Here is a 55481-nt window from a genome sequence, read left to right on the forward strand (position 1 = left end):
GTGGCCGGCGCAGCCGTGCAATGGCTGCGCGATGGGTTGAAGGTGATCGGCAAGGCTGCCGATTCCGGCGCTCTGGCCGCCAAGGCCGATCCGATGCAGCATCTTTATCTCGTTCCTGCCTTTGTCGGGCTCGGTGCGCCTTATTGGGATGCGGAAGCACGTGGAGCGATCTACGGTTTGACGCGCAATTCGGGCCCGGCGGAGTTTGCTCGGGCCACGCTCGAATCGGTCGCATACCAGACGCGCGATCTTCTCGACGCGATGCGCAAGGACTGGAAAGACGGCGCGAATGACACGGTGTTGCGCGTCGATGGGGGGATGGTCGCAAGCGATTGGATGCTCCAATGCATTGCCGACATGCTCGACGCCCCTGTGGATCGGCCCACTCAATTGGAAACCACCGCGCTGGGTGCGGCTTGGCTCGCAGGTTCGCGGGCGGGTGTTTGGCCCGACGCCGAGGCGTTTTCCGATGCCTGGAAGCTCGACCGGCAGTTCCGGCCGAAAATGGCGGAGGTCGAGCGCGCGCAGAAGCTGAAAGGCTGGCGCGACGCGGTACGCCGTACGCTCAGCGCCACCTGAAGCTCTGCAGATACGGCATATGAGGGGCGCGAAAAAAGTCGGGAGAAAGACGCTTTTTTCCAGTTGACCGAGGATAAGCGCCTCTCTATGTTCCGCCGCAATTTCCCGGGTTCGCCAGAGCCTGATGGGAGCGCGTAGCTCAGTTGGTAGAGCAACTGACTTTTAATCAGTAGGTCCAGGGTTCGAGCCCCTGCGCGCTCACCACCAAAACCACAATAAATTCAATAATTTACAGCAAATCGAAACCGGAACAAACGGGGTTCGTGCGGATAATTTGCGGAACCGTGCGGAAAAGAATTATCCGCACGGCGATTCTGCGCCCACGTGCTTTGCGCCTGTCAGGCTACGCCGGGCGGCTTCGGCACGGGCGACATCGCGGCCGGCGGCCGAAATCGCGTCCGACATCAGGTGAAGCAATGAGACGGTGCAGGCGCGCATGTTTGCCAGTTCCTCGTCGTCTGCATGCTCGCCCACAAAAAGCATGGCTGTAACGAGCCCCTCCAAGTCTGTAAGGCGCTGTTCCACAAGTTGTAAATCTTCGTGCATGTATAAGCCCTCCCTAGGATGGTAAAACCCTCTCCCGATGAGCGCTGGTTGGTCAACAATGTTTCAACGGCATTGCGAATGTGAACGCTGGCCTTTGTGAAACCCATGGAAACAAGGCCAGATGCATATCTGATCTTTGAATATGTATGTTAGCCGCCGCCGCTTTCTTCGCTCGACAGATAGTCACGGCGTTCACTAGTCTCCCTCACACCTGCTGGAGGGAATCATGGGGCAGATTGTCGGGCTTTTGATCTTCTGGGCCGCCGGAACCGCGGCCGTCTATTTCTGGCTACGCGACCCGGAGAGGACAGTGGGCCAGAACATTCGCGAATACGGGCTGACGTTGCCCGGTATGGGGATTCTGGCCGGAGCGATCCTGTTCGCTCTGGCCAGTTTTACGACGGGCCCAGATCGGGACACCTATCTCGAAGAAGACTATTTTTCGCGGCGGGGCCGCTAGGGCTATAATCCGATCTCCGTTTCGCCGCCGCCGTCATACCATTCCACCATCTTGCGCATGGCACTGTCGGCCATCTCCGGATGGCGGGCAAGATAGTGCTTGAGGATCCGCGTCGCGCTTTCCAGCGTGTGGCCGGTGACGGCGCAGATCTCCGGGATCGTCGCGCCGGCAAGCGCCATCCAGGTGACGGCCGTGTCGCGCAGGTCCAGATCCCAGAAATCCGCCAGGGACGGGCAGGGCTCGACGATCTGCCTTCCGGTCTCATCGCGCACGCCGGCAACCGCCTGCTCGCGCAGATCCGCGAACAGGTGCGTGTAGTGGTATTTCTTGATCGGCACCCAGCGGCGTTCGTCGAGAATGACATGGGAGAAGGTGAGCTCTGCGCGGGCGCGCTCCTCGTCGCTTCTTGCGGCCAGCAGGGCCTGCGCACGGGCAGCCTTGCGGCGCGCTTCCGCGAGCGTCATGCGCTTTTCCAACTCGCGTACCTGGTGGATGGCGACAACCGCGCCCGTCTTCGCCTGGCGAAACACACGGCGGTTGTTGAGCAGCCCCTTGTCGATCAGGGCGCGGCGGTCTGCCTGGCGCTGGCCGGTCCACACGGCGAGGATAACCATGTCGCCGAGCTCGGGCCGGCCGATCGCGTCGGCCGTTGCCACAAGGGCGTCGATTTCCCGGCGCGTGGCGAAGCGCACACGCGGGGCCGGAACCTCCATCTTGATCTTGAGCGCCGGGTTGACCGGCATGCGGACCTTGCCGCGCAGCATCGCCCAGGAGATGGCCGAGGAGAGAACCCGCACAACGCCGTTTGCCGTGGCCAGGCCGCGCGCTTCCCATATCTCCTCGAACATGGAGCGGATGGTGGGCTGCTCGAGCGCGGCAACGGGCGCATTCCAGACAAGCTGGTGATCGCTCTCGATCACGTTCAGTTTCTGGCGATAGTCGCGCCTCGTGTTCGGGCTGTAGCCGATCGGTGGATCGTTGACGAATTTCGGCGAGCGCTGCCAGTCGTCGAACAGCCTGGCGACGGTGTAGAAGCGCGTGCCGCCCTTTTTCGGGGGGCGGCCCTTCGGGCGCTTCTGTTCGCCCTTCTGCGCTTCTGCCTGACGTTGGCGGAAGGCGGCCGACCAGTCGACGGCCTCGCCCCTTGTGAACCATGCGCCCTCGTTCCTGTCGCCGGGCTGCAGATCATCCGGGCGCCAGCCGGCCGGCGCGGGATCCGGCCAGCGCAGATCCGTTCCCTTCAATCCCTTTTCGCGGAGATCCTGGGCGGGCTGGAAGCGCGGCCGGCCGTCTCGCCAGGCCACATGCGGATGCGGTGATTTTTTGGGCATCGGTTCGGCTCCTTCGATGCAATGCGCCGACGATGAATCGCCGGCAGATGAAAGTCAAAGGCCGGGCGGCAGGCTGAACGGTGCCGCCCGGCCATAGCGCGCCTTGAGGGGAGGGTGGTGTGGGCGGCGCGCTATTCGAAATCCGGAAGGGCCGGGCGGTCAGGGGGCGTGACCGCCCGGCAAAGGCGCACGGTGTTTGGGCGGACCGTGCGCCTATAGGAAAATGCGGATCCCCGCATAGCCGAGCCAGCCCGCGGCTAGGGCGATCATGAAGCCGATGCCGAACAGGAAGCCGCACTCGATCAGGTGGGTGTGACGCCGCTGGAAGGTGTATTCCGCAGGCGGCATGTTGGCGCAGGATGAACACAGATCCGCCTCGACCCATGAGCAAGGGCCATGGTCCGGGCAATAACAGGCGTAGTCGTCGGAGCATCCGCAGATGCGGCATTGGCGTTCATTCCACATCGAACGGCCCTCGCGGTTTGGGGAAACGGCGCGCCTGGAAGCGATCGAGGATGAGCACGCCGCAGCCGAGCAGGAAGGCCGCAGCCGCGCCCAGGGCGAGCATGGGGAGGAAATCAAGCCAGGGCATTATTCGCCTCCCTTGCTGGGGAAGGCGGCGAGGAGGGCGGCGCGGATAGGCTTGTCACTAAACGCACCGCGGTAATGCACCTCGTTCCAATAAGCGGCCTTAGCCCGCTCCACCGCCTCGTCGGTGAGGGCGGGGACGATGGCGGCTGCGCGGAGATCACTCATAGCAATCGATTGAAGGCTCTTGCCGGAACACCAGCCAATCATGCGTTTTCCATCCCGCACGATAACGACGGAGTGGCCGCCCATCTCTCTCACTAGGAATTTCATCAACCGCTTGTCGGCTCCCTCTCCATTCACGACTTCGGTCATGACGCGAACTCCTTCTCTTTGAATTGCCATTGCGCTGGCAGGGCGTAGCGGTGCACGCCGATGAGCTCGAGGACGCCTTCCGCTTCCAGCTTGCGGACATAGGTTGCGGACAATGAGCCGCCGCCCGGTCCCTGGCCGCGATCGATGAAATAACGGTCCAGCCTTGGCGGTCGCACGATGCTTGCACCTTCGCGAAGGGCAGCCAGCACCGTGGGCCACTCGGCAAAGTCGCGCCGGCGATTGATGCTGGCGGTGTTCTCTCCGGTTTCCGGCTTCATGCCCGCCCCCTGCTTTCTGCAATGTCGAGCAGGTTCCGGCCTTCCTGGGTGATTACCAGGCGCGGCCGGCCGCGATAGTTGGCGCGCATGACCAGGCGCTTGAAGCCCAGATAGCTGGCGGTGGGCAGGGTGACCTTGGGCGAGCCCGCGCCGCGCCAGCCACCCTTGACACGGGTGAGCTTGAAATCGCGTACGGTGGCGAGCGCCTTGCGCTGACCGGGTGTCAGATCATCCGGCCGCACCATGGCGCGGGCCGGCCTGTCATTGTCGAGAGACATCATCATGCCGAGCCTCCATAGCGGCCGGCCAGGGCTTCCTTGTAGGACGCCATGGGATCGCGTGCCGGCGCGTTGTCGTTTGCCGTTGCGGCTTCCTCGGCCAGCAGGCCGCCCGACCGGAGCCAGGCGCGCACGGCATCGCGCGGCCAGGTCCAGCCGGTGGGATGCTTGCGGGGGAAACCATGCTCGTTGTGAAGCTGCAGCCACTTGCGCCGCAGCCATGTGGGCGTGCGGCCGATCGCGGCGGCGACCTCTTCAATGCTTGCGCTTTCGCTCGATAAAGACATGCCGAACCTCCTGTGCTCGATTCGGATCAAGAATATGCAAAACTGCATATTCGTCAATATCAATGTGCAGGTTGTAGGCGATAGTGCTTATTATGTTGTCGCAGGGTGCGCAGGTGTTTTTGCATAATCGGCAGAAATGCAGCGGCAAATGTCAATTGCTATGTCGGGTAAAATGCAGCGTCAAAAGTCAATTGCCGCCCCCTTGGAAATGCGGCGGCAAATGTAAAATGCCGCGTCAGGAAAATGACGCGGCATTTTGACAAGAGAGACGCTATCGCCATCCGCCCCGAAAATGCGGCGGCATTTGTAAAGTGCTAGTGGGTGGCTCTGAACAGCCCGCTTTCGACCCCGACGATCGTCACGCGTTCGTCGTCCACCAGCTCCGGCCTTTGCGGCCCCATCTTGGCGCTATGTGCGACAATGAACGGCGGCTCGTAGCGGCGAATGACAGTTTGCGTGGATCCCGTCGCCAGGTCGGTAACCTGTGCACAGACAATATCGGAGGCTTTCGGCCGCCTGTTCTGGTCGATCAGGAGAACGTCGCCCGGCAGATACCCCAGCATATCGAGGGCGCGGCTTTTGATTAGCCATGGCTCGACGCCGTTGCGGTCATCGATGGCGAGTTTCACCGCGTCTGTAACCCAGCCGGGATAGTCTAGTTGCTCCTCGACGCTGAAAGGCACCATATCCGGCGCGCCAAAACCGCCAACGGCACGTTGGCCCGGCATGGTTGGAAAGGGAACGCCGGAAAACGCGGATATTGCATCCAATGTGCGCTTCGAGATGCCAAGTTTGCCCGAGCGGTCATATATGTAACGTGTGACCGTGGAGGGGGCGAGCTCGGAGCTCTTTGCGAGTTCTGACAGGGACAGGTTCAGATGCTGTGCGACAGCCTGAATCCACGCCTTTGTATCTTTTTGCTGCGACATAGGTCGCAACGTATTGTGTGGAACTGCTAACACCTGCACACGAACGCACCTTGCAATATATGCAAAACTGCATATCAGATTGCTTATCGCAATAGCAAGTGATTCGCGCAGATGGATTTCAGCACCATAGATCAAGATCGCATCGCGGCCGGCATCACGCAAAAGGCATTGTGTGCCCGTGCCGATGTGCATCCCACAACCTACAGCCGCGCCAAAAAAGGCGCTGTCGGTGGGCAGGTGCGGACGCTGCAAAAACTTGCCACCGCCCTCGATGCCCTGATCCATGAGAAGGAGCGGGCGGCATGATCCTTCCGGTGCTCCTGATAAACGTCTTCGGCATCTATGCCGTGTCCGCCGTTGCGCTGGCTTCGCTCAAACGCGGCCGGCAGATGCGGCAGGCCGGACTTTCCAGCGCCGCGGCGCGGTATTTTTGCGAAAGCATTCTGCTTTGCGCCATGGCGGTGACCTGGTGCGCGGCCTGCATTCTGGCGGTGTTGCCATGATCGCCATCGCCGACGATCTGAGACCGGAGTTTGCCGACATGGCGGCGCTTGCAGCCTCGATGGTGGAAGCGTTGCGGCATGAAATGCACAGTCAGGGCTGGCGCGGTGCGGAGATTTCCGACGCGGACTATGACGACAGCCGGAAGGTTCCGTCACTCCTGATCATCATCAGGCCCGGCAAGGACGAGCTCACCGTTGAGCGTGTGAGCGCCTTTGTGAAGGAAAAGCGGGCGCAGGCGAGGGATGCGGCATGAAGGACGATCAGGCCACTGCCGCCCGTCTGGAAATCCGCGCGATCGAGAGACGGCGCAAAGATCTGAACCTGACCAAAGACCATATGGACCGTGCCGCAAACCTGACGCGCGGCCACTATCACCGGCTTGTTTCCGGTGTTTGCACACCACGCCCCAGCACGCTGGCGCGCCTGAAAGCCGCCACCTTGAACGCCGGCAAGCGGCGAACGGCCGCCCATAACGACGATGAAGGGCTTTCGATCTCCTATCAGCTGGCTATCGCCCTGGTGGCGAATGCCCTGGGGCGTGATGCGGCGTCGATCCATGGTCAGGATCCATCACGCCGCGCGACGCACAACCCGGAATGGATGGCGGCGGCCGAGGTGCGGCGCATCGCGCTCTACCTGCTCAACGCCGCTGCCGGCTGGAACCAGGCGAAAGCGGCGGAGGCCGCCGGCGTAACGCGCCAGGCGGTCCACACGGCCTGCAAGGCGATCGAGGACCGGCGCAACGAACGCAGCTTCGACCGGCTGCTCGACGATCTCACCCGTTCGATCACAGGAGACTGGTAATGGAGAGCCCCAGAGCCACGGAAATTCTCAATCGCCAGCGCCAGCAGGAGGCCATTCGGCGCATCCGCAGCGCGGTGAGCCGCGCTTTTGCCGACGAACGCACGCGCGATGCACGCTGGCGCAGCTGGTGGCGGCGCGACCTCTCGGAAGGCGTGAGCCAGATCGCGATGAACGCGGCGGGGAGGGTGGCATGACGGAAACGCCACCCACCATCAAGCCTCTGCCAGATGGCGACGAATATGTGCTTCAGCCAATCGATGAGCCACCGAGCGACCGGGAAAAGCTGTTATTGATGCAATTGGAAGAATTGCGCCGGAGCTACGAGATTTCGGCGCGATCGTTCCTCGACGAACTGGCGGCCATCAGAGCCTTGAAAGGCAAGCGTTTCGTGCTTGTTCCCCGTGCCAAGCCGGAGGGGGATGCGGCATGAAAATCAAATCCAGACCGACCGATGCCCGCCACAAAGCCCTGACCGACAAGCTTTGCCAGTTCCTCAAGGATGAAGCCGGCGACCTGCCGGACATCGAGCTCCTGGCGCTCAACGCGCAGGTGCTGGGCATGATCATCGCCTATCAGGATCAGCGCAAATATACGCCGGACGAGATCATGACGATCGTTCAGCGCAACTTGGAGGCCGGAAACAGGCGCGTGATCGAAGGGCTGGCTAATTCGCCGGCAGGGGGGACGGCGTGAAAAAGATGCTCGTTGAACACGATCCCGAGAAAGGCACGTGGGGCGACTGCCATCGAACGGCGATTGCTGCGGTGCTGGGGTTGCCGCCTGTATCGGTTCCACATTTCTATCGCTTCGGACCCAACCGCTCCTCGGAGGAGACACAGGCCGAAATCAACGAGTGGCTGCACGGCTATGGTGCATTGCGCGAGGTGCACGTCCTCTATCCGGGTGAGCTCGAGCTGAAAGAAATTCTCGAAACAATGCACGCGGTCAACCCCGGCGCGTTGTTCCTGCTGGGCGGCACCAGCCGGAATGGGACCGGTCACACTGTCGTCTGCCGCGATGGCCATATCATTTTTGATCCATCGCACAAGGAAAGCGGCATCGTCTCCCCAATGGAAGACGGGTACTGGTGGATAACCTTTCTAGCAATCGATGAAAGCCGCCTTGCGGAGCAAACATCATGATCCGCCTCGCTTCCACGGCCGTGATGGCGCGCCGGCATGAGCCGGCGGACAGTCTGGATTTTTTCCCGACACCGCCATGGGCGACACGTGCTTTCTGCGAGCACGTGCTGCCGCGCGTCTTTCCCGATCCGCACCTGTTTCACAATCCCGCCTGGGATCCGGCCTGCGGCGAGGGGCACATGGCACTCGCCCTGGCAGACTATTTCGCCCAGGTGCATGCGAGCGACATCTTTCCCTACGGGTTCGGCCAGGTGGCCGATTTTCTGCATCAGGACTTTCGCTGGAAGCCGGCGGAATGGATCATCACCAACCCGCCTTTCGCCATCGGCCGGGATTTCATCCTGAAAGCGCTACAGCTCGCCTATCGCGGCGTTGCCATGCTTGTGCGCACGGCCTTTTGCGAAGGGCAGGGCCGCTATGACGATCTGTTTTCCATCTATCCGCCGGCGATGATCGCCCAATATGCCGAGCGCGTGCCCATGCATCGCGCCCGCTGGGTGGTGAATGGCAAGACCGCGACCGCCTATTGCTGGGTGGTCTGGCTGAAAGAGTTTGGCAAGCCGATCGTGGACGACACGCGGTTTGTCTGGATCCCGCCGTCCCGAAACACGCTGACGCGACCCGACGACTGGCTGCGCTTCGGCGGGTGCATGGACATTCCCGACAAGCACAAGGCGCGCCAGCTTGCGGCCGAGGGCGGCGTGATGCGGCCGGCGCCGACTCGCCAGGAGATCCAGGCGGGGTTTTTGTGATGCACGGTGACCTGAAAGAGATCCGCGCGGCACTCAATCTGCGGGTGCTGGACGTGTGCGAGCGGCTTTTGCCGCATGGCCGGCTGATCGCAGGCCAGTGGGAATCTTGCAATCCGCGCGTTGCCGGCGACGATCGCAAGCTGCCGGCGCTGAAAGTGCGCGTGCATGGCGGCGAGCCGGGAGCCTGGCAGGACTGGCGCAACGGCCGCGACGGCTATGCCGGCGACATCATCGGCCTGGTCGGCTATCTCAACGGCACGGACACGAAAGGCGCGCTGGCCTGGGCGCGCGATTTCCTCGGTTTGCGCTCCATGAGCCGGGAGGAGCGCCGGGCCATGCGCTTTGCGGCCGAGGCGCAGGCGAAGAAGCGTGAACAGAAGGCGGCGCAGGACCGCCTGAAAAAGCGCCGGCGTGCGCGCGAGCTCTTTTCCTCCATTCCCCTCCAGGCCGGCCCGGCCGGTGCCGCCTACCGCCATGCGGTGGCCTATTTCGCGGCGCGGCACATGCCGCTTCACCAGGTGCCGGCGCTGAATGAAGAAAATTTCTGTTTCTCCGCCGCGACCGAATGGTGGCGGGGCGCGACCTATCGCACCGAACCGGATGGCCGGCGCATGAAAACCGTGCCGGGACCGAGCTTTCCGGCCGTGCATTCGGCCATGCGGCAATGGAATGGCGAGATCTCCGCCTGCCATGTGACGTTTCTGGATCCGGTCGAGGCGGCGAAAGCGCCGGTGCAGCCGGCCAAGCTTATGTTTGGAGAGGCGCAGGGAGCGGTGATCGAGGTCGCCATGGGGCCGGCATGGGCACCTTTCTGGGATTGCGAGGAGCCGCACCCGCTGATCATCGGCGAGGGGATCGAGAGCGTCGGGCCGCTGGCGATCGCCGTGCCGGAGGCGCGCGTCTGGGCGGCCGGTTCTCTTTCCGGCATGCGCCATGCCCCGGTGCATCTTCCCTGCATCTCCGAGGTGTTTGTCGCGCGCGACAACAACACCGGCAATGCCCAGGCACAAAAGCAGCTCGACGCCGCGCTGGAAGCGCTCGAGGCGGCGGGCAAGCCGCTCAACGTGATGGCGAGCCACGTGGGCGACGATTTCAATGACCTCGCCGATGACGACGAAGGAGAATGAGCATGGGCATGGAAAGCCTGCAAGTGACCGATGCGCAATCCGCGCGGGTGCAGAAGACGCCGCACCGGGTTTCGCTCGAGGACATCAGCGCCAAGATCCAGGAGGTCGACTATGTGCGGCCGAGCCTGGAACCGACGATGACGATCTGCCTGGTGAAGATGCAGAACGGTTTCATCGTGATCGGGAAATCCGCGCCGGCGGACCCGAACAATTTCGACCGGGAACTTGGCGAGAAATTCGCCTTCGAGGATGCGGTGCGCCAGATCTGGCCGCTCGAGGGCTATGCGCTGCGCGAGCGACTGCTTGCCGGGGAGGGTGTGTGATGAAGAAACCGACGCCCAGGAAGGCCTCCAAGGCCAAGGCAAAGCCAGTGGCGAGCGCTCCGGCGAAGCCGACGGATACTATCAGCTCGTTGCGCGGAAAACTGACCGACGCGCGGATAGAGGCTGACCGGTATCGGGATGCGTTTCATTCAAAATGCCGGGAGACGCGGCGGCTGCAGGTCACGGTCGAGGCGCTGCAACAGGCCCTGATCGACGAAAGGGCCAGCCCGCCGCTTTCCGACATTCCATTCTGAATACCCGAGAGGGCGGTCTGGTACGGCTCGCGAGGCCCCCAGCACCTTCTAGGGACGGTTCGAGCGTAGGGGTTCAGCCCGCCGCCCACACCCAACATCATAGGAGAGAGTGACATGGCAAAACGGAGGAACAGCAGTGCAAAGCCCGCTTCTGATGATCGCGTGGAAACGGACACTGCAACCACCACCCAGGATGGAAGCGCCGGAGAGGCCGCGTCTGCGCTCGAGGCCGCCACGGCCGTGGATCCCGAAAAGCAGACCGATGCCCCGGCTGCCGGGCAAGAGCCAGGCGCGCCTGCGCCTGCGCCAGATAGCGCGGATGCTGAAAGCCAGGGAGCAACGGAAACGGAAGCCTTGAGCGATGGGCAAGCTGACAGTGGAGTTTCTGCCGATACCGGAACCGCAGATCAAGCTGATGAAGGATCTGGAAGCGATGCGGCAGGAAATCTACAGGGCGATGTATCTGCCGATGCCCAGGGAACTGACCAATCCGGACAAGAGAATGCACATCCGGACAATGAAGCTCCTCGAGGAAATACGGCTGCAGAAGGGCAAGCCGATGCCCGGGAATCCGACGAAGCGGAAAAGCAGCTAGAACAGCAAAATGAAGCGGAAGCAGTCCAGATGGACACCAATGCGAAAGCCGCATTCTGGGCTTCCGGGGCGGTTTTTCGGGGCGAAACACCGGTTGAGGATCTTATAGATCCCGAAACCCTTTCGATCTGGCGTGACGCTGATTTAAGCGCGATGCAGGAAGCGGCGTCATTCTTTCGTCGCTGGCCCGATTCCACACCGGAAGCCGTCTGCATTCATATGCGGCGGCGCGGTTTGCCGAACCTGCCTGCACCCAATCGGCGCATGGCAGCGGCCTGGGCGGTCTTCGCCTTCACCCTGCGCACGCTCGATCAGGTCACCGCCGCCGAAAAGGCCCAGGCGGACGCCGAAGCGCGCGCGGAAGAAAAGCGGCAGCTCCTGGTCGATCGCGACCGGCTGGCGATGACGCCCGAGGATGACAGCCCGCTTTCCGAGTATGGCCGGGCGGCCCTGCGCCGGCGAGAAACCCCGAAAGGGGAAAAACCCCGCAACGACCAGGAATAGGTCCGGCGGTTCATCCACCTGCCGGCCGCGCGAACCCTCCTCCCTCGTGCGGCCGGCTTTTTTCATGACAGCAGGCCAGGGCGGCAATGGCGAAAAAGACGACACAGACCGGCACCCGCGCTATCCGCGCCATCTTCGAGACCGCCAGGCGTCAACTCGAGGACGAAAAGCCGATTGACTCCCCGGACCCGAACGAGCCGCGCAACGGTCTTCGCGCCGGCCAGTGGCCGGGCGCACCGCACGATGCGTTGCCGCCCGACTGCCCGGTGCATGTGATCGGCCGAGACGCCGGCGGCACGGTCTGGGTCCGCACGGCGACCGGCCACATGCGGGCGGTCGAGAAATGGGACATGCCCACGCTTCTCGACCTGTTCGCGCCGGACGTGAATTATCTGTTCTGGGCCTGGCCGGCCTTCGGCAAGAAAAAGACCGTTGGCGAGGATGGCACCGTGCAGGAGGAGCTGCGCGTTGTGCGCCTCGAGCGCGACAAGGTGGCCGCCTGCCTGATCAACGCCGCCGCCAAGCGGCCGGATTTCGATCCCCAGACCCAGCATCGCGGCCGTGGCGGCTGGCAGGACAAGACCGGCCGTTTCGTGTGGCACTCCGGAAACTGGATGTGGAGCGTCAACGGCTCGACGCTCGAGCGCGCCCGGCCGGGCGAGCATGAAGGCTTTCTCTACACCCGGCAGCCGACGACGATCGAGCCCTGGGACGCGCCGATAAAACAGGATGAAAGCCCGGCCTTGCGGATCCTCGAGGATCTGCGCAGCTGGAAATGGGAACGGCCCTATCTCGACCCGGTGCTTTGCCTGGGCTGGATTGCAACCGCGATCATGGGCGGCGCTTTGAAGGCGCGGCCGATCGTCTTTACCGGCGGTGGCGCCGGCGTCGGCAAGTCGACCTTGCATGAGCTCCTGCGCAACGTGCTCGAGGGCGCGGTGTTCGCGGCCGTCGACACCACGGCCGCCGGCATCTATCAGCGCGTCAAGCACGATGCCCTGCCGATCCTGGTCGACGAGCTGGAGAACAAGCCGGGATCCACGAAGGCGCAGAGCGTGATCGAGCTGGCGCGCGTTGCCTATACCGGCGGCGACATCGCCCGTGGCGGTGCCGACCACGAGGGCACAACCTTCCGCATGCACAATTCGTTTCTGTTTTCCGCCATCAACCCGCCGCCCATGACCGAGGCGGACAAAAGCCGCATGGCGATCCTCAATCTTTCTCGCCTGGACATGGCGGACGGCGTGGGGCGCAAGATGAGCGTGGCGATCGAGACGGACGGCCGCATGCTCCTGCGCCAGATCATGGACGGATGGACGGAGTTTTCCGGCCGGCTCCTGCAGGACTGGTGGGACACGCTGCAAAAGCAGGGGCTCGACAGCCGGGCGATCGATACCTATGGCACGCTCCTGGCGGCCGCCGAGCTGCTGGTCGGCCCGGCCGAGCTCGAGGATATCGGCCTGCCGGTGACAGACCAGACAAAGCTGGGCGAGATCATCGCGGCCGCCACGGCGCTCGAGCGCGGCGAACGGCTGGACAATTGGCACAAATGCGTCAACCGGTTGCTCGATTCGACGATTGAGGCCTGGCGCGACGGCGTGAAGCCCACGGTGGGCGGCGTGATCGACCAGGTGGAGCGCGACAACCTCGCGCTCGAGTTCGCGAAAGAGCGCCTGCAGCTGGTCAATCTTAGCATCCGCAACAAGGGCGACCCCGGTGATGGTTTCTGCCTGGCAGTGCCCAATGACGGGCCGGTGCTGCAAAAGCTGTTCGCGGATACGGAATGGCAGCGCGGGGGCTGGTTCGGGGCCTTGAAGCAAGCGCCCAACAACGTTGTGTTGCGCAACGAGGGCAACAAGCAGAAGCTCAAGATCAACGGCTCCACGAAGCACTGCCTTCTGATCGATATGTCGGCGTTCGCGGCCTATGTCGACAAGGAGGGGCGGTGAGCGGCCGTTGCCCCTGTTGCGGCGGTATGATGCCGCCAGGCGCGGTCCCGCGCGAGGAGATCGTCGGTCGGCTGGAAACCACCTCGCAGGTCTTTCGCGATGCTGTGCGAAGATTGGCCTGGCGGCCAGGACACCAGCTCACGTCGTATGAACTGGCGGAATACATCTGGAAAGATGATCCGAATGGCGGACCGGATACAGCCGATGCCGTTGTGCGCGTTACAATTCGTCGCGAGCGACATCATCTTGAGCCACTTGGTTGGCGGATAGAACGCCGGGCGGGTCACGGCGGTGGCTATCGCCTCATTCTTGCAGCCTCAGACGCTTAATCACAGTTCATAGAGCAGCCGTGCACGGCGCTGGTGGCGTTTCTGCGTCGCCTGGCGCGGCTGCGGCGTATTTGCCGTGTGTCACATCATAATGACCAGCAGCCCGGCAGGGCTGCGCCGCTTTCCTATGTCCCGCCTCCAGGGCGAGGGAAACGGCTATTATGTCCACTCCCACGCCCGCGCGCCCATCCAGCAATTGACAGCCCAACCCCCGCCCCATTGGGAGAATGCGTGTTCCCGCCGCGCCATTTTCGGCCCGAAACAGCGCATTTCGAGCGCAAGCACTTGTCGCAAGGTACGGCGTGCGAGGTTTGTGCCGTGCGCCTGGCGGGGCAGGGCGGTTACCAAGGTAACCCGGTGTAACGCGCAGGTAACCGAGAAAATCCAACAAAAACAGATAGGTGCGCTTTGCGGTTACAAGTTACCCGAATAGGTCATGCATCACGCATGCGCGCGCGCATGTGCGCATGTGAGGTAACTGGTAACCATGTAACCTATGCGTGTAGGTATATGTATTTGCTGGAAAAAAGCCGGTTACAACGCGGTTACCTATCGGCGGTTGTGGTAACCGACAGGTGACGCCGAGCGCCCGAATAAAATAATGGTTTCATGGCTATGAGCGACGACGACGACACCGAAAAAGGGACATTGGAAGGCGCGCACACGGGCGGTTCCGACCGCCTGGCGGCCGATCTCCACCGCGTCGACCAGGAGCGCGCCCAGGCCGAGGGCGATCAGCTCGACCTGCTCGCCGGCTCGCTCGATATCCACGACGAGGACGTGCTGGCGGCAGCATCGGAACTTGTTGCCAAGCCTCGACGGGAGCGGGGGAGGCCGCCGGGCAGCGCCAATCGGCGCAATACGCAAGTGTTCGACTATCTCGAGCGCCTGGGCCATCGCGACCCGGCGGTTACGCTGTCCATGATCCAGTCGGCGGATACGCTGCAGCTTGCGGCGGCGCTCGGTGCCAATACGGCCAAGGGACGCCTGGCCGTTCTGGGGTTGCAGCGGGCGGCGGCGGCAGAGCTCATGCCCTACAAGTATGCGAAGAAGCCGCAACAGATCGACCTGCCGCCCGATGTGGCCCGGCCGTTGATGGTCATCGGCGAGATGAATGTCGGGATCAGCACGCAATCGGACGTGATGAGCGTGGCCGATCCGCGAGCGAAAAAAGCCAATGAAATCAATAGCGGTCCCGTGCGGATAGTCGATAATGATCCGCACGATGATAGCCAAGCTATTGATAACACTGACAAAAGCGGCGCTGAAACACCTGATTGAAAATCAGTTGATCGACCGTCATCTGGCCGAGCATGGTTTTTGCCTGGCGCATCCAGTTGCCACTCCATGCCTCGACCCCGCCCCCTCCCTTCGCGCCATGGGCAGACCGGCCTTGTCGAATTTCAAAACCGCGCGCCCCCTGTCCTAGAGGGGCCCTACGGCTTCACACACACGACCCGTTTCAACAGGCCTGCCCTGAATTGACGCCTGCCGGTGCCGAATAACCTTGCGACGTTGAATCGGGCGCAGGGTGCGGATGCGCGCGCGCCGTGGGATGCAGGGAGCCGGGATGAAAAGGGCCGTCGAGAAGCCGCGCTTCGATATTTTCAAGTTCACGCCGCCGGGACCGGTTGCCGCAAGCTACATTCAATCGGAAGGGCCGATCGATCTCATCCTAGGGCCATGGGGCAGCGGCAAGACCGTTGCCACCGTGTTCAAGATCGCCCGGCATTCGAGCAACCTTTTTCCGGTCTGCAAGGATGGCGTCATCCATGTGCGCTGTGCCGCCTTGCGCGACACCTATCGCGAGATGGCAAAGACCGCGCTTTCTTCCTGGCACGAATTCTTTCCCAAACGCGGCCCGTACACCGCGCAGGAGCCCGGCGCGTATTCGGGCGGTCAGGACCGGCCCGTCAAGCATATCCTCGAATGGAACACGATCCGGCAGTGGCCGGAGGGGCCGAAAGAAACGCTGGTCCGGCTGGAAATGGAATTCGGCGCGATCGGCAACGAAAATCTCGACAGCTTCTTCAAGGGCTACGAGATCTCCATGGGCTGGCTCAACGAGTGCGATCTGGTCGATGAAAGCGTGCCCGGAAGGCTTTACGGCCGCACGGCGCGTTTTCCCCCACGCGTCGAGATTATGGAATGGGAGGGCGACCGGCTGGGCTGGGAAAAGGACCCGGACAGCGGGATCGATGTGATCCGGCTGCCACGCATCATCATGGGCGATTATAACCCGCCCGATCCCGCCAACTGGACGTACAAGCGCCACATCGAGGAGCCGGAAAAGTGGCCGGGATTTACCTTCTTTCATCAGCCATCCGGCCTTTCGCCGCAGGCCGAGAACCGGATTGGCAAAAGCCGAAGCCAGTATGAGGAGGAAGAACAGGCTTTCGGCGGATCGAAACATCCGGACGCGCAACGCAACGTCCATGGCAAGTATGCCGCGAAGAAACAGGGCACGGTTGTCTACGATCAGTTCGACATGTTCCGCCACCGCTCCGACCAGAACCTCGATCCGGTGCGCGAACTGCCATTCTACATGGGATTCGACGCCGGCGGCACACCCGCCTGCGCGATTGGGCAGTTCATGCCGAACGGTCAGCTGCGCGGCCTGCGCGAAATCGTGTCTCTGCCGGACACCGTGACGGGGCCGGAGCGTTTCGCCGCGGCGGTGATGGAAGTGCTTCTACGCGATTTTGCCGGTATGGCGTGCGCCGGCGCCTGGGGCGACCCTTCGGCCTGGTACGGTGCCGACAAGGAGCACGGCAGTCTCGCTTTCATGGAAACGGTGGCGCAGGCCTTGCAGGTCAACATCCAGCCCACGGCGAGCAACGACATCCAGTCGCGTAAAGAGGCCGTGGAATGGTATCTGAAAGGGAACATCGACGCGAACACACCGCGCTCGATCTGGGATCCGCGACTGAAATACACGATTGGCGGCTTCGCGTCGCAGTATCATCTGACCAAGCAGGCGACCGAAGGCAAAACCGACCGCCTGGAGATCGCCAAAAACCATTATTCCCACATCCACGATGCCTGGCAGTATCTCTGCTACGGCTATCGCGGCCCGCGCGCCGTGCGCGATGAAGCGGCCAGGATGGGCCGCCCCACCAATGTGGTGCCGATGCGCTCCGTCCAGGCCAAGACCGATTTCGACATATGGAACGTCTGAAACGGGTAACCCCCGTTCCGCCCTCGCTGGCCATGTCCTTCGGCGGGGCGAGCAGTCTTTACCGCCGCGCGATGGTGCATCAGTGCCGGATCGGCCAGGCGGTCGCGTTCCTTGCCGGCGACGAACCGCTGGCGCTCGCCATGCTGGACACACGCCGCAACCGCCGTGCCGAACTGGCCATCCGCTTTCGCCCGGCCGCGCGACAGCACATGCGCGCATTGATCCGTGAGGCTCAATTGACGCTGCCCGCCTTCGTGCAAGCTCGCATCCTGGTCTTTGCCCGCATCTCTCCGCGCAATCTGCGCGGCCAGCGCATGGCGAGGATCGCAGGTTTTCGACCGGGCGGGTTTTCCGATCCCGCCATCTGGCTTTGGAAAGGACCGGGGCATGAGCGAAATCTTTGGCGGCGGGGATGCGAAGCGACAGGCCGAACAGGCGCGGCGCGACCAGCAGGTGGCGAATGACCGACAGCTTGCCGAGCTGAACCGCTCGGAGAACCGCGCGGCGCTTTCGCGGCGCAATCCGCGCGGCCGCCGGCTGTTTTCCGATGCCGCCGTACCGGCTGGCGACCGCAAGAAGAACCTCGCCTGATGACAGAAAACACCGTCCAGGCACAAAAACGCCGCGCCGATCGCGCTTGGGAGGAAAATTCCGCCTGGGACCGCTTCTATCGCGACGCCTACGATTATGTGATTCCGCAGCGCCGACCCGGCGGCAGCGGAACGCGCAAGGATCTTGCCGACAAGATCTACGACATGACCGGCCCGACCAGCGCCATGAACATGGCAGGCGAGTTGCAGAACCGGCTGTTCTCCGGTGCGCCCATCCTCGAGACCGGCGCACTCGCGCATCAGGCCATTGGCGACGCAGGCAAGGAAAAGCTCGATCGCGAGCTCGAGAAGGTCGGGAGCTTCATCTATCCGTTCATGCAGGCGGGCGAGTTCGATACGGCCACGCATGAAATGTGCATCGACCTGGGCGTCGGAACGGGCGTTCTGATCCCGATGCGCGGCACGCCGGAACAACCGATCATCTTCTATGCGCCGCCGGCGGACGAAATTGCCGTGAAAGGCGATGCCTGGGGCCGTCAAAGCCTGATCTCGTGGAAACGCATGGCGGCGCGCGAAGAGATCCGCGACGCCTTTCCGCAGGGCAATTTCAGCAAGAATTTTATCGAGGCCTCGAAGTCGCGGCCGAACGATGAACTGACGCTCTACCAGGATTTTTTCCGCCTTCCGGATGGCCGCTGGCGGTTTGCCGCCTATCTGGACAAGGACTGCGAAGACTTCATCAGCCACGAAACCTATCGTACCAAGCCGATTGCAGTCGCGCCGTATTATCGTGTGCCAGGCGAGATGCGCGGCCGTGGCCCGGTGCTATTGGCGCTGCCCTCCATCAAGACGCTGAACAAGGCGCAGGAGATGGCCTTGCGCTCGGCCGCAATCCAGATGCTCGGCATCTGGGCATATCGCGCCGGCGGCACATTCAATCCCGACACGGTGCGGATCGGTGCGGGTCAGTTCTGGCCTATGCAATCGACCGGCGGTATTCTGGGTCCGGACGTGCAGCGCATGGATCCGGCATCGGGCAGGCTCGATGTTTCGCGTCTCGTTATCGAGGGCATGCAGGACCAGGTGCGCGAAGCCCTGTTCGATACGCGCCTGCCACCGTCCAACGGCACACCGAAGTCCGCTTCGGAAATCGCCGCACTCATCCGCCAGAACGCCCGCGTGCATCTCAACGGTTTCCAGCGGCTTTGGCGATCGATCCATCCGGTTATCGTGCCACGCTGCGCGGAGATCCTGCATTCGTTCGGCTATCTGCGCGGCATGATGTCGTTCAACGAGTTGATGGTCTCCGTCTCCGTTCGGTCACCGATCACAGCGCAGATGAATGCGGACATGCTGGCCAATCTCGCCAACTATATCGAGCTTCTGGTCTCGTTCGTCGGGCCGCAGAAACTGGACGAGCATCTGATCATGGATCCGGCGGCCGACAAGATCGCCGAGGCGCTGTCCATCCCGAAAGGACTCGTCCCCGACACAGCGGCCCGCGAACAGGTGCGCGCTCAGAAAGCCGAACAGATGGCGCAACAGGCGGCGGCCGCGATGGCCGAGAAGGCCGCGCCGCAACTCGTGGAAAAGGGCTTTGATATGGTCCAAGGCGGGAGGCAGGCGGCATGACCGGGCCCGTAAACATCAATCCGCGCTCACAGGTGCGCGGGCTCGATGACGTGCTGACGGCCGGCGGCGAGGGCTGGGAGGCGCTTGAAAAACTCATGCAGCCGGCGGTGATGCCGGATCAGTCCCGCCCCGACAACCGCGTGCTTCGCTTCGCCGGCGCGATCTCGCGCACCGAAGACGGCCGGTTGTTCCTCGACTGGCTGTTCCTCCTGACGCTGGATTCGCCCTATCCGCGCGTCGGCGGCGACTTCCAGGAGGCCGCACTGGCGGCCGCCAAACACGAGGCGCGCGCCAATATCGGCGAGCTGCTTCGAAAAGCGGTCGTGGAAGGCCGCGAACTTCTCAACCAGAACGGAGCCGAAAAATGAACAGACTTCTTTCGCGTTATCTCAATGAGCTTCCCCGCATGCCGGACAACGGCGGCGGCGATGGCGGCGGCGGGGAGGGCACCGGCCAGGGTGGCGACGGTGCCGGGGCGGGCGCAGGCGACGGGAACGGCTCACCCGCCGCCGCGCCCGCCAATGGTGGCGACGGCAATGCCGGTGGCGATGGAGGCGACGGAAACGGGTCGGGTGGAGACGGACAGCAACCGGCCGCCGCCTGGAACCCGACCTGGCCGGATGGCTTTCCCGAGCAATTACGAGGCCAGGACGCCAACGAGACGCTTGCCAAGGTCAACAAGGCCATTGCCGGCTATCGCGAAAAGGACGCCAACCGGGACATTCCCAAGGATCCGAAAGAGTATCTGTCTACGGAAGGCGTCAAGAATTTCGAGCTAGCGGACGATCTGAAGCCGCATTTCGATCAGCTGGGCAACGATCCGGTGTTCGAACCCATGGCAGCGAAGGCAAAAGAATTCGGCATCGAACGCGGGGCGTTCCTCAATCTCTGGCAGACCGGCATGCAGTCGCTTTCCCAGGCCGGGCTCCTGGAACCGCCGGTGGATGCGAAGGCCGAGCGTGCAGAAATGTTGCCCGATGAGGCGAAGGATTTGCCACCGGCCGAACAGGACAAGGCGATCGACAAGCGCATGCAGGAGAATCTGGATTTCGTCGATCTCATGGTGACGAATCGCGGCCTCGACAAACAGGCCGCAGAGTATGCGCAATTGATGCTGGCCGACCGTGCCCATGGCCACAAGTTCCTCGAATGGATGCGCGGCCAGTTCGGCCAGAACGAGAGCGGCCCGGGCGCGCATGGCGGCCCTGGCAGCGGGGCGACGCGCGAACAGTTGCAGGCGGAAATGAAGGCGCTCGACGCGAAACGCGGAACGCCGGAATTCGACGAGGCTGCCTATGACGCGCTCGACGAGAAATATCGCAAGGCATACAGCAGCAATTGACGGCCCGCGCGCGGGCCCATGATGGCCGCCGTACCGACTAGGGATGCGACCTGGCGGCGCGGCGGCTATCCTTAACCGGACCTGCTTGACCTGCTGGCTATCGACCCGAAGCGGAAATTTGAGACAGCAGGAAAGGACGGACAATGTCTCTCCAGGCAGAAAACTGGTTCCGCGAGCAGATCAAGGACAAGGTCACCATCCAGTATCAGGCCGGTGGCGGCTACCTCGACGGCACCATGATGAGCGGCGACACCCAGGCCGGGCTGATCAAGTTCCCGACCGCAGGCAGGGTGGAAGCCTATAAGCTGACCGGCGCAATTCAGCTGGTGCAGGGGTCCAATCCCGATCTCTCCATGATCGAGGTCAAGCCCGACGACTTCGAATCCTCGGCCTGGTATCGCACCCAGGACATCTACAAATCCGGACCGAGCGAGCGCGACGCGATCGCACGGCTGATCACGAAATCGATCCGGCGCAAACGGGACAACATCAAGCTGGACGCGTTGACCGCGTTTCACGGGCTCGGCGGCATCGATACGATTGGCGACGGCACCACGGTTATCGATCTGCTCGACACCGAGGGCGCGGCTGCCGAGATCTTCGGCACCGGTGCCGGCGAGGATGAAGACGATGCACTGTTCTGCCCGCTTCCGTGGATGTGGTGGAAACAGATGCTGTTCTACAAGGAGTTCGCCGACGCCCGCTATGCCGGCCCGGAGAACATTCCTTTCTCCAAGCGCACCAAACAGCAGATGAAGACGGTGCAGAGCGTCAACTATTTCCCGATGCCGGACGAATATTTCACGGGTCCGGACGGCACGTCGCTCTATTCGTGGATCTGGGCGCGCAACGCCATGGGTGCGGAAACGCCCTGGAACAAGGAAGCGCCGGGTTTCACCCAGCATCCCGAGTATGAGGGCTCGCCCTGGCTGATCAAGGCCGGAATGGGCGGTTGCGCTGTCGGCATCCAGAAGGAAGGCGTGAAGCGCCTGCACTTCAAGCTGCTCGATCGGCCCGAGCGCCCGGTGGTGAAAACCGAAGCGGTGACGCCGTAAGCGCGAACAGCCGGGCCGCGCCCTGACGCGGCCCTTCTTCCGCAAAGCACAAGGAAACCGAACCATGGCTTTCAAGATTCGCCAGCTGTCCCGCTATCATTCGGTCAGCTACGACGACAACGGCACTTCGAAGAAGTGCAATTTCTACAACTATGTCACCACGGACCCGGACGCCGCGGCGCAGACGGCGGGCTATTTCAACGATGCCCGCGCGATCCTCAATGTCGGCGATTCCATCACGGCAATCTGCGATGCATCCGGCACGCCCGAGCGCGTGACCCTGCTGGTCGCGACCGTGCCGGCATCCGGCGACGTGACGGTTGCCGTCAACGCCGGCACCGACGACACCGCGTAACGGAGCTGGGCGGCATGGAAAGCGAAATCACCAAGGCGACCCTGGTCAATCAGGCGCTGATCGATCTCGGCCAGCCGCCCAACTTCTCGATTGACGAAGAAACGGGCCTCGGCGGCATCGTCGATGTCGTCTGGCCCGGTGTTGTCGATGAAACCTTCGGGCTGCACGACTGGACGTTCTGCCGCAAGACGTTTCGGCTCAATCGGCAGGCCGAGACGCCGGAAAGCGGCTGGAAATTTGCATTCGACCTGCCTGGAAACAAGGTGGGCGATCCGCTTGCCATACTGATCGACCCGCGCCGCAATGCCGTGCTGCGCGAGTTTTATCTGGAAGGCAATGAAGTTCATTGCGAACAGGAACAGATCTGGGCACGCTGCCGGGTAATGGTGGATCCTCGCTACTGGGATCCGGCATTTCGCGCCGCCTACCGCAAGGCGCTCGCGGCCGAGCTCGCCGTGCCTTTGCTGCAGGATGTGGATCTGAAAGATTTTCTGCGCAAGGAGGCCTACGGCACGCCAAGCGAAGGCGGGGCCGGTGGCAAATTCGGCCGTTTGATTGCCCAGAACCGCGCGGCCTCTCCTCAATATGCACCGCTCTATGAAAACGATCCGCTGACCGGCGCCAGGTGGGGCTAGTCCATGGTCGCACGTCCCGCCGAGCCCCGATACAGCGCCAATGCCGGCGAGCTCGACCGCGCGCTCGCCGGGCGTCTCGATATCCGCCAGTATTATTCCGGCGGCCTGCGCTTCAAGCATGTGGAGCCAGTTCCGCAATCCGGCTTTCAGGACATGGGCGGAACGGTGGATAACGGGCCGGTGCGCGCGCGCCTCGAAAACCTCGCGCTTTCCGGAACATCGGCCACGCCGGGGCCCCACACCGGTACGGCCACGATATGGAGCGGCAATGTCAGCGGGGCCGTTGCTGCCGTTCATATCGATGCCGTCTCCGCCAGCAGCGGAACGCATAGTGTATTCTGCGAGGTTTTCGCCGGCGGGCAGTGGACCCGGATCGGATCGGCACTTCCGTTTTCCACGGCGGCCATCGAGCGGACATTTGCCGTGGCGCCGGGCACAGGTATCGCCGGCGTCTCTCAGGTGCGCATTCGCGCGACATTCTCAGCAAGCGCGACCGCGACCGCGACCGGTATCAAGGTTCTGGCGGAAACGGGCATACAGGACCGCCCGCGTTACGAGAGCCTGCGGCACGATTCGGGCGATCGCTATTTCGTCGCTGCGACGGAAAAATGGCTCGACATCTATCTGGACGATGCATTCGTTGCCGGGGTCTATCTGCCGGACATCACCCTGGATCGGCTTCCCGAGCTTGGGTTCTATGCGGAAAACGCGACGATCGGGATCTTTCATCGAACCATGTCCCAGAACATCCGAGTGCGCCGCGCGGGGTCGGCCTCGGAATGGCTGATCGACGGCTGGCCTATCGTCAACGTACCGCGTGTGGATCTCGGGGGCGTGTACCCGAAAACGGCAGACAAGTGGACGATAACAATCCGCTATTCACGGCCGGGCGACAGCACCGCAATTTTCATCCATATGGGGTTGAGCGTCGATGGCGAGGATACCCCCACAATCGTAGGGGTCGATGCGCTCGGAAACCGCGTTCGCGAGAACAGCATCGACTGGCCGACAGTGGCCATAAACATCGCCACGGCCCTGAACGATCTTCCGTCGATCGACGGCGGCGTGACGTGCAGCGCCGAAGTGTTTACGCAATCGTTTGAAGAAGGCCATATCGAACTTACAATTACGTTCGGTGGGGCATCTTCCGGCAATGAGTATCAGCTTGATGCGCAGATATTGAGCGACGCACGCGTCTCTGCCTTGTCGGCCCACCTCGAAATCGGCGAAACGGAATATGAGCCGCTTTTCTCTGCTTCCCGGGGATCGTTTGGCGGCGCAGCGCTGGTGCAGGATCGGCTCGGGTATTTCGACATAAATGCCGAGCGCAGCGCATTGTCATTGTCACGGCCGGCCGAATACTTCGATCTGAACATCGAAGGTGCCGGCGACAATCGCGCACGCCTCGACAAACTGCGCGGTGGCGAATCTGCCGAGCGTGTGCTGGCCGTCTATGACAGCACTTATCTACTCGTGTTCACAGATCAGTCCGTCTATTTCGCACCGAACCGCACCATCAAGGCGGGCGAACCGCTCAATTTCACATTGACGGCGGCAACCGGCATCGTGCCCTATACCGAGCCGATCGAGCTCGAGAAGAAGATCTACTATATCGGCTACAATGACGATGACGACGATCTGGACGGTCACCAGATCCTTTCGCTGTCCTACGACGAACTTCTGACAAGCTACGATGCCGTGCCCGAAAGCCTGTTGGCGAGCCACCTGGTCAAGGGCGTGATGCGCACCAAACGTCAGCGCAGCGCGGCAGATTCGGACGCTTCGAAGAAATGGGCGCTGCGAAAGGACGGCCGCCTGGTCGCAGCGCAGGTCATCAAATCCGAGGAGATTCTCGGTCTCTGCGAATGGATCTCGCCCGACGGCGGGCTTGTGCGCGAAATCGAGGTGGATGCGCGCAACCGGCTTCGCCTTTGTGTCGAACGCGATGGCGTGCTGCGCCATGAGCGCCACGACCGCACCGCCTTTCTGCATGCCATTGTCGAATCCACCTGCGACCTTGCCGGGCAGGTGGACGGTTTGACCCTGCATGAGGGCCGGCAGGTCTGGGCCGTGGCCGAGGGCTATGTGCTCGGGCCATTTACCGTCGCCGGTGGCAAGATCAACCTGGGCGATGCCTATCAAGGTGCGGTGAAAGTGGGTCTCTGGACGCCGCCCGTCTATGAATCGATGCCGTTTTATCGCGTTCTGCGAGACGATTCGATCATTGAGCGGCCCGGCCGCATCCCCGTGGTTCACCTTAACCTGATCGACACCACATCGGTAGCGGTGGGCGCGAATGGCCTGGAACCGCGCGATGTGCCCTTGCTCAACGCGGCCGACATTGCCGACCAGCCCATGCCGCCGAAAACCGGAAAATTCAGCGTTTCGGGCCTTCTCGGATCGAAGGTGGGCACCACGGTTGTCATCACCCAGACGAAACCCGGCCGCCTGCGCGTGCGCGATTACAAGGTTGAGGAGGCACTTTAGATGGAACTTTTTCTCGGAGTTGCCGGCCTTTTCGGCGGCGGGGGCGGCGCAGCTGCAACCGGTGCGGCAACGGCGGCAGGCTCCGCCGTCAGCACGGCGTCGACGATCGGCACCATCCTCGAGGGCGGCGCGACCGTGCTCGGTCTCGTGTCATCCATCGCCGCCGGAAGCGCGCAACAGGAACAGATGGAGCTGGCGGCGATCGACGCCGAGCGCGAACAGCCGCTCGAGATCCTTCAGAACATCGACCGGCGCACCTCGTTGAAGGCAGCGGCAGCGGACGCGATCGGCGAGATGGACACCGCTTATGCGGCATCGGGCGTCGATCTTTCCTTCGGTTCCGCCCGCCAGGCGCGCCAGGACGTGTTTCGCGAAACCGATCTGGGCCTCACCACGGATGCGGGCACGACCATGAGCCGATTGAGCAGATTGCAGGAGCGCGCGAGCAGCTATCGCCAGATGGGCAAGCGCGCCATGCGTGCCGGCGTTCTTGGCGGGCTGGCCGGTGCGGCTTCCGGTTTCAGCCGCATGGCCGGCCGCTATCCGATGCGACGCCGCCCGGCATAGGCCGTCCTGCCGTCGCCGATCGATGAAGGAGTGATTCATGGCAAACAAGCGCCGGCAGCCGGTTTCCTATCGGCAGTTCAAGGCCAGTCCGGTTCTCGCCGAGGGCCTATTAGGCGTCGCGCGTTCGGGTGGCGAGCTCGAGGAAAAGGTTGCGCAGGCGTTTTTCCGCATGGGCACCGCCCAGGGCGCGCGCAACGACCGCCGCGCCGAAGCTGCCGGGCGTCTGGCCGGCCAGATGGACGCTCTCGAAAACCGCCCTTCGATTTCCGTGGAGGGCGGCGCTGCCGCCAGCACGCGCATTGCACCGGGACAACCGTTCAAGACCAACGATCCGATTGCCGAGGATCTGCCGCCGGAGGGCCGTGCCTTTCTCAATGCGATTGCCGGCGGTGAAAGCGGTGGTCGCTACAATGTGCGCTATACGCCGAAAGGCGGCGCGCTTTTCGACGATCTTTCGCGACATCCCGGTATCATGGAAGATGGGCCTCACGGCAAGAGCTCCGCCGCAGGCCGCTATCAGTTTACGCAGACCACATGGAACCGGATGGGCGGCGGCGACTTTTCGCCCGTCAATCAGGACCGGCGCGCCTGGCAACTGGCACAACAGGACTATCAGAGGAACACGGGCCGCGACCTGCTGGGCGATCTGCAAACGGGCGGGCTCGACGGCAAGATCCTGTCCGCCCTTTCGCCGACCTGGGCGGCGTTCAACCACAATCGGCCCAGACACATTGCCACCTATCAGGACAGCCTGTTGCGGTTTGCCGGTCAGGGGACTGCCGCACCGACCGGCGGGCCTGCGCCCGAAACCGTCGCACCGGAGGTGCAGGCACCCAAGATCGTTGTGAAGGGCGGAACGTTCCGGCCAACCGGAAGCGATACGATCTATGGCCGGGCCTATGACGCCGCCGGGACCAAGACCTATTTGCAGGCGCTCGATGTCGAGATGCAGCAAACCCAGGCACAGGTTTACGAGCGGTTCAAGGACGATCCGGCGACGATGGCGGATGCGTTTGAAGCGCTCAAGGGCGAGCAGATCCAGAATCATGTCTTCGACGAGATCCGCGCCGATTACGAAATGGCCTTCGATCGGGGAGCCGGCACCTATGTGATGCAGGCACAGAAGCGGCTTGAACAGAAGCGCGAAGCGGACAACCGCACTGCCTATCTCGAACGCACCACCGAACTCGAGGAAAGCCAGAACCGGGCGCTTGCGGCGCTGGATCCGGAAAACCCGGCAACGGTTGCCGCATTGCAGCGCACCCAGGCGGCGCTCGACGATCATTACGACGCGGCCGTTTCGCACGGCATTATTGACCAGAATGCCGCAGGAACGGCGAAACGGCGTTCGCAGGGGCGCACGGCGTCCGGGTTCTATCTTCACCAGGCGGCGGGCCTCGATGCCGAAGGCGTGACCGTATTGCGCGAGACCATGCGCAAGGACTACGGCGCGGGCAAACTTACCGGCATCGATGGCGAGGCCTGGTCGAAACTGGACGGCCAGCTGGAAAACCTGGCCGAGCAGAAACAGCGCGCGGAAACTCAGGCGGCGAAAGACCTGGCCGAACGCGGCGCGAAGCTGACCCAACGCGTCGAACAGGGTTTTGTGGCGGATCCGGATGCGCTGGCGAAACTGCAACTCGACGCCAACACTGCGCCGGACGGGCCGGAAATCGTCGACACCACATTGAAGATCCTCGACACGGCAGAGGTGATCCGCGACCGCACCCTGCCGGAGGCGCGCGCCCATGTGGCGGAGATGCGCGCCAGCCTCGGCAAAAATCCCGATGCCTCCGACCTGGCGGCGGTGACCTATGGCGAAGGCCGGATTGCCGAGCTCGAGGAAATGGTGGCGAAAGATGCCGTGGGCTATGAGGTGGCGACCGGCCGGACCCGCCTGGAGCCGATCGACACGTCTTCGCCGGATGGTCTGCGCGAAAGCCTGACCCTGCGGCGTAACCAGATGGAGGGCATCGCACGCCGGTATAACCGGCCGCTCGAGGTTCTGCGGCCCGGCGAGCGCGCGGCGCTGGCGCGAAGCCTTGCGGAGAACCCGGAAGGCTTTCCCGATTTTGTGGTGGCGCTGCGCGACGTGTTCGGCGAGCGTGCGCCGACCGTGCTTGCGGAGATCTCCGAGGACGCGCCGCCGCTTGCCCACGCTGCCGGCGTGGCTGTCGCAACCGGCGACATGAGCGTCGCGCAGGACGTTTCGGCTGCGCTTTCCGCCAAGGCGCAGGGCATTTACAAGGCGAAACTGCCCACAGCCAGCAAGTTTGCGGCAGCGGCGGGACCGACCTTTGCAGGGGCGCTCTCGTTCCTCGATCGCACCCGATCGGCCACGCTTTCCACGGCGCAGCTCATTTTCGAGCGCGATGCGAACATGATGGGATTCGACCCTGCGAAGATCGACGATCCGGACGCGCCCGCCGGGCAGGCCTGGCAGCGCGCGCTGGATCGTGCCCTTGGCGGTGCAACGGTGGGCGGCGAGCGCACCGGCGGGCTCGGCCAGGTGAACGATTTCCCGATCGTGGTGCCGCCGGGCATGGCGGCAGAGACGCCGCAGCGGCTGATCGGCGGGATAACAGAAGGCGACCTTTCACGCCTGCCGCCGATCCGCTCCGCCAACGGCGTGCCGGTGACGGCAAGGCAATTGCGCCAGGCGCGCCTCGTGACCGTGGGCGACGGCAGATATCGCGTTGCCCTGGGCGAACCGAACGGCTGGGATCCGCAATGGGTTATCGGCGAGGATGGCGATTTCTGGCTGCTCGATCTGAAAGCCCTCGAAACCGGCCGGCCGTCTCGGCCGACACAGCGCGGGGCGGCTGACTTTCTTGGAGCGCTGGAGAGATGACGATCATACTCGAGGAAGCCGCGCGGCCGAGCCACGCCACCTTTGCCGGTGGAGTGGCCTCGCTTGCCGACATCGCCGGCGCGGGCCGCGACACGCTGCTCTACATCGACAATGCCAATGCGCAGCATGAAGCGCTCGACCGCGCCCTCGAGGACCGCATTCGCGCCATCCATTCGGCAACCGGTCAGAAGATCGACAATCCGCTGCGCAGGGCCGACTCGGAATGGCGGCGTGCTCAGATCGAGCGACCGGCCATACCAAACCCGTTCAACGCCTTCGGCCGCACCGAACGGGATATGGATTCACTGGAAGACCTGCGCGACCGCTATATGGCCGATTTCGAACAGGAGCTGTTCACGCTCGACGAACGGTTTGCGGAGATCCCGAAAGCGCGTCAGGCAATCGGCGCGGGGCGGCCGATCGCCGACGATGCCGCGCGCGTCGCGCGCCAGGCGGACGAAAGGCTGGGGCAACTCATGGCGTCTCGACCCGGCGTTTCGAGCTGGGGCGCGATGCTGGCCGGCGGAATGGCCGGTTCGCTCTACGATCCCGTGACGCTTCTTTCGCTCGGTCTGGGGGCCGGACCCAGCGCGGCGAGAACGGCGGCGGGGCGCATTCTGTCTATCGCCGGCAAGGAAGCGCTGATCAATGCCGGCACCGAAGCCGTGATCCAGCCGAGCGTGCAGGCCTGGCGGAAGAAAGCCGGCCTCGATAGCGGGCTGGATCAGGCAATTTCCAACGTCCTGTTTGCCGGCGTGTTCGGCGGTGTGCTGGGCGGTGGCATGAGCGCGGCCGGGGAGGGTGTGCGGCGTCTTGTCCGGCCGCGCGATATCCAGCGTGCGGCCGGCACGCTGCGCGAGCGCGATGGACGCCTTTCGGAACCGGCACGCGCCATCCTGGCCGATGACGGGCTGCGCGCGGCCGACAGCCTCGCCGAGATCCGCGAGGCACTGCCGGCCGAGGCGCGGGGGGCGCTCGATGCCGCCGAGAGCGTGCGCCTGGCCGATGAACAACGGCCAGCGTCTGCAAGTGCCACCGCTCACGACAGGGCGATTGCGGCTGCCGATGAAGCGATCAACCTGCCGGACCTCGACGCCTGGCCGGGCTTTTCGCCCGATCCGGAGCAGGTTGAACGCGTGGCCCGTGCCATTGCCGGGCCAGCCGCGACGGCCGGCCGCGACCGGACGGCCGAGGCGAGCCTTGTGGATTTTCTGATCGACAGGGGCGGCGTTGAAGAGTTTCGCGGGGAGCTCGCGGCGGTCGGGGCCGGCGAAGTGGCGCGCCCGTTTCGCGGACGCCTGGTCAAAGAAGGCGGGCAATCGCTCGACTATGCGCGCGAGGCAGCCGCCGAGGCCGGCTATTTCGACCATCTCTATGGGAGCCCGGCCGAGGCGGTGCAGCGCTCGACCGTCGCGGACCTTTTGAACGAACTCGATACGGAGATCCGCGGCGGGCAGGGCGCAAACCGGCAGAATGCGGAAGACGCGGCTTTTGCCGGTCTGGAATCGACCGTGGCGACGATTGCGCGCCAGGCAGGCCCGGCGGTGGATGACGGCATCCTCGAGCGCGCGGCGCGTCTCGTTGTCGACGAGGGAGAAGAACCGTTCGACGCGCTCGAGCGCGTGCTTGTGAACGAGGAACTGTCCAACCCGCAGGCCGCCGGCCGTACCGGCGAACCGTTGCCGGGATGGAGCGACAATGACTTGCTGGCGGCGAGCGACGCGCGCGGCACCGTGCCGGAACCGGACGCGCTGGACGCGCCAGGTCAATTCGACCCTGCCGATGCGGATCTGCGCGATTTTGCCGAGATCCCCGACGACATGCTCATTCCGACCGATGACGGCCTTGTGCCGGCGGCCGAACTCCTGGGCGGTATCGAACGCCAGGACAATCTCTTGCGCGTGGCGCAAGCCTGCAGGGTGTAACCATGGCCACATTCAACGAATGCCTCGCAAATGCCGTCGCCGGCGGCGAACTGAGACGGGAGGATGCAGAGCGGCTGGCAGCCGATTTCGAGCGATTGAAAGCCATCCATGAAACCGGATCCTCGACCACGGCGGACACGGAAGCCAAACGTGCCCTCGAGGAGCTGCTTAAGGCGGAGAGCGACCATCAGAAGCGCAAGGCCAGGCTGGCGCTCAAATCGATCAACCGCATAGCGGCGCAGATCAGCAGCTATCGTGACGTCAAAGGCCATCCGGACGTGGCGAATGCCGCCCTCGATCTCCTGGAACACCATGGCAAGACGAATTACTTGCCCGTCGGTTGGTCCTCCGTTGACGGCCGCCAGAAGGCCATCGTTGCGGTGGCTCATAGCAGGATGGTATCTGCATTGTTTCATTTTCGGCGCGGCGCGTTCGGTGGCGACAGAACGCGCTGGAACCGCGCCCAGCTCGACAATGTGACCCGCGAAGCCTTTGGGCAGGATACCGACGATGTTGCCGCCAAGGCCTTTGCCAAGAGCTGGGAGGAAACGCACGAATGGCTGCGACAGCGCTTCAACGCCGCCGGCGGCGCGATCGGCAAGCTGGAAAACTGGGGCCTGCCGCAGCATCACGATGCGCGCGCCCTGCGCAAGGCCGGGAAACAGGCCTGGAAAGACTATATCCGGCCGCGCCTCGACGTGGCGAAGATGCGCCATCCGCTTTCCGGTCAGGCTGTGAGCGAACGCGAGCTGGACGGCCTGTTGGGCGACATCTGGGACAGCATTGCCACGGACGGATGGAACGATCGCCAGCCCTCGCGGCAACGCTTCGGCAAGGGGGCGCTTGCCAACCAGCGGGCCGAACACCGTTTTCTCATCTTTCAGGATGCCGACGGCTGGCTGGAGTATCAGCGCGATTTTGGCGGCGGGGGCGATCCCTTTGCTGCCATGATGGGGCACATCAACATGATGGCGCGCGATATTGCCGCCATGGAAGTGTTGGGGCCGAACCCTTCGGGCACAGTGGAATGGCTGAAACAGGCGGTGCGCCGCGAAGCCGAAATGAAAGCCGCCGGCGAACCGGCCAGATTCTCCGGCAATGGCGACCCGATCGACCGTTCTGCACGCATCGAACGGCGCATCGATGCCGTGTGGGGCTCGATCCGGGGCGAGCTCAACACGCCCGTAAGCACGAAAGCCGCCAATGTGTTCGGCGCGGCGCGCTCGCTGATCACGGCAAGCGTGCTCGGCCAGGCGGCACTTTCCGCCTTTTCCGATATCGGCTTCGCCCGTGCGGCCCGCAAGTATGCCGGGTTGCCGCAAATGGGCGCTGTGACCGACCTGGTAAAATCCTTCGGCACGGGAACGAAGCGCGAGGCGGTGGAAGCCGGGTTGATCCTCGACGCCGCGCAGCACGTTTTCCAGAGCCAGGCGCGCTATGTGGGCACGTTGCAGGGGCCGGAATGGGCAAACTACATTGCCGACCGCGTTCTTACCTGGTCGGGCCTGACGCCCTGGACACAGGCCGGAAAACACGCTTTCGGCCTGGCTGTGCAGACGGAAGTGGGAAAGCGCGCCTCCGTGGCCTTCGACAAGCTGCCCGATGCCCTGCGCAACACGTTCCAGCGTTATGGCTTCAACGCGCGTGAATGGGATCTGATCCGCAAGGCCCCGCTGCATCGACGCGACGGGGCGGCCATGCTGCGCCCCAATGAGATCTCCGAGCGCATCAACCCGCAGCTTGCCGAACGCTATCTGGAAATGATCCTGCAGGAAACCGAGTATGCCGTGCCCTCGGGCAGCCATCGATCGCGCACCGTGCTGGTGGACCAGAACCAGCCCGGAACGCTGTGGGGCGAGGCGCTGCGATCGTTCGGACAGTTCAAGAGCTTCGGTTCCGTGGTGTTGATGCTCCATGGCGCGCGTGTTCACGGGCTTCTGGCACAGCGGGAAACCCGTATGGCGGGCATGGCCTATGCCGGGTCGCTGCTGTTCACCACGGCGGCGCTCGGCGCGGTGTCGATCCAGTTGAAACAGATCGCCGCGGGCCGGGATCCGCGCGACATGACCGATCCCGCCTTCATGAGTGCCGCGCTTCTGCAGGGTGGTGGCCTGGGTATCTATGGCGATTTCCTGTTTTCCGACATCAACCGCTTTGGCGGTGGCTTTGCCACCACACTGGCGGGGCCGTTGGTCGGCCGCGCAAACGATTTTTGGAACCTGACAGCCGGCAACGCGGTGCAACTGGCAAGCGGCGAGAAAACCCATTTCGGCCGCGAGCTTGTGCGTTTTGCCAGAGGCAACGTGCCGGGCGGCAATATCTGGTATCTGAAACTTGCCGCAGAGCGCACGATCTTCGATCAGCTCGCCTGGCTGGCGGATCCGGAGGCGCAAAAAGCTTTCAAGCGCCAGCAGCAATATTGGCGGCGGGCAACCGGCCAGGAATATTTCTGGCGGCCGGGCGAATCGACGCCCGATCGCGCGCCGGCGCTTTCCGGTGCACCGCCCGCCAATTGACGCGCCCGCGCGCGGGCGATGATCGGCCATCTTCCCACGAGGTGACACGATGGCCGACACGCCCTTTCCCTATCCGAAAGAAACCCGCGAAACCGACATACTTGTCGGAACAGGTGTTGCCGATTATGGCCCCTTCGACTTCCGGATATTCGACACGGCCGATGTGGAGGTGTTGACCAAACCTGCCGGCCAGGCATTGTTTGCCGAGGCGGCGGTCACTGTTTCAAAGGTATCCGACGATCCGTTCGATCATTTCACGGTGCGGTTCGCCGAGAACATCACTTCGGAAACGCAGTTCATCGTCCGCGCGGTGCGCGTGCATGAGCGTCAGGTGGCCGTCACGAAGGGCGGCGCAATTTCCACCGAACAGCTTGAAAAGGAGCTCTCAAAGCAGGGGACCGTGCTTGAGGAGCTGCGGCGCGACGTCGACCAGAGCATGCGCATGGACTATGGCAGCGATAGCGTTCGCGTTGCCAGGCTTCCGGAGGGCCATTTCTGGAAATCAGACGACGATGGAAACATGGTGGACGGCGGCACTGTCGAGGACATCGAACACGCGCAGGCCTATGCACAGCAAGCCGAGGATGCCAGGGACATTGCAGTGTCCAGCTCAGAAACTGCCGTGGCGGCACGCGATGAAGCCGTAGCGGCCGCATCTTCAGTCCAGAGCAAGCAGAGCACCTGGGCCTTCGCCGAGGCGAACTATAGCCCGGTAGTGGCTCCTGATTTCATCGAAACGGCCGGCTATGCCTCGGCGGGCGACCTGGGCGGAACGCAGTATGCCAGGAACGGTGCAGCGAGCGGGCACCTGACGATCACCCTCGATGACGGCGTAACAACCGTTGGATATGACGTTGCGGACAAACACCCGAATCCGCTCATGTTTGGTGCTGTCGGAGACGGGGGCACGAACGACACGGCGAAGTTTGCTGTGCTTGAAGCCGCCTATCCGGGTGCAGCTATCAACGGCATGGGAAAGATCTATGCGGTGTCGGCCGAGCCTACCGGTGCGCAGTATTTCAATCTGACATTCAAGGTTGGCTCCAAGACAATTCGCAAATCCAAAATCGAGAAGGACCATCCGTTTGCCGGCGGGTCTGTAATGGTTAGCCCCGCCTTTGACGGGCAGGCCAATCAATCCGGGCCGATCTGGTATTCGGCGGAGGAGAACCGGCTGCATCGTATTCGCGGATTGCTCACACAGCACGGGCCGCATGACGGGGTTCTGATTATCTATGAACAATCCGAGGACGGCGGCGGGCAATGGATCAACGCCCGTTCTCTCTACGGGCATCCGGACAAAGCAGTATCGGGAACGACCGGTGGATTGATGGGAGGAGGCCGTTTCGGTCTCATCCTTGCAGTCGTGGAAAGCGGGTTGCGCACCTGGTATTTCATGTACTCCGACAACCAGGGTTCCACCTGGACCCAGCCGGTATCCATGGGGATCACCAACCGCTTTCCCTACGGCCCAATGTATCGCTATCCGGCGTCTGCCGGTGGTCACGACACTGATGGCTGGATCACATATGCTTATTGGGGGCCGCAGATCTGGGCCATCTACACCACGGACAACGGCGCCACATGGTCCGAAACTCTGGTGTTTGACGGCACGTCTTCCGGAACTGCCATTGGCGGTTCGGCATCTAGCATGACGATCAACGATGCCGACATTAACCGCAACTGGCTGCCGAACGACGATCTCCTCGTCAATATGAACCTGACAATCACCGCCGGGACAGGTTCGGGTCAAACGCGCCGCATCGCCAACTATGCTGGTGGCGTTGCTTCCGTCACGATTGACTGGGATACGCCGCCCGACGCGACAAGCGAGTGGTCGATACAGGGGCCGGACGAAATTGCGGTGACGCAGGTCAACGATGAGGCCAAGTGGGTTCTGTATGCTCGCGGCGCAGGCAACTTCCTGGCTGCCACCTCGACAGATATGACGAGCCTGGTCGGCAATGCGTGGAACGACAGCGGCATTGGCAACAAGGGACCGGTTGCCGGTGCAAGGACGGTGGGCGATAGCCCGTTCCTCTGGACGGCATGGGGAAAGATATTCTTCATCTGCCCGCGCCGCGAGAATTGGGGCGGCGATGGAGGCGACGAGAACGGCATGGCCGTTTGGGACCAGGAAGCGGACTCGCTGTTTGCAAACGGTGGCGTGTATGAAGTGACTGGCGGCTACAATTGGATGGAGCTTCCAAGCCGACCGACCGGTTTGCCCTATGTTGCCGAGACGCCTCGTGGCCCGATTATCACGTTTCGCGTGGGAGAAAGTATTCATTCGTCATCATTCTTCGAAGCCGCGACCAACCAGCTGGTGCTCATATCCGGCTATCCGATGATCAATGCCTTGAGTGCCCGTCAAATCAGGCCTGGCGAAAATCTGATGCACAATGCAGGCTTCGAGCATGCGGATCGTGGCGAGAGTTTTCCGGGAATAACGGAGAACGGAAGGCTAACGATAGAGCGCTGGAAGTTCTGGGCGTCCGGAGGGGACTTTGATGTCTCTCGTGTCGAGAATGACATCAAAGTCACGCGGGTGCTTCCACACCGGCCGCGTTATGCAATGCAGATCACTACGAACACGCCGTCTGATTTCAGTGGTCCGCAACAGGATTTTCGCGGGGAGCAGGCGCTCGTAAACTTCTGTGACAAGCGGCTGACGGTACAGCTATGGGGAATAGGCGAGCCGCCAAGTGTGCTGCAACTCAAGGCGCAAGTGTTTTACGGATCTGGCGGATCTCCAAGTGAAGCGAACAACATCGGGTTTCCGAAACCCGTCGTGATTGCTGGTGGATTCTGGTACGTCTCAGCAAGCATTACAACGCCGACGCTTTATGAAAAGTCGATTGGTTCATCCGCTAGCCTCTTTCGTATCGAGGTGAACAACGGGGCATCGGCAGATCCGTGGGAATGCAAAATTTTGGGCATGAAGACTGAAGTCGGCGACGTTGCCACGCCCCTACTGCCACCAGACCCGATCAGGGAACTTTCGAACTGCCGGGCATATTTCGAGCGGCTGGGCGGTATCACGGAGAAGCGTATCTGCGCCGCAGTTCGTGAAAACAGCACCCTTGCAATCGGCACGCTTCACTATTCTCCGAAGGTGGAAACCCCGCATTTCGGCATTGCTGGCGCGTTTACGATCGAGAACCTGAATACCGCCGTTCCAGCCACCGGAGTTACTTTCACGAAGATCGACAAGACAAGTGCCGATGTGAACATCAGTCACAATACGGATACAGGATATGAAGTCGGGCACCTGGTTGGAGATGGACCCTCATCCGTGATTACAGTCGATGTCGGCGCATAGGTGACGCTGGAACAGGTGACCTTGCATGCCGAAGCCTGCGGGCCGGCGTCTCGAAATAGGTGTATAGCAGCTTTGAAAGTACGAGAGTGACGGCCGTGCTGGCGGCGAGAAGCGTCAGCGTGTCGGCATCCCCCAATTGTAGCTTGAGCTCGAAAAACACGACCAGATGCAGGAGATAGAGCGAGTAGCTGATATCACCAAGGAAGACCGCCACTTTTCTGGCCGCTCCGGTAATCCTCGCTCTGGCACCCAGGACCACCACGCCTATCGACAAGGCGATCATCAGGGCTGACGGCCAGTCCGCAATTATCGTCACCCGATCCCATCCAGCGAGGTGGGGGAGTGTAACGATTGCCAGCAGTGTTGCCAGAGAAAGCCAGATGGAACCGCCAAACTTGGGCAACAGGTGAAACACCCGCGCGGCAAGCACGCCGGCGACAAAGTAGCAAAGGAACGTGATCGCCTGCGTGTATGGCGACCAGGTAGATACGATGTCCTTGTTTGAGTAGATCGCATGGACATAGATAAAATGCAGCATGAATGTCGCAATGGTGAGAGCCGCCAATGCCTTCACGCTTCGAAAGAGCAGGACAACCGGGAACAACAGATAGAACACTGCTTCGATGCCTATGCTCCAACCTCCTGGCGTCATGGATGTCGTGCCCGGATTGGAGAGACCGAACAACAGCGAGACGTTGACCAGGTACTGACTGAATCGGTCGAACGTGATCGGGTTGGAAAATAGCTGATATGTCACCACCGCCGTGTATAGCGGCATGATGCGAAACGCTCTCGCCAGAAAGAAGTCTTTGAGGCTTTCCGATGAAAGTGGTTTCTCGCCATACACATAAAAAAGCGTGAAACCGCTGAGAACAAAGAAAATGTAGACGGCATAAGTACCGGCGGCCGCGAAGTTCCCGAGCCCGGAATAGTAGGCATAGTGATAGACCATCACCGAGACGGCGCACAGGCCCCGGATCAGATCCAGGCCGATCAATCGTTCTTTGCTCAAGGCTAACCCCTCTGGATGCGCGCGATCGAAATAGCGTCTTCGTGGTTGCGCGTAAACCACCGATCTGCCCCGTCGCAAAAGGCTGGACACATCTGTCAGTCGGCACCTGTGCCCTCGATTCCACTTGACGCCCGTTGCGCCGCCTTAAGCTCCTCCCGTCGATCGACAGGAGGCTTGCATGCCAGATCAATATTACGTCTACCGCCCGTTGCTGGATTTGATCGGCCACACAGAAGGCACCGACAAGGGGCGCGGCTACAACGAGACGCTGGCTTATGGCGCTTACACGGGCGGCGACCGCGAGCTGATCGCCATGACGCTGGATGAAATCGACCATTTGCAGACGGCGATGCTTGCGCACCCGAAAAACAAATGGAATTCATCCGCGCTCGGCCGCTACCAGATCGTGCGGACCACGCTTCGCAAGATCCGCAAGAAACTCGGACTGCGCGGCGATGAACGGTTCAACAGGGCAATGCAGGACCGGATGGCCTGCTTTCTCCTGGGCGGCCGTGGCATCGACCGCTACCTGGTCGGCCGAATGAGCCAGGACAGCCTGATCAATGCACTGGCGCGCGAATGGGCGAGCCTGCCGACGACGCGCGGCAAGGGACACTATGACGGCCAGCATGCAGCCGTTTCCGTCCATACGGTTCGCAAAGTTCTCAAAGAGGTGCGCGCGCGTTATCGTGGAGAATCCACACAGAAGCCCGTCAGCGAGCAAACGCAGCCTGCGACACCCCAGGAGCCGCCGACGCCCTCGAAACCCGCTCCTGAGTCGCGCAAGGGCGCAGAGAAGGCAGGATTGCTTGCGGGCATTCTTGCCGCTTTCGGGATCGGCGGCGGGGCGTACGCCCCGGACAGGCTGGCAGCGTGGATCCTGGGCTCGCTTGTGGTGATCGGCATCGTGTTCGTTTGCTGGCGGATCTGGAGCCCAAAGAAATGAGCGCCACGGCAATCGCCATCCCGATCGTGCTCGAGGTCGCGAAGCGCGTCGGCGCGCCGATGGTGGAACGCGTGCTGACCGAGTATCTGGGCAAGCCCACGGGGGAGTTTGCCGGGTCTCTGGCGGAACAGGTCATAGACGCCGTTCAGGGGCGCACCGCCGGCAGGAGCACGGATGGCCTTCAAGAGCCTCTGGACGATGCCGTTTTAGACGTTGAAGCCAACGTCATGCCCGATCTCATTTTCGCCCAGGTGGAGCAACAGCGCGAGGCCAACCGGCTGCAACTGGCCGAGATGGACAAGGGGCCGACCTGGACGTGGGGCTGGCGGCCGGCAACCATGTGGATGATTGCCGGGCTCTGGCTGTTCCTGGCCATCATCGTGCCGATGATCAACCTCATGCTTGCGCTCATGGGCGCATCCGCGCATGTGGTGCTTATCCTGGACATGGGAACGCTTCTGACCCTGACCGGCATCTATATGGGCCTCTACATGGGCGGGCACACTGTCAAAAGCTCAATCGAAAAGGCGGCGGCGGCATGGGGCAGGAAACGGTAGAAAAGCAAAAGCGGCAGTGGTTCGACAGCCGCTTGTCGATTGGCAACATCATCACGATTCTGGTCGTGCTCGCCGGCGTCATGGGTGGCTGGTTCAAGTTCGACAACCGTCTTTCGGCGCTCGAGCGCGAACAGCAGATCAACAAGACGCTGCGCGAGCAGGAAGACATGCGCCTGAGCGCGCGCCTGGCCGCCGTGGAAAGCGATCGCCAGGACATCGCCGCGCGCGTGATCCGCATCGAGGAGCGCATTGCCAACCAGGGCGAGAAGGTTGACAGGATCCTGCGGGCCGTAGAGAGAACGAGCTGGCAGCCTGATTAAGCGACTCACTCTGAAACGGGTTTGCGGAAAAACTTTAGCGCCCCTCTGTAAGATATTGTTTTTCCTTATTTTCATGCAGACTTTTAATCAGTAGGTCCAGGGTTCGAGCCCCTGCGCGCTCACCACCGACTTTCTCGAAATCTCCTGTTGTGAGTGTATTTACCAGTATGCTGCCAGTGGTGACTGGCTGCTCAATCGCGACGGTATGCCACGGAAAGGTGATTGGCGTGTGCCCGTACCTCTGCTTATAGGGAACGTTCTTCGAGAAGCGCGCGGGTTTCGTGATTTTATGTTTGAGATGAAGCATGGCGATTGACGTCGGATATTTAAGCGCCGCGGGTGCCGGAGCGTTGTCATTTCTGTCTCCATGCGTCCTGCCGCTGGTTCCTCCCTATCTGTGTTACATGGCAGGTGTGTCGGTCGAACAATTCCGCGGCGAAGGCGCAAGCGGAACTGAAATTTCGTCCGGCACTAAAACGCGGTTTGCGCTTTTCGCGGCATCGTTCTCATTTGTGCTCGGCTTCACGACCGTATTCGTGCTGTTGGGAGCCGGCGCGTCCAGCGTGGGTGGCGTGCTGCGCGCCTGGCAGCAGGAACTCGCCATTCTCGCCGGTGTCGTCATAATCGTGATGGGGCTTAATTTCCTTGGCGTTGTGCGCATGCCTTTCCTGTCGCGCGAGGCGCGTTTCCAGGCCGGCGGCAAACCGGCCACCAAACTGGGTGCCTATATTATGGGGCTTGCCTTCGCTTTCGGTTGGACACCGTGCATCGGGCCCGTTTTGGGCCCGATCCTCACCCTTGCCGGCGGCCGCGATACGGTAGGGGACGGCGCATTGCTGCTCGCCATTTATTCGCTGGGGCTTGGTGTTCCATTTCTCCTGGCTGCATTGTTTTCCGGCAGTTTCATGCGCTTCCTCGCCCGCTTCCGCATGCATCTCGGCCGGGTGGAAAAGGTTATGGGCGGCTTTCTGGTGCTGGCTGGGATTCTCTTTCTGACTGGCGGTATGCAATCCATGGCCTTCTGGCTTCTTGAAACTTTTCCTGCACTGGGCAAACTCGGCTGACAGTGCATTGGTGTCGCCTGGGCGGGATGCTAAGAGAAAGCGAATCGTCCCAAGCACAACGGATTCAGCCCATGAGCGAACGCACCTGCCTTTCCGTCATTCTCGCAGCCGGCGAGGGGACGCGGATGAAAAGCGCCACGCCGAAGGTGCTGCACAAGATCGCAGGGCTCGAAATGCTTGGCCATGTGACGCGTGCGCTCGACGAGGCAGGCTCCGGTGACAAGGCGCTGATCGTGGGCCATGGCGCTGAAGCCGTATCGAAAGCGGCGGAAAGTTTTGCACCGGGTGCCGAAACGTTCGTTCAGGCCCAACGATTGGGAACGGGACATGCCGTGCTTGCCGCGCGGCCGGCCATCGCACGTGGATATGACGATGTTCTCGTGACCTTTGGCGATACCCCGCTCATTTCGCGCGAAGCCCTTCGGGCCCTGCGCGCGCGATTGGCCGACGGTTCCGACATTGTCGTCATGGGCTTTCGGACCGATCGTCCCGCAGGCTACGGGCGGCTGATTGAGGACGGCGAGGCGCTGGTCGCGATCCGTGAGGAGAAGGACTGCTCCGATGAGGAGCGCAAGATCACCTTTTGCAATGGCGGCGCCATGGGCATTTCCGGGGGGCGGGCGCTTGAACTTCTCGATTCTATTGGGAACGACAACGCCAAGGGCGAATATTACCTGACTGACATTGTCCAGATCGCGACCGGGCGTGGACTGACGGTCCGGGCAATCGAAGCCGACTACGAAAGCGCGCTCGGCATCAACAATCGTGCCGAACTGGCGAGTGCAGAGGCGATCTGGCAAGAACGCCGTCGCCACGCCATGATGCTCGATGGTGTGACCATGATCGCGCCGCACACGGTTTACTTTTCGCACGATACATCGGTCGGCCGCGATACCGTTATTGAACCCGATGTCTTCTTCGGACCGGGGGTGACGATTGGCGAGAACGTGACGCTGAAAGCCAACTGCCACATTGAGGAGGCGCGTGTCGACGCCGGAGCGTCCATTGGCCCGTTCGCGCGGCTGCGTCCGGGCGCCGAAATCATGGATGGTGCCAAGGTCGGTAATTTCGTCGAAATCAAGAAGACGCTTGTCGAACCGGGGGCCAAGATTCCGCATCTATCCTATGTGGGAGACGCGCGCATTGGTGCGAAGGCCAATCTCGGCGCGGGCACCATCACCTGCAATTATGACGGCTTCTCCAAACATTTCACCGACATCGAGCCGGAGGCGTTTGTGGGAACGAATTCGTCACTGGTGGCTCCCGTAACCATCGGCGCGGGCGCTTATGTGGCGTCAGGCAGTGTCATCACGGAATCGGTGCCCGCAGATGCGCTCGCTTTCGGACGCGCCCGCCAGTCCAATCGCGAGGGCCTCGGAAAACGTTTGCGCGAGCGCCTGGCAGTCCTCAAGGCGCGGCGCGGCTAACCGTGACATTAAGGCGCCTTCGACAGTGGAACATGCCTGATATGAACTGAAAGACTTGTTGATTTTCATCCGTTTCTTGAGCGTTCTAGAACATCCGCGTAAATCGGGGTTCGACTGTTTGGTGGGAGGCTGAGACAGCCATATGTGTGGAATTGTAGGCATTGTCGGACAAGCGCCGGTGGCGCCGCTTATCGTCGACGCTTTGAAACGGCTTGAGTATCGCGGATACGATTCGGCAGGTGTCGCGACGCTGGATAAAGGAAAGCTCGACCGCCGCCGTGCCGAGGGAAAGCTTGTCAATCTCGAAAGGCGGCTTGGCGACGATCCCCTCGGCGGAACGATCGGCATCGGCCACACGCGCTGGGCAACCCATGGTGTGCCCAACGAAGCCAATGCGCATCCGCATTTCGCCGAGGATGTCGCCGTCGTTCACAACGGCATTATCGAGAATTTCTCCGAACTGCGCGACGAGTTGAAAGCCGATGGTGTCGTTTTTTCTTCGCAAACCGATACGGAAGTGGTTGCGCATCTGGTGGCAAGGGAACTGAAGAACGGTGCTTCTGCACAGGACGCGGCCTTCGAAGCACTGAAGCGATTGCGCGGTGCTTTTGCGCTGGCGATTATGTTTCGCGGCGAAGAGGATCTGATCGTCGGCGCCCGCAACGGTCCGCCGCTCGCCGTGGGGCATGGCGATGGCGAGATGTATCTTGGCTCCGACGCCATTGCGCTTGCGCCCTTCACCAATGCGATCACCTATCTGGAAGACGGCGACTGGGTGGCGGTGCGCCGGGGTGGCATGGAAATTTTCGACATGGCGGGCCAGCCGGTGGAGCGCGCGCGCCAACAGTCGGTCGGCACCAGCCTTCTGGTCGACAAGGGCAATCACCGGCATTTTATGGAGAAGGAAATCCATGAACAGCCGGAAATGATCTCTCACACGCTCGCCCATTATCTCGATTTTGCCGGTGGCACGGTTGCCGATTTCGCTCTGCCGTTCGATTTCGCCAAGATCGAGCGCCTTGCGATCTCCGCCTGCGGAACGGCCTATCTTGCCGGTTTGATCGGAAAATACTGGCTCGAGCGCTATGCGCGCCTGCCGGTCGACATCGATATTGCTTCCGAGTTCCGGTATCGCGAGATGCCACTGCCGGACAACAGTGCTGCGCTTTTCATCTCGCAATCGGGCGAGACCGCCGACACGCTTGCTTCCTTGCGCTATTGCCGTGGTGAGGGCATTCCCATAACCGCAATCGTCAACGTTCGTGAATCGACCATTGCGCGCGAGAGCGACGGCATTTTCCCGACGCTGGCCGGGCCCGAAATCGGTGTTGCTTCAACAAAGGCTTTCACCTGTCAGCTAAGCGTTCTTGCTGCCTTGACGTTGAAAGCCGCGAAGGCGCGCGGGACGATTTCTGCTGAGGAAGAGAAGGCGCTTGTGCGCCAGCTTTCCGAAGCGCCCCGTTATGCCTCCCAGGCGCTCAAGCTGAGCTCCGGCATCGAAAAGGTCGCGCGTGAGCTGTCTCACGTTCGTCACGTGCTGTATCTCGGTCGGGATACGAACTATCCCTTGGCGCTGGAAGGCGCACTGAAGCTCAAGGAAATCTCCTACATTCACGCGGAGGGCTATGCCGCGGGCGAATTGAAACACGGGCCCATTGCGCTCATAGACGAGCAGATGCCGGTGATCGTCATCGCTCCGCATGACCGAATCTTCGAAAAGACTGTCTCCAACATGCAGGAAGTCGCGGCGCGCGGCGGGCGTATCGTCCTCGTAACGGATGAGAAGGGCGCGAGAAACGCGACGCTGGATACACTTGAGACGATAGTCCTGCCGGACGTACCAGAATTCGTCGCACCCATCGTATACGCTCTTCCCATCCAGATGCTGGCCTACCATACCGCGGTGATCATGGGCACCGATGTCGATCAGCCGCGCAATCTGGCGAAGTCGGTTACGGTCGAATAACGAAAGAAGGGCTGTCATACGGCAGCCCGAATTCCTATTCTATTGTTCAGCCTGGTGGCTTAATGTCCACCGGGCTGCTTTTCGTTAAACTGCCAGACTCGAGGCCCGTTTCCGCATCATGATGACTCGCTTGCGCAATTATTTCCTTACGGGCTTCATTGTCACCGCACCGCTCGCCATCACGGCCTATCTGGCCTGGTCGATGATCGGATGGGTCGATTCCTGGGTCAAACCCTACATCCCCTTCCGCTACAATCCCGACAATTATCTGCCGTTCGCCATTCCAGGGTTCGGCTTGATCGTCGCCCTGGTCCTGATCACGCTGATCGGCTTTCTGACCGCCAACTTTATCGGTCGAACGATCATCGCCACGGGCGAAAACATACTCGGACGCATGCCGCTGGTGCGCAGTGTCTATCGTGGTTTGAAGCAGATCCTGGAAACCGTGCTTTCGGAGCGTTCCGATACGTTCAAGAAAGTTGGTCTCATCGAATATCCGCGCGAGGGATTATGGGCGCTCGTGTTCATCGCCACCGAAACACGCGGCGAAGTACAGGCCGAAGTTGGTGATGAAGCGGGGCAAACCATCGCTGTTTTCCTGCCGACGACTCCGAATCCGACATCCGGTTATCTGCTCTTCGTTCCCAAGAAGGATGTCATCGAACTCAAGATGACCGTGGAGGAAGGGGCAAAGCTTGTCATATCCGCAGGGCTCGTCGCGCCGGAATACCAGGCAAAAACGGCCGCGCTTGCAGCCGAGGCAATGCCTGACACGGGTCAACCCGCGCGCAACAAGCGTATCGCTTCGTCGCGCCCGAACAAGTAGAGAAGCAGCCGGAGCGCCTGGCCACGCTGTGTCTGAAGTTCGGGGTCGCGTGAGAGAATCAGACGAGCATCGTCGCGTGCGGCCTGCAGCAAATCGACATGTGCCTCGATCCGCGCGACGCGAAAACCCGGCGTGCCGGATTGCTTCGTGCCCAGAAGATCGCCTTCGCCACGCAGTTTGAGATCTTCTTCGGCAATGACGAACCCGTCTTCCGTTTCGCGCATCACCTCCAGCCGCCGGGTTGCGGTCTGGCCGAGCGGCCCCTTGTAGACCAGCACGCAGGAGGAGGCGAGTTCGCCGCGCCCGACGCGCCCGCGCAACTGATGAAGCTGTGCGAGACCGAAACGCTCTGCATGTTCGATAACGATGATCGTCGCGTCGGGCACATCCACGCCCACCTCGACCACGGTCGTGCCGACCAGAATTCGCGTTTCGCCGGTCTTGAAGGCACGCATGGCTTCATCTTTCTCGATCGGTTTCATGCGCCCATGGATAAGTCCCGCGGCATCGCCGAAAACCTTTTGAAGCGAAGCGTGCCGATCCTCCGCCGACATCAGTTCGAGCTGTTCGGATTCTTCGACGAGCGGGCAGATCCAATAGACTTTCTGCCCCTCTGAAAGCGCTGTTCTCAGCCGTTCTACCAGTTGCGGCAAACGTTCCACCGGTAGCGTCACCGTACGGATCGGTTGACGTCCAGCCGGCTTTTCGGTCAGGCGCGATACATCCATGTCGCCAAACGCCGAGAGCACGAGAGTGCGCGGGATCGGGGTTGCTGTCATGACAAGCATGTCCGGAGCGTTGCCCTTGGCGGTTATCGCCAGTCTCTGATGCACGCCGAAGCGGTGCTGCTCGTCGACCACTGCAAGAGAAAGATCCGCGAATTGCACGCTTTCTTGAAAAAGGGCATGGGTTCCGATCACGAAATCGACGACCCCAGAGGCGATCTGGTCGAGAATGCGCTGGCGCTCCTTGCCTTTCTCACGCCCTGTCAGGACCGCGACACTGAGACCGGCGGCCTCTGCCAAGGGGGTTATTGTCGCTGCGTGTTGGCGGGCGAGAATTTCCGTCGGAGCCATAAGGGCCGACTGACCTTGCGCCTCGGCGGCACGGGCCATGGCGAGCAATGCCACGACGGTCTTGCCTGCGCCGACATCTCCCTGAAGAAGACGCACCATGCGCTCCGAACTTGCGAGATCGGCATGTATGTCGCGCACCGCGTTCTCTTGCGCGCCCGTCAACTTATAGGGCAGGGCGGTTCGGATCTTATGTTCGAAGCGGCCATCGCCGATCAGAGGGCGACCCGAGAGGCGTTTTACCTTCGCGCGCACCAGCGCAAGCGAAAGCTGTCCGGCCAGAAATTCGTCATAGGCGATGCGTCGCCAAAACGGGCTTTCAGGCTGAACGTCCTCGGGCGTTTCAGGGTCGTGGAGCCTATGCAACGCATGTGAAAATGACGGCAGCCTGTTTCGCGAAATGAATGTTTCGTCCTGCCATTCCGGCAGGTTCGGCAGCCGCTCCAGCGATTGTGCAATGGCGCGGCGCAGGATTTTCGACGAAAGGCCGGCCGTCAGTGGATAGACCGGCTCGAGCGTCGGCAATGTATGCGCTTCGGCTGCCGGCACGATGAAATCGGGATGCACCATCGATGCACGACCGTTGAACCACTCCATCCGGCCGCTCACCAGAACCTGCCCGCCTTCCGGGAGAATTTTCTCGATCCACGGCGCGCGTGCGTGGAAGAAGGTGAGGGAGATCTCGCCGGTTTCGTCGAAGGCGAAGACCCGGTAGGGGACATTCTTGCGGCCGGGCGGTGTGGGATGGTGGCGCCCCACGGTGACGTCCAGTGTAACGATGCCGCCTTCCTGGGCGTTGGCGATGCCGGGGCGGTTTCGCCGATCTATAAGTGAATGGGGGAGTACGAACAGCAGGTCGCCGACCCGCAAGGCGCGGCCAGACGCGTCCCCCGGGACGATATTCGCGAGAAGATCGGCAAGCTTCGCGCCCACACCGTCGAGGGCGGTCACCGGGGCGAATAGGGGATCGAGAAGCGAAGGGCGCATGATGTCATGATTAAAGCGCAAATTCGACGACGCAAGGCTGACAGACGCTCATGCACACGCTATATCCGCCCGGGCGATCGACGCCGCATACCACGAAGGCGAAACCATGACAGGCACCACCCGCTCCAGCCACGATCTAGACCCGCGCCGTCGCCGTGCGCTTGTGCGCTCCTGGAGACGGGGAACGCGCGAGATGGACCTTGTGCTCGGCGGTTTCGCCGATGCCGAGATCGACCGGCTGACAGATGAAGAAATGGATCAGCTCGAGGCCATCCTGGACATCCCGGACACGCAACTTTTCAAATGGGTAACGGGCGAGGCGGCGCTCCCGCGGGAATACGACACCCCTTTGTGGGCGCGTATAACCGCGTCGCGGGGACACTGAGGCACGACGCTGATGAGCCTTATGGATGTTTTGAAACTGCCGCGCGAGGGCGCTGGCGCTCTGACCGTGGATGGTGTCGCCGACGGTTTTGAGGCCTTTGCGCTGAGCGTGGTGGCGCGCGAGGTGGCACCCGACGGTCCGACGATCTTCGTTCTCCGCGACGGGCAGCGTCTGCCGGCGCTCGTCGATACGCTACGGTTTGCCGATCCTGGATTGCCCGTTCTGGACCTGCCGGCCTGGGATTGCTTGCCGTATGATCGTGTGTCGCCGGGGGGAGATGCGGCCGCTCGGCGACTTGCGGCGATGGGTGCCATGGCCGAGCTTCGCAGGGTGCCGCATCGCGCGATCGTGATCGTCAGTGCCAATGCGCTTTTGCAGCGCATGCCCCCGGCGGATCAGATCGGCGCTCAGGGCTTTTTTGCGCGCCCCGGAAATCAAGTAAACATGACCGCGCTTACAGGAAGGCTGGAAACGAGCGGTTTCGAACGTGTGTCCACCGTTCGCGACGTTGGCGAATATGCGGTGCGCGGCGGTATTCTCGATCTATTCGCCCCCGGCTGGGATGAGGCGCTGCGGCTCGACTTCTTCGGCGACACACTCGAATCGGTCCGCGCCTTCGATGTGGCGACCCAGCGCACCGTTGGCCAGCGCACCGAAGTTGCACTTCAGGCGATGAGCGAGATCACACTTACGTCTGATGTGATCAGCCGGTTTCGGCGCAACTATATCGAGACTTTTGGTGCGCCCTCGCGCGACGATGCGCTTTATACGGCCGTTACCGAGGGGCGACGTTTTGCCGGTATGGAGCACTGGCTTCCATTGTTTCACGAACGCCTTGAAAGCGTCCTCGATTACCTTCCTGAAGCACCTGTGGTGTTCGATCATTTGGCCGAAGAGGCGCTCGGTGAGCGTCATGCACTGGTTGTCGATCATTACGAGGCCCGTCGCGTGCAGATGGAGGGAAGCGAGTTGGGCGGTGCGGTTCCCTACAAACCCGTTGCACCCCAGACTCTCTATCTCGACCCGGATGAGGTGCGTGCGGCGGCGAGTGCCAGACGCGTGATCCACTTTACGCCGTTTGCAACGCCGGAGACCGGCAAATCGCGCGTTTATCACGCCGGGGCGATGGCTGGGCGCAACTTTGCCGAGGAACGTGCCGATCCCAATGCCAATGTTTTCGACCATGCCGTCAAGCACATCGGTGCGCTGCGCGCCAATGGCAAGCGTGTGTTGATTGCCGGTTGGACTGAGGGTTCTGCCGAGCGTCTTTCGCAGATTCTCGCCGAACACAGTTTGGGCAATGTCGCGCGTGTCGACACCCTGGCGGAGCTGGAAAAGCGTCCGCAAGAGCAGGCCGGAATCGGTATTCTCCCGTTGGAAGCCGGTTTCGAGACGGCGCGATTTGCCGTTATAGGCGAACAGGATATTCTCGGCGATCGTTTGGTACGCCGTGCGAAGAAGCGCAAGAAAGCGTCCGATTTCATCGCCGAAATTGCCGCGCTTTCGGCCGGCGATATCGTTGTTCATGCCGATCACGGGATCGGACGGTTTATCGGCCTCAAGACCATCGAGGCTATGGGTGCCCCGCATGATTGCCTCGAATTGCGCTATGCGGGTGACGACCGGCTTTTCCTGCCGGTCGAGAACATCGAACTCTTGTCACGCTATGGCTCCGACGGGCCGGACACAATGCTTGACAAGCTTGGCGGTGTCGCCTGGCAGTCACGCAAAGCGAAGCTCAAGAAGAAGCTTCTGGAAATGGCTGGGCATCTTATCCGCATTGCCGCGGAACGTGAAATGCGCCCCGGCGTGAAGCTTGCGCCGCCCGACGGTCTCTATGGGGAGTTTGCCGCGCGTTTTCCCTATGAGGAGACGGACGATCAGCAGACAGCCATCGACGCCGTGATCGACGATTTGAGCTCCGGGCGGCCCATGGACCGGCTGATTTGTGGCGATGTGGGGTTCGGAAAGACGGAGGTCGCCCTGCGTGCTGCGTTCGTCGCAGCCATGGAAGGGCTGCAAGTTGCGATCGTTGTTCCCACCACGCTTCTTGCCCGACAGCATTTCAAAACGTTTCGCGACCGGTTCGCCGGCCTGCCACTGCGTGTGCGTCAGGCATCCCGGCTTGTCGGGTCGAAAGAGCTTTCCGAGACCAAGAAGGGGCTTACGGACGGTACGGTCGACATCGTTGTAGGCACGCATGCGCTTCTGGGCAATTCCGTTACATTCAAGAATCTCGGCCTTCTCATCATCGATGAGGAGCAGCATTTCGGTGTCAAGCACAAGGAACGTTTGAAGGATCTGAAGTCGGACATTCACGTTTTGACGCTCTCGGCCACCCCGATCCCGCGAACCCTGCAGCTTGCACTGACCGGTGTGCGCGAGCTGTCGCTCATAACGACGGCGCCTATGGACCGTATGGCCGTGCGCAGCTTTATCTCTCCGGTCGATCCGCTGGTCATACGAGAGACGCTTTTGCGAGAGCGCTATCGTGGCGGGCAGAGTTTTTACGTCGTCCCGCGCACCTCCGATCTGGCCGAGGTGCGCGACTTTCTGAACGAACATGTGCCCGAACTGAAAGTGGCCACGGCGCATGGGCAGCTACCGCCCGGCGAACTCGATGACATCATGAACGCGTTCTACGATGGGCAGTACGATGTTCTTCTATCGACGACGATTGTTGAATCGGGCCTCGACATTCCCACCGCCAACACGCTGATCGTTCACCGCGCGGATATGTTCGGTCTCGCGCAGCTCTATCAGTTGCGAGGTCGCGTTGGCCGTTCCAAGGTGCGCGCCTATGCTCTCTTCACCCTTCCGCCCAATCGGACACTCACGACTACGGCCGAACGGCGGCTCAAGGTTCTGCAATCGCTCGACACACTTGGCGCGGGATTCCAGCTTGCAAGTCACGATCTCGATATTCGCGGTGCCGGCAATTTGCTCGGCGAGGAACAGTCGGGGCATATCAAGGAGGTCGGCTACGAGCTTTATCAGCAGATGCTGGAGGAAGCGGTTGCCGAGTTGAAGGGTTCAGAGGAGGCCGCCGACACAGGCTGGTCGCCGCAGATCACCGTCGGAACCGCAGTGATGATACCCGAAAACTATGTTTCGGATCTCCAGTTGAGGCTTGGCCTCTACCGTCGCATTGCCGAATTGGAAACGCCGGAGGAGATTGACGCTTTCGGTGCGGAATTGATCGACCGTTTCGGTGCCCTTCCGCAAGAAGTTGAGCATCTCCTCAAGATTGTCTTCATCAAGGCACTTTGCCGCAAAGCCAATGTGGAGAAGCTGGATGCCGGCCCGAAGGGCGTTGTGGCACATTTCCGCAATCAGGAGTTTCCGGATCCGGTGGGGCTTGTGCGTTTCATCGGCGAGCAGGGTTCACTTGCCAAGATACGACCCGATCAGAGCATCGTTTTTATCCGCGACTGGCCGACGCCCGAGAAACGACTTGCAGGCGCTGCTGTCATCATGACGCAACTTGTGCGACTGATCGACAAAAAGGCAGCCTAGCAGAACAGTCGACACGAAGACAAAGAAAAAGAACTAAAATCAACATTTTATGATTTTTCTCTAAGGTGGTGGTTTCACAGCGGGCTGAAAAACTCAGGTCTGATCCTTTTGCAAAGTGCCGTCGGCCTTTGCTTGAGCGACCTGACGGACGGCGTCCGCGAGCGTCGCAGCCTCCTGCGCTCCCACCACCGCATAACGCCCCTCGAGCAGAAAGCAGGGCACGCCGGTAACACCCATTTGCTGCGCCGTCGCGATTTCCTGTTCGACCTCGGCTTTGTCGGCATCCGTTGCAAGCAGCGTTTCCACCACGGCGGCGTCCATGCCCGCATCCTTCGCGGCTTCGATCAGAATGGCGGGATCGCCGATGTTCATGCCTTTTTCGAAATAAAGTGCGAAAAGGATACCGACGAGACCGTCCTGGACACCTGGTTCCGCCGTTGCCGCCCAGCGGATCGCTCGATGCGCGTTCAGCGTATTGGGGGCGGTCTCGATTGCATCGAAATCGAAAGCGATGCCTTCGGCCTGTCCAACCGCGCTGATTTGCTCGTGCATCTGACGAATACGCGCCTCGTCGCCAAACTTGTCGGTCAGATAAGCGTGGCGGCTTTTGCCTTCGGGCGGAATTGTCGGGTCAAGCTGAAACGGGCGCCAGCGCAAATCCACGGCCACTTCGGGCGCCGCCTCCAGAGCTTTTTCGAGGCGCGCGCGACCGATGTAGCACCAGGGGCAGACGACGTCGGAAACGACGTCGATGGTGATGGGGAGGGGATGCGCCATGGTTTCTGCCTATTCCGATTCCGGTTTGTGCCACCAGGTCTGCAGTTTATAGCCGTAAAGCGGGGTTTTCTCCGGATGATCCAGATCGTTCCAGTAAGCAACCCATTCGTCGCTGTCGTGCTGCATCGGTACGACATACGCACCGGACATCAACAGCCGATCGAGGGCACGGACGGCTGCGGCATAGTCGTCCATGTCACGTGCATTCAACATCGCATCGATCATCGCATCGATGGCGGGATCGGCTGCGCCGGACAGGTTGAACGTTCCTTCGGCTTTGGCGGCATCGGATCCCCAGCGCGTCAGTTGCTCGATGCCTGGCGAGAGTGAACCGGAAAAACCCACGGAGGCGATGATGACGTCGAAATCGTAGCGCTGCTTGCGTTGCTGGGCCTGTGAATCGTCCAGAAGCCGGATCGAAACACCCACACCGATCTTCCGCAGGGCCCTTTGGAAAACCGCCGCAAGGCGTTCGCCTTCCTCAGACGTCACCAGGATTTCAAAGGTCAGGGCCTCTCCGTCGGCGTTCACCAGCGCATTGCCCTTAAGGTTGTAGCCAGCCTCGTTGAGCATTTGCAATGCCTCCCGCATCTGTTCGCGGCCGACAGGTTTGCCGGCAAGGTCCGACTTTCCATAGCTTCCTTCCATCACCTCGGGCGTGACACGGTCGACATAGGGTTCAAGCAGCGCGCGTTCGCGCGCATCCGCCGGTTTGCCGAGTGCGGAAAGGTGCGATCCCTGCCAGTAGCTGAGTGTGCGTTCATACTCGCCGCGCAAGATGTTCTGGTTCACCCAGCCGAAATCATAAAGCTTTGTCAGGGCACGACGCACACGCGGATCGGAGAATTTTTCGCGGCGCGTGTTGAAGAAGAAGCCGGAGACGGCGGGCGGAATCCCGTTGGTGAAGGTTTCGCTGACGACCTTGCCTTCGCGCGCCGCGGGAAAGTCTATGCCGCGCTGCCGTCTTACAGGATCGGACTCCGCATATACCGAGCAAATCCCCTTCTTGAACGCTTCCACGAGAGAATTCACGTTGAGGAAATATTCGATCGTGACCTCATCGAAATTGTCGAAACCGCGCTTGGAGGGAATATTTTCGCCCCAGTAATCCTCGTTTCGAGTGAAGACGATGCGTCGACCGGGCTCGACTTTTGAAATGCGGTAAGCACCGCTGCCGGTCACCGGCTTCAATGTGGTCTGGTCGAATGTCTCGATATTGAAGGCATGCTCCGGAACGATTGGAGTCATGGCGACGATCAAAGGAAATTCACGGTCTGCCTTGTCGTTGAACGTGAAACGCACGCTGTGATCGCCGGTTTTTTCGATTTTCTCGATCTTCGCCATGCGGCTTGAATAAGGGGGGCGACCTTTTTCCGTATAAGCTTCGTAACTGAAGATGACGTCTTCCGGAGTGACCGGTTCGCCATCCGACCATTTGGCGTCGGGGTCGAGATTGAACTCCGCGTAACTGCGTGCTTCGTCCATAACGACGCTTTCGGCGAGAAGCCCGTAGAGGGAAAACGGCTCGTCGGCGCTGCGCATCATCAGCGGCTCGAAGACCAGATTTCCGAAAATCGTGTCGATAACGCCACGTGCCGTGGTGCGCATGCTCTTGAGAATGAACGGGTTGAGGTTATCGAAGGAACCGACCACGCAATAGGTCACGTCGCCGCCCTTCGGAGCATCGGGATTGGCATAGGGGAAATGGCTGAAATCGGCAGGCAGTGCCGGAATGCCGTGCATGGCAACACCGTGCTTGGGCGCATCATCGGCCGCCAAGGCGGCGCCCGATGCGATCAAGTTGACCGAAATGGCGAAACAAATGGTTTTGAGGGCTGGAAACATCGACGCACCTTAGCCGGATCTTCAAGCGGTTCCGTGATTCTCCTCGGAGCCTATCACACAGTGTGCCTTTTTCCGGGCAGCCGGCGCATCGTGTGATGTTTGCCGCACCCCGTCATAAAGTCCATCGAATTGCCCGGACGGGCTGGATTCGCGCTACGCGGCAGTGTAACACGCGCCCGAGGGTCATGCTGTCGCCGCATTTAAACAACAGGTGACGCTATGAACGATATTCTGGCGCTGTGCATTTAGAGGAACTGAGCCATATGAAAAGCCTGAACGCGAAAGCAATCCGCACCCTGTTCGCCCTTGCCGGCGCCGCCTGCGTGGCCGCAAGTGGCATTGGTGTCGCCGCCGCGCAACAGCAGCAGCCGCCTCAGGGTTGGTTCAAGGCCTGCACCAAACAGGAAGACGTGGATATCTGCAACGTGCAGAATGTTCTCGTGGCCGAAACCGGTCAGATGATCACTGGTGTCAGCCTCATCGAAGTGAAGGGCAAGGTGAACCGCAAGGTTTTCCAGATCACCGTCCCGACCGGCCGCATGGTGCCTCCCGGTATTGGCCTGCAGATCGACGGTGGCCAGACGCAGAAGATCGACTATGCGATCTGCCTGCCGGATCGCTGCATTGCCGAAGCTCCGCTCACCGATCAGCTTGTTGCTTCGTTCAAGCGCGGCTCGGAACTGACGCTGACGTCTGTCAACTTCCAGAACCAGCCCAATCCGATCAAGATGACGTTGTCCGGTTTCACCAATGCCTACGATGGCGACCCGCTGCCGCAATCCGACATCGAAGACCGCCAGAAGAAGCTTCAGGACTTTGTGAACAAGAACAACGAAGAGTTTACCGAGAAGCTGCGCGAAGCGCAGGAGAAGGCGAAGCAGTCCGAATAGCTCTCACGCCTTTTCAAGTGCGAACAGAAAACGGGGCCCTTGCGGCCCCGTTTTAATTGCGCCGATGAAGCTTGCTGTTAGTGGTGAATCCGTTCACGTGGTTCATAATGGCCATCGCCGGTTTCCACGAAAAATTCGGCCAACTGCGGATGCCGGACCGGCATGCCGGACTCGTCGGGCATCAGGTTTTGCTCCGATACATAGGCGACATACTCCGTCTCCTCGTTTTCTGCGAGCAGGTGGTAGAAGGGCTGATCCTTGCGCGGGCGCACTTCCTCCGGAATTGCCTGATACCAGGCTTCGGTGTTGTTGAATTCGGGATCAACGTCGAAAATTACACCACGGAAGTCGAACATCCGATGACGAACGACTTGCCCGATGCGAAATTTTGCGGTTCCAATATTTTGCATAATCATACCTCTGACACCTATGTGGCGCAGCAGCCGCCACAATTCAATCCCACGGACTTGACGGGCGGGGTACGCGCGGGCTAGCCGCGATATTTGGGCGAAACGTTTTCGGGTTGCTTGCGCAGATCGATGGTCTGAACAACCGCCCTGGCGGGGATGGGCTATGGCCGGTGTCGCAGGACTTGTTCTGCCGTTTTTCGGATTGATCTTCATCGGCTACGCAGTGGCGCGGCTTAAGCCGCATCCTGCCGATGCGCTTGGCTGGATGAACACGTTTGTCATCTATGTGGCCCTTCCGGCGCTCTTTTTCCAGCTTCTGGCGAAACCCCCCATCGAGCGCTTGACGGAATGGGGCTATATCTTCGGCGCGGTCGCTTCCACCTATATTGTGTTCGCCATCATGTTCGCCGGTTCGCGCCTGATCAGCGGCAGTTCGATCGCTGAGAGCACCATCAAAGGGCTTGCGGCGAGTTACGGCAATATCGGCTATATGGGCCCCGGTCTGGCGCTGCTCGCCTTGGGGGAGGACGCAGCGGTTCCGGTAGCGCTGATCTTTTGTTTCGAAAACATCGTTCACTTCGCGGTCGCGCCGATGATGATGGCGATCTCGGGCGGCGACAAACAGGAGCCTGGGCGACTGTTTCTGGACGTGTTAAGCAAGATTGCCTTGCATCCTTTCATCGTGGCAACCGCGGCAGGTGTTATCGCTGCGGCACTGCATTTTACTCCGCCGCTTCCCGTCGAGCGTCTGCTGGCATATCTCGCATCGGCGGCAGCGCCCTGCGCGCTGTTCGCCATGGGGGTGAGTCTGGCTCTGAGGCCACTCAGGCGTGTGCCTCACGAGGTTGGCGCAATCGTTGGCCTTAAGCTCGTTCTTCACCCGGCGATCTGCTATGTCATGCTGAGCTGGATCGGAAATTTCTCCGAAAGCTGGGTGTTTTCCGCCGTTCTTCTGGCATCTTTGCCCACGGCAACCAATGTATTCGTGATCAGCCAGCAATATGGTGTGTGGATGGAACGCGCCTCCGCCAGCGTGCTCATCACCACGCTGGTTTCGGTGGCCACCGTCACCGCTCTGCTTTATGCGATTACGAACGGGATTCTGCCGCCTGATCTTTTCCCTTGAGCGGCAGAAGGGCGGAAAAACCGCTGCCCGGCCGCATGCCTTCGCGCATGAAAAGCGCGCGCAAC

The 55481-nt window shown here is 61.5% G+C and carries 60 protein-coding genes and 2 tRNA genes (1 of these 62 running past the window's edge); 47 read left to right on the forward strand and 15 right to left on the reverse strand.

Translation table 11 applies throughout. From position 1 onward, the window contains the following. Both QZ638_RS01000 and QZ638_RS01005 read left to right on the forward strand, forming a co-directional pair. On the forward strand, positions 1–579 hold a 579-nt coding region (locus QZ638_RS01000), incomplete at its 5' end, for an FGGY-family carbohydrate kinase (protein WP_295805875.1). 128 nt (positions 580–707) lie between these two features. Next, a tRNA-Lys gene (locus QZ638_RS01005) sits at positions 708–783 on the forward strand. Between the two features lie 93 nt (positions 784–876). Here QZ638_RS01005 and QZ638_RS01010 read toward each other — a convergent pair. Beyond that, complete coding sequence (locus QZ638_RS01010) at positions 877–1125, reverse strand: hypothetical protein (protein WP_295805877.1); 249 nt, start codon at positions 1123–1125, stop codon at positions 877–879. Positions 1126–1351: 226 nt separating this feature from the next. Here QZ638_RS01010 and QZ638_RS01015 point away from each other — a divergent pair, with 226 nt between their 5' ends. Beyond that, positions 1352–1585: a hypothetical protein gene (locus QZ638_RS01015; protein WP_295805879.1), complete on the forward strand. Its 234-nt coding sequence runs from the start codon at positions 1352–1354 to the stop codon at positions 1583–1585. Positions 1586–1587: 2 nt separating this feature from the next. On the opposite strand, the gene QZ638_RS01020 is transcribed toward QZ638_RS01015, so the two are convergent. From QZ638_RS01020 to QZ638_RS01055, 8 genes are all read right to left on the reverse strand, one after another. Continuing rightward, on the reverse strand, positions 1588–2916 hold the full coding sequence (locus QZ638_RS01020) for a hypothetical protein (RefSeq protein ID WP_295805881.1): 1329 nt from the start codon (positions 2914–2916) through the stop codon (positions 1588–1590). Positions 2917–3129: 213 nt separating this feature from the next. Then, positions 3130–3381 carry a hypothetical protein gene (locus QZ638_RS01025; RefSeq protein ID WP_295805883.1) on the reverse strand — a complete coding sequence of 84 codons (252 nt, stop codon included), beginning with the start codon at positions 3379–3381 and terminating at the stop codon, positions 3130–3132. Next, on the reverse strand, positions 3371–3508 hold the full coding sequence (locus QZ638_RS01030) for a hypothetical protein (protein WP_295805885.1): 138 nt from the start codon (positions 3506–3508) through the stop codon (positions 3371–3373). The genes QZ638_RS01025 and QZ638_RS01030 overlap by 11 nt, the downstream gene beginning before the upstream one ends. Continuing rightward, a complete protein-coding gene (locus QZ638_RS01035; protein WP_295805887.1) occupies positions 3508–3819 on the reverse strand; it encodes a hypothetical protein in 312 nt (103 codons plus the stop codon). The genes QZ638_RS01030 and QZ638_RS01035 overlap by 1 nt, the downstream gene beginning before the upstream one ends. Continuing rightward, positions 3816–4097 carry a hypothetical protein gene (locus QZ638_RS01040; RefSeq protein WP_295805889.1) on the reverse strand — a complete coding sequence of 94 codons (282 nt, stop codon included), beginning with the start codon at positions 4095–4097 and terminating at the stop codon, positions 3816–3818. Before QZ638_RS01040 ends, QZ638_RS01035 begins: the two co-directional genes overlap by 4 nt. Then, positions 4094–4381, reverse strand: coding sequence for a hypothetical protein (locus QZ638_RS01045; RefSeq protein WP_295805890.1), 288 nt, complete (start codon positions 4379–4381; stop codon positions 4094–4096). The genes QZ638_RS01040 and QZ638_RS01045 overlap by 4 nt, the downstream gene beginning before the upstream one ends. Continuing rightward, positions 4378–4662: a hypothetical protein gene (locus QZ638_RS01050; RefSeq protein WP_295805892.1), complete on the reverse strand. Its 285-nt coding sequence runs from the start codon at positions 4660–4662 to the stop codon at positions 4378–4380. Before QZ638_RS01050 ends, QZ638_RS01045 begins: the two co-directional genes overlap by 4 nt. A 314-nt stretch (positions 4663–4976) precedes the next feature. Further along, on the reverse strand, positions 4977–5591 hold the full coding sequence (locus tag QZ638_RS01055; RefSeq protein WP_366936190.1) for a hypothetical protein: 615 nt from the start codon (positions 5589–5591) through the stop codon (positions 4977–4979). 111 nt (positions 5592–5702) lie between these two features. On the opposite strand from QZ638_RS01055, the gene QZ638_RS23275 reads away from it, so the two are divergent. The 32 genes from QZ638_RS23275 (at position 5703) to QZ638_RS01210 (ending at position 36289) form a co-directional block, all read left to right on the forward strand. Then, on the forward strand, positions 5703–5897 hold the full coding sequence (locus tag QZ638_RS23275; protein ID WP_366936191.1) for a helix-turn-helix transcriptional regulator: 195 nt from the start codon (positions 5703–5705) through the stop codon (positions 5895–5897). After that, positions 5894–6094 (forward strand): hypothetical protein, encoded by a 201-nt coding sequence (locus QZ638_RS01060; protein ID WP_295805896.1) that lies wholly within the window; start codon positions 5894–5896, stop codon positions 6092–6094. The genes QZ638_RS23275 and QZ638_RS01060 overlap by 4 nt, the downstream gene beginning before the upstream one ends. Beyond that, the gene (locus QZ638_RS01065) at positions 6091–6348 is read left to right on the forward strand and encodes a hypothetical protein (protein WP_295805899.1); all 258 of its coding nucleotides are present in this window, start codon (positions 6091–6093) and stop codon (positions 6346–6348) included. The genes QZ638_RS01060 and QZ638_RS01065 overlap by 4 nt, the downstream gene beginning before the upstream one ends. Next, positions 6345–6899, forward strand: a complete 555-nt coding sequence (locus QZ638_RS01070; protein WP_295805900.1) for a hypothetical protein — start codon at positions 6345–6347, stop codon at positions 6897–6899. Before QZ638_RS01065 ends, QZ638_RS01070 begins: the two co-directional genes overlap by 4 nt. Beyond that, a complete protein-coding gene (locus QZ638_RS01075) occupies positions 6899–7093 on the forward strand; it encodes a hypothetical protein (protein WP_295805902.1) in 195 nt (64 codons plus the stop codon). The genes QZ638_RS01070 and QZ638_RS01075 overlap by 1 nt, the downstream gene beginning before the upstream one ends. Then, positions 7090–7329, forward strand: a complete 240-nt coding sequence (locus QZ638_RS01080; RefSeq protein ID WP_295805903.1) for a hypothetical protein — start codon at positions 7090–7092, stop codon at positions 7327–7329. Before QZ638_RS01075 ends, QZ638_RS01080 begins: the two co-directional genes overlap by 4 nt. Next, on the forward strand, positions 7326–7592 hold the full coding sequence (locus QZ638_RS01085) for a hypothetical protein (RefSeq protein ID WP_295805904.1): 267 nt from the start codon (positions 7326–7328) through the stop codon (positions 7590–7592). Before QZ638_RS01080 ends, QZ638_RS01085 begins: the two co-directional genes overlap by 4 nt. Next, complete coding sequence (locus QZ638_RS01090) at positions 7589–8041, forward strand: hypothetical protein (protein WP_295805905.1); 453 nt, start codon at positions 7589–7591, stop codon at positions 8039–8041. The genes QZ638_RS01085 and QZ638_RS01090 overlap by 4 nt, the downstream gene beginning before the upstream one ends. Next, positions 8038–8793, forward strand: a complete 756-nt coding sequence (locus QZ638_RS01095) for a hypothetical protein (RefSeq protein WP_295805906.1) — start codon at positions 8038–8040, stop codon at positions 8791–8793. Before QZ638_RS01090 ends, QZ638_RS01095 begins: the two co-directional genes overlap by 4 nt. After that, the gene (locus tag QZ638_RS01100; RefSeq protein WP_295805907.1) at positions 8793–9920 is read left to right on the forward strand and encodes a toprim domain-containing protein; all 1128 of its coding nucleotides are present in this window, start codon (positions 8793–8795) and stop codon (positions 9918–9920) included. The genes QZ638_RS01095 and QZ638_RS01100 overlap by 1 nt, the downstream gene beginning before the upstream one ends. Positions 9921–9922: 2 nt before the next feature. Beyond that, the gene (locus QZ638_RS01105; RefSeq protein ID WP_295805908.1) at positions 9923–10243 is read left to right on the forward strand and encodes a Gp49 family protein; all 321 of its coding nucleotides are present in this window, start codon (positions 9923–9925) and stop codon (positions 10241–10243) included. Beyond that, positions 10243–10497, forward strand: a complete 255-nt coding sequence (locus QZ638_RS01110; RefSeq protein ID WP_295805910.1) for a hypothetical protein — start codon at positions 10243–10245, stop codon at positions 10495–10497. The genes QZ638_RS01105 and QZ638_RS01110 overlap by 1 nt, the downstream gene beginning before the upstream one ends. A gap of 361 nt (positions 10498–10858) precedes the next feature. Beyond that, a complete protein-coding gene (locus QZ638_RS01115) occupies positions 10859–11092 on the forward strand; it encodes a hypothetical protein (RefSeq protein ID WP_295805911.1) in 234 nt (77 codons plus the stop codon). Between the two features lie 29 nt (positions 11093–11121). After that, positions 11122–11595, forward strand: a complete 474-nt coding sequence (locus QZ638_RS01120) for a hypothetical protein (protein ID WP_295805914.1) — start codon at positions 11122–11124, stop codon at positions 11593–11595. 86 nt (positions 11596–11681) lie between these two features. Continuing rightward, positions 11682–13544, forward strand: coding sequence for a hypothetical protein (locus QZ638_RS01125; protein WP_295805916.1), 1863 nt, complete (start codon positions 11682–11684; stop codon positions 13542–13544). Beyond that, positions 13541–13873 (forward strand): helix-turn-helix domain-containing protein, encoded by a 333-nt coding sequence (locus QZ638_RS01130; protein ID WP_295805918.1) that lies wholly within the window; start codon positions 13541–13543, stop codon positions 13871–13873. The genes QZ638_RS01125 and QZ638_RS01130 overlap by 4 nt, the downstream gene beginning before the upstream one ends. Positions 13874–14488: 615 nt before the next feature. Continuing rightward, a complete protein-coding gene (locus QZ638_RS01135; protein WP_295805919.1) occupies positions 14489–15154 on the forward strand; it encodes a hypothetical protein in 666 nt (221 codons plus the stop codon). Positions 15155–15443: 289 nt separating this feature from the next. Next, complete coding sequence (locus QZ638_RS01140) at positions 15444–17051, forward strand: hypothetical protein (RefSeq protein WP_295805921.1); 1608 nt, start codon at positions 15444–15446, stop codon at positions 17049–17051. Then, on the forward strand, positions 17039–17515 hold the full coding sequence (locus QZ638_RS01145; protein ID WP_295805923.1) for a hypothetical protein: 477 nt from the start codon (positions 17039–17041) through the stop codon (positions 17513–17515). Before QZ638_RS01140 ends, QZ638_RS01145 begins: the two co-directional genes overlap by 13 nt. Beyond that, a complete protein-coding gene (locus QZ638_RS01150; RefSeq protein ID WP_295805924.1) occupies positions 17505–17642 on the forward strand; it encodes a hypothetical protein in 138 nt (45 codons plus the stop codon). The genes QZ638_RS01145 and QZ638_RS01150 overlap by 11 nt, the downstream gene beginning before the upstream one ends. Then, complete coding sequence (locus QZ638_RS01155) at positions 17642–19234, forward strand: portal protein (RefSeq protein WP_295805926.1); 1593 nt, start codon at positions 17642–17644, stop codon at positions 19232–19234. The genes QZ638_RS01150 and QZ638_RS01155 overlap by 1 nt, the downstream gene beginning before the upstream one ends. Then, complete coding sequence (locus QZ638_RS01160) at positions 19231–19602, forward strand: hypothetical protein (protein ID WP_295805927.1); 372 nt, start codon at positions 19231–19233, stop codon at positions 19600–19602. The genes QZ638_RS01155 and QZ638_RS01160 overlap by 4 nt, the downstream gene beginning before the upstream one ends. After that, entirely contained in the window at positions 19599–20576 is a 978-nt protein-coding gene (locus tag QZ638_RS01165) for a hypothetical protein (RefSeq protein WP_295805929.1), read from the forward strand. The genes QZ638_RS01160 and QZ638_RS01165 overlap by 4 nt, the downstream gene beginning before the upstream one ends. 143 nt (positions 20577–20719) lie before the next feature. Further along, positions 20720–21631 (forward strand): phage capsid protein, encoded by a 912-nt coding sequence (locus QZ638_RS01170; RefSeq protein ID WP_295805930.1) that lies wholly within the window; start codon positions 20720–20722, stop codon positions 21629–21631. Between the two features lie 64 nt (positions 21632–21695). Next, the gene (locus QZ638_RS01175; RefSeq protein WP_295805932.1) at positions 21696–21986 is read left to right on the forward strand and encodes a hypothetical protein; all 291 of its coding nucleotides are present in this window, start codon (positions 21696–21698) and stop codon (positions 21984–21986) included. Between the two features lie 14 nt (positions 21987–22000). Continuing rightward, positions 22001–22621, forward strand: a complete 621-nt coding sequence (locus QZ638_RS01180; protein WP_295805934.1) for a hypothetical protein — start codon at positions 22001–22003, stop codon at positions 22619–22621. A gap of 3 nt (positions 22622–22624) precedes the next feature. Then, on the forward strand, positions 22625–25108 hold the full coding sequence (locus QZ638_RS01185) for a hypothetical protein (RefSeq protein ID WP_295805936.1): 2484 nt from the start codon (positions 22625–22627) through the stop codon (positions 25106–25108). Further along, complete coding sequence (locus tag QZ638_RS01190) at positions 25109–25675, forward strand: hypothetical protein (protein WP_295805938.1); 567 nt, start codon at positions 25109–25111, stop codon at positions 25673–25675. Positions 25676–25712: 37 nt separating this feature from the next. Beyond that, positions 25713–28526, forward strand: a complete 2814-nt coding sequence (locus QZ638_RS01195; RefSeq protein WP_295805941.1) for a hypothetical protein — start codon at positions 25713–25715, stop codon at positions 28524–28526. Beyond that, positions 28523–30451 carry a hypothetical protein gene (locus QZ638_RS01200; protein WP_295805942.1) on the forward strand — a complete coding sequence of 643 codons (1929 nt, stop codon included), beginning with the start codon at positions 28523–28525 and terminating at the stop codon, positions 30449–30451. Before QZ638_RS01195 ends, QZ638_RS01200 begins: the two co-directional genes overlap by 4 nt. A 2-nt stretch (positions 30452–30453) precedes the next feature. Continuing rightward, a complete protein-coding gene (locus QZ638_RS01205) occupies positions 30454–32967 on the forward strand; it encodes a hypothetical protein (protein WP_295805945.1) in 2514 nt (837 codons plus the stop codon). A gap of 49 nt (positions 32968–33016) precedes the next feature. Continuing rightward, positions 33017–36289, forward strand: coding sequence for a hypothetical protein (locus QZ638_RS01210; protein WP_295805947.1), 3273 nt, complete (start codon positions 33017–33019; stop codon positions 36287–36289). Here the strand turns inward: QZ638_RS01210 and QZ638_RS01215 are convergent. Then, complete coding sequence (locus QZ638_RS01215) at positions 36267–37361, reverse strand: acyltransferase (RefSeq protein ID WP_295805949.1); 1095 nt, start codon at positions 37359–37361, stop codon at positions 36267–36269. The genes QZ638_RS01210 and QZ638_RS01215 overlap by 23 nt on opposite strands. A 118-nt stretch (positions 37362–37479) precedes the next feature. Between QZ638_RS01215 and QZ638_RS01220 the strand changes: the two genes are divergently transcribed. The 8 genes from QZ638_RS01220 (at position 37480) to QZ638_RS01255 (ending at position 44407) form a co-directional block, all read left to right on the forward strand. Beyond that, on the forward strand, positions 37480–38247 hold the full coding sequence (locus QZ638_RS01220; protein WP_295805951.1) for a hypothetical protein: 768 nt from the start codon (positions 37480–37482) through the stop codon (positions 38245–38247). Next, positions 38244–38804: a 3TM-type holin gene (locus tag QZ638_RS01225; RefSeq protein ID WP_295805954.1), complete on the forward strand. Its 561-nt coding sequence runs from the start codon at positions 38244–38246 to the stop codon at positions 38802–38804. Before QZ638_RS01220 ends, QZ638_RS01225 begins: the two co-directional genes overlap by 4 nt. After that, positions 38786–39124 (forward strand): hypothetical protein, encoded by a 339-nt coding sequence (locus QZ638_RS01230; RefSeq protein ID WP_295805955.1) that lies wholly within the window; start codon positions 38786–38788, stop codon positions 39122–39124. The genes QZ638_RS01225 and QZ638_RS01230 overlap by 19 nt, the downstream gene beginning before the upstream one ends. Next, positions 39090–39249 (forward strand) — tRNA-Ser (locus tag QZ638_RS01235). Before QZ638_RS01230 ends, QZ638_RS01235 begins: the two co-directional genes overlap by 35 nt. Before the next feature lie 180 nt (positions 39250–39429). Beyond that, positions 39430–40188: a cytochrome c biogenesis CcdA family protein gene (locus tag QZ638_RS01240; RefSeq protein WP_295805956.1), complete on the forward strand. Its 759-nt coding sequence runs from the start codon at positions 39430–39432 to the stop codon at positions 40186–40188. 71 nt (positions 40189–40259) lie between these two features. After that, entirely contained in the window at positions 40260–41615 is a 1356-nt protein-coding gene (gene glmU / locus QZ638_RS01245) for a bifunctional UDP-N-acetylglucosamine diphosphorylase/glucosamine-1-phosphate N-acetyltransferase GlmU (RefSeq protein ID WP_295805957.1), read from the forward strand. A gap of 142 nt (positions 41616–41757) precedes the next feature. Continuing rightward, positions 41758–43581 carry a glutamine--fructose-6-phosphate transaminase (isomerizing) gene (gene glmS, locus QZ638_RS01250; protein WP_295805958.1) on the forward strand — a complete coding sequence of 608 codons (1824 nt, stop codon included), beginning with the start codon at positions 41758–41760 and terminating at the stop codon, positions 43579–43581. Between the two features lie 121 nt (positions 43582–43702). Beyond that, complete coding sequence (locus tag QZ638_RS01255) at positions 43703–44407, forward strand: DUF502 domain-containing protein (RefSeq protein WP_295806004.1); 705 nt, start codon at positions 43703–43705, stop codon at positions 44405–44407. On the opposite strand, the gene recG is transcribed toward QZ638_RS01255, so the two are convergent. Continuing rightward, entirely contained in the window at positions 44359–46467 is a 2109-nt protein-coding gene (recG, locus tag QZ638_RS01260; protein ID WP_295805960.1) for an ATP-dependent DNA helicase RecG, read from the reverse strand. The two genes, QZ638_RS01255 and recG, sit on opposite strands and share 49 nt — an antisense overlap. 106 nt (positions 46468–46573) lie before the next feature. Between recG and QZ638_RS01265 the strand changes: the two genes are divergently transcribed. Then, positions 46574–46852 (forward strand): succinate dehydrogenase assembly factor 2, encoded by a 279-nt coding sequence (locus tag QZ638_RS01265; RefSeq protein ID WP_295805962.1) that lies wholly within the window; start codon positions 46574–46576, stop codon positions 46850–46852. 12 nt (positions 46853–46864) lie between these two features. After that, positions 46865–50368: a transcription-repair coupling factor gene (gene mfd / locus QZ638_RS01270; protein ID WP_295805964.1), complete on the forward strand. Its 3504-nt coding sequence runs from the start codon at positions 46865–46867 to the stop codon at positions 50366–50368. Between the two features lie 93 nt (positions 50369–50461). On the opposite strand, the gene QZ638_RS01275 is transcribed toward mfd, so the two are convergent. Together QZ638_RS01275 and QZ638_RS01280 are read right to left on the reverse strand one after the other, a co-directional pair. Then, positions 50462–51145 (reverse strand): DsbA family oxidoreductase, encoded by a 684-nt coding sequence (locus tag QZ638_RS01275; RefSeq protein ID WP_295805966.1) that lies wholly within the window; start codon positions 51143–51145, stop codon positions 50462–50464. A gap of 9 nt (positions 51146–51154) precedes the next feature. Next, entirely contained in the window at positions 51155–52990 is a 1836-nt protein-coding gene (locus QZ638_RS01280; protein WP_295805968.1) for an extracellular solute-binding protein, read from the reverse strand. Between the two features lie 263 nt (positions 52991–53253). Here QZ638_RS01280 and QZ638_RS01285 point away from each other — a divergent pair, with 263 nt between their 5' ends. Beyond that, positions 53254–53880 (forward strand): invasion associated locus B family protein, encoded by a 627-nt coding sequence (locus tag QZ638_RS01285; RefSeq protein ID WP_295805969.1) that lies wholly within the window; start codon positions 53254–53256, stop codon positions 53878–53880. A 77-nt stretch (positions 53881–53957) separates the two neighbouring features. Here the strand turns inward: QZ638_RS01285 and hspQ are convergent, their stop codons facing one another. After that, entirely contained in the window at positions 53958–54290 is a 333-nt protein-coding gene (gene hspQ / locus QZ638_RS01290) for a heat shock protein HspQ (protein WP_295806006.1), read from the reverse strand. A gap of 163 nt (positions 54291–54453) precedes the next feature. Here hspQ and QZ638_RS01295 point away from each other — a divergent pair, with 163 nt between their 5' ends. After that, positions 54454–55416, forward strand: a complete 963-nt coding sequence (locus QZ638_RS01295) for an AEC family transporter (RefSeq protein WP_295805972.1) — start codon at positions 54454–54456, stop codon at positions 55414–55416. Here the strand turns inward: QZ638_RS01295 and QZ638_RS01300 are convergent. Next, positions 55379–55481, reverse strand: the 3' end of a protein-coding gene (locus tag QZ638_RS01300) for a UbiH/UbiF family hydroxylase (protein WP_295805974.1). The gene runs 1118 nt beyond the window's last position; 103 of the gene's 1221 nt are visible here — the last part of the coding sequence; its start codon lies off the right edge, out of view — the gene reads right to left on this strand; its stop codon occupies positions 55379–55381. The two genes, QZ638_RS01295 and QZ638_RS01300, sit on opposite strands and share 38 nt — an antisense overlap.

The sequence above is a fragment of the uncultured Nitratireductor sp. genome, assembly GCF_913053745.1.
Taxonomy (GTDB): Bacteria; Pseudomonadota; Alphaproteobacteria; order Rhizobiales; family Rhizobiaceae; genus Nitratireductor.

Bases quoted from the DNA above. Each gene is read 5' to 3' on its own strand.
- QZ638_RS01010 (WP_295805877.1), bottom strand. From the start codon at position 1,125: ATGCACGAAGATTTACAACTTGTGGAACAGCGCCTTACAGACTTGGAG.
- QZ638_RS01015 (WP_295805879.1), top strand. From the start codon at position 1,352: ATGGGGCAGATTGTCGGGCTTTTGATCTTCTGGGCCGCCGGAACCGCG.
- QZ638_RS01020 (WP_295805881.1), bottom strand. From the start codon at position 2,916: ATGCCCAAAAAATCACCGCATCCGCATGTGGCCTGGCGAGACGGCCGG.
- QZ638_RS01025 (WP_295805883.1), bottom strand. From the start codon at position 3,381: ATGTGGAATGAACGCCAATGCCGCATCTGCGGATGCTCCGACGACTAC.
- QZ638_RS01030 (WP_295805885.1), bottom strand. From the start codon at position 3,508: ATGCCCTGGCTTGATTTCCTCCCCATGCTCGCCCTGGGCGCGGCTGCG.
- QZ638_RS01035 (WP_295805887.1), bottom strand. From the start codon at position 3,819: ATGACCGAAGTCGTGAATGGAGAGGGAGCCGACAAGCGGTTGATGAAA.
- QZ638_RS01040 (WP_295805889.1), bottom strand. From the start codon at position 4,097: ATGAAGCCGGAAACCGGAGAGAACACCGCCAGCATCAATCGCCGGCGC.
- QZ638_RS01045 (WP_295805890.1), bottom strand. From the start codon at position 4,381: ATGATGATGTCTCTCGACAATGACAGGCCGGCCCGCGCCATGGTGCGG.
- QZ638_RS01050 (WP_295805892.1), bottom strand. From the start codon at position 4,662: ATGTCTTTATCGAGCGAAAGCGCAAGCATTGAAGAGGTCGCCGCCGCG.
- QZ638_RS01055 (WP_366936190.1), bottom strand. From the start codon at position 5,591: ATGTCGCAGCAAAAAGATACAAAGGCGTGGATTCAGGCTGTCGCACAG.
- QZ638_RS23275 (WP_366936191.1), top strand. From the start codon at position 5,703: ATGGATTTCAGCACCATAGATCAAGATCGCATCGCGGCCGGCATCACG.
- QZ638_RS01060 (WP_295805896.1), top strand. From the start codon at position 5,894: ATGATCCTTCCGGTGCTCCTGATAAACGTCTTCGGCATCTATGCCGTG.
- QZ638_RS01065 (WP_295805899.1), top strand. From the start codon at position 6,091: ATGATCGCCATCGCCGACGATCTGAGACCGGAGTTTGCCGACATGGCG.
- QZ638_RS01070 (WP_295805900.1), top strand. From the start codon at position 6,345: ATGAAGGACGATCAGGCCACTGCCGCCCGTCTGGAAATCCGCGCGATC.
- QZ638_RS01075 (WP_295805902.1), top strand. From the start codon at position 6,899: ATGGAGAGCCCCAGAGCCACGGAAATTCTCAATCGCCAGCGCCAGCAG.
- QZ638_RS01080 (WP_295805903.1), top strand. From the start codon at position 7,090: ATGACGGAAACGCCACCCACCATCAAGCCTCTGCCAGATGGCGACGAA.
- QZ638_RS01085 (WP_295805904.1), top strand. From the start codon at position 7,326: ATGAAAATCAAATCCAGACCGACCGATGCCCGCCACAAAGCCCTGACC.
- QZ638_RS01095 (WP_295805906.1), top strand. From the start codon at position 8,038: ATGATCCGCCTCGCTTCCACGGCCGTGATGGCGCGCCGGCATGAGCCG.
- QZ638_RS01100 (WP_295805907.1), top strand. From the start codon at position 8,793: ATGCACGGTGACCTGAAAGAGATCCGCGCGGCACTCAATCTGCGGGTG.
- QZ638_RS01105 (WP_295805908.1), top strand. From the start codon at position 9,923: ATGGGCATGGAAAGCCTGCAAGTGACCGATGCGCAATCCGCGCGGGTG.
- QZ638_RS01110 (WP_295805910.1), top strand. From the start codon at position 10,243: ATGAAGAAACCGACGCCCAGGAAGGCCTCCAAGGCCAAGGCAAAGCCA.
- QZ638_RS01115 (WP_295805911.1), top strand. From the start codon at position 10,859: ATGGGCAAGCTGACAGTGGAGTTTCTGCCGATACCGGAACCGCAGATC.
- QZ638_RS01120 (WP_295805914.1), top strand. From the start codon at position 11,122: ATGGACACCAATGCGAAAGCCGCATTCTGGGCTTCCGGGGCGGTTTTT.
- QZ638_RS01125 (WP_295805916.1), top strand. From the start codon at position 11,682: ATGGCGAAAAAGACGACACAGACCGGCACCCGCGCTATCCGCGCCATC.
- QZ638_RS01135 (WP_295805919.1), top strand. From the start codon at position 14,489: ATGAGCGACGACGACGACACCGAAAAAGGGACATTGGAAGGCGCGCAC.
- QZ638_RS01140 (WP_295805921.1), top strand. From the start codon at position 15,444: ATGAAAAGGGCCGTCGAGAAGCCGCGCTTCGATATTTTCAAGTTCACG.
- QZ638_RS01145 (WP_295805923.1), top strand. From the start codon at position 17,039: ATGGAACGTCTGAAACGGGTAACCCCCGTTCCGCCCTCGCTGGCCATG.
- QZ638_RS01155 (WP_295805926.1), top strand. From the start codon at position 17,642: ATGACAGAAAACACCGTCCAGGCACAAAAACGCCGCGCCGATCGCGCT.
- QZ638_RS01160 (WP_295805927.1), top strand. From the start codon at position 19,231: ATGACCGGGCCCGTAAACATCAATCCGCGCTCACAGGTGCGCGGGCTC.
- QZ638_RS01165 (WP_295805929.1), top strand. From the start codon at position 19,599: ATGAACAGACTTCTTTCGCGTTATCTCAATGAGCTTCCCCGCATGCCG.
- QZ638_RS01170 (WP_295805930.1), top strand. From the start codon at position 20,720: ATGTCTCTCCAGGCAGAAAACTGGTTCCGCGAGCAGATCAAGGACAAG.
- QZ638_RS01175 (WP_295805932.1), top strand. From the start codon at position 21,696: ATGGCTTTCAAGATTCGCCAGCTGTCCCGCTATCATTCGGTCAGCTAC.
- QZ638_RS01180 (WP_295805934.1), top strand. From the start codon at position 22,001: ATGGAAAGCGAAATCACCAAGGCGACCCTGGTCAATCAGGCGCTGATC.
- QZ638_RS01185 (WP_295805936.1), top strand. From the start codon at position 22,625: ATGGTCGCACGTCCCGCCGAGCCCCGATACAGCGCCAATGCCGGCGAG.
- QZ638_RS01190 (WP_295805938.1), top strand. From the start codon at position 25,109: ATGGAACTTTTTCTCGGAGTTGCCGGCCTTTTCGGCGGCGGGGGCGGC.
- QZ638_RS01195 (WP_295805941.1), top strand. From the start codon at position 25,713: ATGGCAAACAAGCGCCGGCAGCCGGTTTCCTATCGGCAGTTCAAGGCC.
- QZ638_RS01200 (WP_295805942.1), top strand. From the start codon at position 28,523: ATGACGATCATACTCGAGGAAGCCGCGCGGCCGAGCCACGCCACCTTT.
- QZ638_RS01205 (WP_295805945.1), top strand. From the start codon at position 30,454: ATGGCCACATTCAACGAATGCCTCGCAAATGCCGTCGCCGGCGGCGAA.
- QZ638_RS01210 (WP_295805947.1), top strand. From the start codon at position 33,017: ATGGCCGACACGCCCTTTCCCTATCCGAAAGAAACCCGCGAAACCGAC.
- QZ638_RS01220 (WP_295805951.1), top strand. From the start codon at position 37,480: ATGCCAGATCAATATTACGTCTACCGCCCGTTGCTGGATTTGATCGGC.
- QZ638_RS01225 (WP_295805954.1), top strand. From the start codon at position 38,244: ATGAGCGCCACGGCAATCGCCATCCCGATCGTGCTCGAGGTCGCGAAG.
- QZ638_RS01230 (WP_295805955.1), top strand. From the start codon at position 38,786: ATGGGGCAGGAAACGGTAGAAAAGCAAAAGCGGCAGTGGTTCGACAGC.
- QZ638_RS01240 (WP_295805956.1), top strand. From the start codon at position 39,430: ATGGCGATTGACGTCGGATATTTAAGCGCCGCGGGTGCCGGAGCGTTG.
- glmU (WP_295805957.1), top strand. From the start codon at position 40,260: ATGAGCGAACGCACCTGCCTTTCCGTCATTCTCGCAGCCGGCGAGGGG.
- glmS (WP_295805958.1), top strand. From the start codon at position 41,758: ATGTGTGGAATTGTAGGCATTGTCGGACAAGCGCCGGTGGCGCCGCTT.
- QZ638_RS01255 (WP_295806004.1), top strand. From the start codon at position 43,703: ATGACTCGCTTGCGCAATTATTTCCTTACGGGCTTCATTGTCACCGCA.
- recG (WP_295805960.1), bottom strand. From the start codon at position 46,467: ATGCGCCCTTCGCTTCTCGATCCCCTATTCGCCCCGGTGACCGCCCTC.
- QZ638_RS01265 (WP_295805962.1), top strand. From the start codon at position 46,574: ATGACAGGCACCACCCGCTCCAGCCACGATCTAGACCCGCGCCGTCGC.
- mfd (WP_295805964.1), top strand. From the start codon at position 46,865: ATGAGCCTTATGGATGTTTTGAAACTGCCGCGCGAGGGCGCTGGCGCT.
- QZ638_RS01275 (WP_295805966.1), bottom strand. From the start codon at position 51,145: ATGGCGCATCCCCTCCCCATCACCATCGACGTCGTTTCCGACGTCGTC.
- QZ638_RS01280 (WP_295805968.1), bottom strand. From the start codon at position 52,990: ATGTTTCCAGCCCTCAAAACCATTTGTTTCGCCATTTCGGTCAACTTG.
- QZ638_RS01285 (WP_295805969.1), top strand. From the start codon at position 53,254: ATGAAAAGCCTGAACGCGAAAGCAATCCGCACCCTGTTCGCCCTTGCC.
- hspQ (WP_295806006.1), bottom strand. From the start codon at position 54,290: ATGCAAAATATTGGAACCGCAAAATTTCGCATCGGGCAAGTCGTTCGT.
- QZ638_RS01295 (WP_295805972.1), top strand. From the start codon at position 54,454: ATGGCCGGTGTCGCAGGACTTGTTCTGCCGTTTTTCGGATTGATCTTC.